Below are 56,180 nucleotides of genomic sequence, written 5' to 3'. Positions count from 1 at the left end.
GTCGGTATCGACCAACGATCTCCAACTGGTTGTCGAACGCGTCGTCCCCGATCCCGATCATCCAAAGCTGATGCGCTTGTCGGTCCGGGTGGTGAATGATTCCGACACTGACATGGACTTTGGCCTAGAGAACTTCCTTGCGGTCGACAACCACGGCACCCATTACACCGCAGATGAGAACCTGAGCACGTGGGATGGACCTTACCTATCCTCTGGCCAGCGGCTGGCTGGGCAGATCGTGCTGGCCGATCCACTGCAGGCCGGTACCACCTTGCTGAACGTCAGTTTCAACGTCGATAGCGGGACGGGCAGCTACGAGACCATCGAGACGACAGTGCCGATCTCATAATCGCTGCCATACCTTTCATAGATGGGGCGCGCACACTCGAATTGCTGGTCCACCAACCTCACTACAGCCGCAACACCCGGACCACCCTTCCGCGTTCACGAAGGGACAAGCTTCACTCTGGCCTCTTATTGGCGGCCTATCGATTTTTTCGCACCGCGCTCAGCAACGAAAGGAACTCTCTCTCGAGGGCCTCCGACCGAATTATTTCTGAGGTCCTAAACTCCGGTGGCGTCGCGGGAGACTCGACAACGAGGTCACCGGATAATTCACCAGTTAGTGATATGTGTGACGGAAGGGTCGTTTCGATATCGTCATCGTCCCTGTACGCCGGGTACATGTCCTCTTGCTCTATTCGCGTGATTTCCTCGTATATGCCATTGTTTTCGAGTTTTATCTTGTTGCGCTCCACTCCTTCACTGCTGCCATCGTCCGCGTTGGTTATCGCGACAATTCCATTGTCGTCCGTCTGAGCGGTCCCTTCTTTAGTCACTTATACTCCTAAGTTTGATGTTGATCAAGCATTTCAAGATGTATCAGTTCGTGTGTCCGGCAGTTCGCATAGCTCGCCGAAACCTACGTTGACGACTACCGAACGTTACTATCACATAGCCGACCTGGGCCATTGAAAGTACCCATACAAGCATCCACCAAGGATGCCCTACAAGATGGAGCCAATCGTATAATACAGATGGAAACCTGTCTGTCTCGTAGCTTTTCTTTGACTCCTTGAACAACATGATACCCTCGGCCAAGACTGCTACAAACGTTAGAGATACCATTTCTGAAATTAGAACCGGTGTTGCGCGACGAAGCCCTGTGTAGTCGAATCGAGACGCGACCCACGCGGAGAGAAGTACAGGTATGCCGAGAACCACCGTTCCTGCCGTGCCTGGCTCGCCGTGCTTAAAGAGCCGATCCTGATAGAACGCAATCGCAGAGCAGATTAGAGCCAAGTAGACAGAGAGGCCAAGAATGGCCGACTCTGCCGAGGGCGGAATCGGCACGAAGGCAAGGTCGAGGTAGAGACCCTTAGCTCGCTTGCGCTCGTCTCCACGCTCATCCACCGAGTGGGGGGATATCTCTGAGCGAAGCTGGCGCGCATGAAAATGGACAGACACAACACTTGCCTGTGCCATCTTTGCGATGACTCGCAATCCAGGTCTTGTTGCAGATGCACTATTTTGATTGGTTCCAGCTTGCGCCTCTCTTGAAAGATCGTTGCCAATGTTGGTTATCGCTGCCGTACGCATTCTCGATTCAGAGGGTAGCCTCACGTTCCCGGCGAAAAGATATGTATCGGGCGGCGCCATCGCTTGGAAATGATAACTAGCAGCGTCCGTTGCCTCGGGAACTCGGATGCGATACCTAAGATTTGGTACCCCCATATATCTACGGATCCTTCCGGAGAGGCCTACGTTCAAATAGCGGCGCGACTCATGATACGACAAATCTATGCGACAACGCGGTCCGGGCAGTTGCATCCATACCACGTAGTACGTGGCAAGGTGCCGCATCAACATCAGAAACAGCCGGCGATTCGCCGGTACAGACTCGAGTACTGCCATGTCTTGGAGGGCCTCTGCACCGTCGAGTTGTTTCCATCGATCTTGAAGACGCGTTACGAGATCTTCGAACGTCCTTACAGCGGTGGGTTCTCTACTTTCACACACCGCCAGACTTTCGCGCAACAGATTAAGTTCTTCCTCTTCTGCGGATGCGCGAGGAATACATAGGAGGAAGAGGCGTCGAACGATCATCGATGTAACAGTAATGTTCTGCTCGGATGGAAGTGTATCTGCCGAGACTCCGTCTATCATGAAGTCTGTTCGACTTAGTGCCTGGCCCTTCGTATGCCGCAGCAGCGGATATAGCCATTCCAAGGGCGGCTCTTTAGGTGCAAATAATGGGCCCCTCGCGTCCGCGCCCGTCTTTGCAGTATTGAGTCTTTGTACCACTCTTTCCATATTGACTTGACGCTGGACGTTGTGTTCTATTGTGTATTCGGTTAATTCCGCGCGATCATGAACTCTTACATTGATGCGATCGACCTTGATAAGTGCGGCAAGTGCGACGGATATTGTGCGGGAGGAGTAAGGGGATTCGACGTCCTCATTTGGCGCATCAACGTCTGGGATCCCTTGTATTTGAAGCCCGTCCTGTATTTCGAAATACTCCATTGCCCGCGCACGACTCGCTAACCATGCTCCAACACTTGCTAACACAATACCTAATGCGGCTGGCGCGAACGCGGCGATGCGGTAATCTGGACCACCACTCGAGACCCTCGCGACCGGTGTTTTAGCATAAATTGATGCAGCTAAAGCGATGAGTGTGATGCCAAATACGACCGCCGTTCTGCCGCAATACTTGAGAAGAGCGATGCCCAAATCGCGCCTGCTCATTGCGTGGCCCCTTTATTAGCCTGGCGTGTCCGAGAGTTACGTGCTGGTAAGCGGTTTGCCATGCGATGTCGCGCCGCCTTAGTCTTCATCCACAACTCTGTCGCCCGGGCGCACTACAATGCCGAGCGCCATGCCACGCCACACCACAAGCCACCGTGCTGGTCATGGAATGTCACACGGACCGCGTCGTTCTTATCAGCCTGGAGTACACGGTCAGCGGACGGTCGCCCGGGTCGCTCGACATCGGTCAGTCCGCTGAACTGCCACACGATGTCTGGCCGTTCACCCTTGAATACCACCTCGAAGCGGGCCGATCTGGTCGGCTCATGGAACGCCATACTGTCCTCGGTAAGCCAACGGTCATCGTTCGGATCACTCTCTATACGTGATTCCAGCGTGTACAGCCCGCCGCGGTTTAGCGGCTCCGGGAACCAGAATCTGTGGACGTACCCGTTCTCGACCGGGACGACCTGGACTCGGACGCCATCGCCCGCATATGCGGGCTCAGCATTCGGGCTCGCGATCGCCACGTACTCGGCGCCGTCGAAGGTGGCCATGAAGCGGATCCAACGTCTCGTCTCGACGTGCCGCCGGTTCTCGACGATCGTCCGCGTATGGATGCTCGCGATCACGATCGCGTTGTGCGACTCGGGGACTCGGAGCGGCAACGGCGACTTCGGGTACCACCCGGTGATCAGCTGGACGAGCAGCCGGTCGACAGCCTTGGTGTCTCGGTCGGCGACTGCTTCGCGCCCAATCCCGTGCGCCTTGCCGTAGGCGTCGCGGCGCAGTTGCAGCCTCGATTCGCCAGCGACTTCCTCCCCGAGCGCGTACACAGCCAGTAGTACATCGGCATCTGGGTCGCGGAGTGAGCAGATTGCGAAAACTAGTCGCTCTCGCAAGACAGCTTCTGGCAGGTCGAGCCCGCCGAGTACCTGCCGTAGTGCTCGGCACGCGGCCAGACGCTTGCCTGTGTAGCCCCGGCCCTTGCGGAGGTAGAGCAACTCACGGCGGATCTCCTCCGGGTCCTCAGTGTCGGTCGGCTGCCCCCTCATGAAGGGATTCTGCAGGGTGGGACTCCAACTTTGCGCGCGTTTCGCTCCAACTTCGTCTTTGGCTCTCGCGTCGCATCCGCTCGGTTTCTAGCGTCGCTTGCAGGTCAGCGATTTCATCAGCCGGCGAAGTCGGCGGTCAGCTGGTCTGTAAGGAGAACCGGAACATGGCTTCAGATCTCTCCCTCTTCGGCGGTACCGGCAGCTCAACTGCCCTGACCGGCCAGCCGCTCGGTCGCGGCGTGTCCAAGCAGGTCAAGAAGAGCACCGACTTGGTGGTCGGTCGCGGTGCGGTGGCGTACACCACTGACACCGTGCGCGCCGGTTTGACCTACAGCGCCCTGAACAACATCGGGACGCTGGTCGGAGCTGCCGAGCAGCTCATGCAAGTCGCCCCGGGTGGGCAGGCGTACTACGAGGCCTGCCTCAACGCCTACGCCCTAGGCGCTGCCAATGCGATCGCCCGCTTCCAGTGAAATCGCCATGGTTGCCGTCTTCACGATCTGCACTATCGGTGTCTTCGTCTGGCTGGTCGGCACATTCCTGGCCTCCATGGTGAGCGGCGGGCTGTTCCGCTCCACCGCACACCGGCAGGCCGTCGAGCGTCGGCAAGCAGGAATGCAGGCGCGAGCAATCCGCGTCAAGCAGGCATTGGACGCCGAAGCCTTCGCCGCTCACCGGCGGATGGTCGCGCACGCCATGACCGAGCAGCGGAAGTCCCGCTGAATCATCCGAACTCGTCAGGGCACCGTCAAAACGCGACGGCATGAGCCCGCACTACCTGTCCGGATCCACCGGCTCGGTGCCTCGGAGGAGAGCAGTCGCCACTGTCTCTCCTCCGAGGACTTCGGACAGCACCCCACAACTCCTGGCTAAGAGAGAGATGAGAATGGCAATGTCCAAACCCAAGGCTACGGGCAGTCCGGCGCTGGCGCTGGAAATCATGCTCGCCCGCGACGACCTGACCCGATTTGTGCAACAGCAGGCCCGCGAAACCGCTGCCCGGGTCGGCTTCAGCTACGAAGCCTGCCCAGACGCACCCAGCACCTACCAGCAGCTGCGCGGCGCGTATGAAGAGAGCACCGCCAACGGCACCCCGCTGCCGATCTCCAACCTGTTCTGCGACACCTCGATCTTCTTCGACCCGGAGGACAATGTCCGCTTCCGGTTCTGGCACGACGTCAGTCATATAGAGCATGGGCTCAGCTTCGGCCTGGCGGACGAAACCGAGCTTGCGCTCTGGCAGCTCGACCAGGCTGAGAAGTACGGCTTCCCGAAGGGTTCGCTGCCCTGGACACTGCTGCACCACGATTTCATCGGGCAGATCCAGCTCATGGCCCTGATCGGGCGGTTCCCGATCCACCAGCGACGTTTCGTCACCGACTGCATCGAGTACGGCTACGACCACGGACTGTTGGAAGAGATCCGGCGTGTGCCCGCACCCGACGCACCGGCTCAGACTCGCTCCGACACCTTGGTGACGTCATGACAGCGCCCCACCGCCTTTTCTGTCAGTGCGTGCGATGTGTCGGCAGGCGGCCTGCGCCCAAACCGCACCCGAAACCGAAGAAGCCAGCTTCGCCACGCCGACGCTCGGTAGAGAGCCGGTGACAGATATGCCAAAAGGCCATGGCCTTCGCAGCCCCATGCCGTTCTGCCCGTTGTGCTTCCGGTACCTGACCCCGGCACAAGCGAGAGCCCACACCAAACACGCCCGGGTCATCCGCTGGCCCAAGCACAAGAAGCGTAGGTAGCTGCCATGAATGACGACTACGAGGGGATCGTCAGCAAGATCGCCCGGGCCTGTGGTGCGATCCTCCTGGGCTGTATGGCACTCTACGGCGCCATTGCCATCCTCGAAGCGATCTGGTTGCCACTCTGCATCCTGGCCTTCGTCATGGTGACCGGTACCGCGCTCTGGTTCGGGTTTCGCTACTGGCGCGGCTGGTGAACGTTCATCCAGACAGGCTGGCGTGGCGGGCGCCGTAATGCCCCGGGCCCTCGGCTGCCGCGTCCGCCATGTCAGGCGAAGATTCGATGAGTATTCCGTCGCAGTTGACCTCGGTACTCCACGCGCCGTTCGGTGATGTGGAATTCACAAACTGTATTGCTTAATGCATTCATGCATTAGATACTAGAAACAAATCAACGTGATGCACATGTGCATTAACCATCAGCTACCAAGCGGATGTGATGCAGGCATCTTTAGTGCGCCCTCAATAAGGGAGGAAGGAGGAAATTCATGTCTCGAACATACAAAGATTCTCGCGGAAAGCAGTACGCGAAGTCACACCCGAAAGGACGCCAGCACCAGCCGGGGCGCCTCATCGTGCGCGGTATCCGCCGCCGCCCGGTTGACGTGAAAAGACTGGGGCGGGCATTGCTCGACCTGGCACAGGCGCAGGCCGAAGCCGAAGCGCGTGCCGCTCACGACGAAGACACGACCGAGTCCAGTGCGACGGGCGACCATCAGGAGTCTGCGGATGAGTAAGCCGCTGCACCGGCGCGCGATTGGCTTCGACGCACCGGTCTCCCCCACCGACACTCTGGCGGTGCTGCTTGGGCTGGCGACGATCCCGGGACAACCGCGGATCGTCCTGGAAGCGGTAGCTCGCGACCACACCGCCGCCTGGCGGATCGGTGCCGACGAACCCGTGCTGCCCAAACTACGTGCCCTGTTTCGTGCGCATCTGCCGGACGTCAGCCTGCGCCCCACCAACTCGGTGTTCTCCGACATCAGCATTGAGGAGGCGCGATCGGTGAGCGCAGCGCATTCGCGCACGGTTCCGTTGCGGCACGACGTCGCCAGTATCGAACAAGTCACCCGGCAACTGTTCGACGTGTTTGCCTCGACCGCGGCGAGCGACGTGCTTCGGCTTCAGCTGATCCTCGGACCGCGCACCGCCCCGAAACAAGCACCCGTCATCGACGGCATCAGTCGCACTGTCATCGAGGGGAAGTTCGGCCAGTACGGATTCGGCTGCGCACTGCGCATCGCTGTCCGGGCTGGACACCCAGCACGCGCCAAACAACTGCTCTCCGCGACGGCCGCATGCTTCCGGGTGCTGGAAGTTCCCGGAGTTCGGATCAGTGCCCGGCGCTGCGGTCGTCGTCACGTCAACGAATTTCGCTCGCCGTTCTTCTGGCCGCTCTGGCTGTCGGTTGACGATCTGGTCGCGCTCACCGGCTGGCCGGTCGTTGGCGACACCGATCACGAACTTCCAGCGCTGCCACGCCGACACCCGAAACTGCTGCCAGCGGCCGCGGCACACCCCAGGCACGGGCGGCCTTTCGGTGACGCCGCCGAGCCCGCCCGTCGCGGTGTCACCCGTCCCATCGCTCAACCCCAAGATGATGCGTTGCGGCACACTCACCTCCTCGGGCTCAATGGCACCGGCAAATCCACCGTCATAGCGCACCTGCTGCTCGATGATCTACGTGCAGGCCGCGGGGCGGTACTCATCGATCCGAAAGGTGATCTGGTCGACGACATCCTTGCCCGGGTACCACGGGAGCGCCGGGAAGACATCGTGGTACTCGACCCCCGCCACGACCATCCCGTCGGGATCAACCCACTGGTCGGGCGTGACCCGGAACTGGCCGCCGACTCACTCCTGAGCGTTTTCCACACCCTCTTCGAAGACTCCTGGGGCCCACGTACCTCGGACATCCTGCATGCCAGCCTGCTGACACTTGCCCGGCGTGGTGACGCCTCACTCGTCATGGTGCCGCTGCTGCTGACCAACCCCGGCTTCCGCCGCTCCATCGTCCAGTCAGAAGCACGCGAAGATCCACTCGGGCTCGGCACCTTCTGGGCAACCTTCGAAGCCTGGAGCGACGGCGAACGAGCCCAAGCCATCCAGCCGCTGATGAACAAGCTACGCACCGTGCTGCTACGTCCAACGCTGCGCGGCATCTTCGGCCAACGAACCCCGAAATTCGACCTCTCCGAAGTCTTCACCGGCAACAAGGTGCTGCTGGTCGCTCTCGGCAAGGGTGCCATCGGCATCGAAGGAGCACACCTACTCGGCTCGCTGGTGACCACCCAGCTGTGGCACACCATCCTGGCGCGCACCAGCATCCCACCCGAGCAGCGCACCCCGACCAACGTCTACATCGACGAAGTCCAGGACTACATCGCCGGGCTCGGTGACCTCGCTGACGCCCTGGCAACCGCACGCGGCTACGGCGTCGGGTTCACCATCGCCCACCAGGAACTCGGCCAGTTGCGGGAGCACCGGGGTGCCGTGCTGGCCAACGCTCGATCGCGACTGGTCTTCCAACCCTCACCGGCGGACGCCCGTGACCTGGCCAACGGCTTCACCCCCGGCGTGCTGACCAAAGAAGACTTCCGCGCTCTCGGTGCCTTCCAGGCCTACGCCCAAGTCCTCTCCCGCAACAGTCTCACCCCGTGGGTGTCGGTGGTGACGCGGCCGCTACCACCTGTGACCCGTCGAGCCAGCAGCATTCGCGACGCATCGGCGGCGCGCTACGGCGCCAGCCTCGATCAGATCGAGCGTGAGCTGCTCACACTCGCACACACCCCGGCAAGCACATCCCCTTCCCCCGACACCGCCGGGGCGAACCAGGCAACCGACCAACTCTCCGATACGCACCAGAACACGCCAGACACACCCACCCGCACCCTGTCGGACACCTCAAGCGGTCAGGACGCCGAACAGTTCGGACGCCGCCGCCCACCATCAACAACCGAACCGAAAGGAGGTACCGCATGAGCGAAAATCGCAACACCCCCACCCCAGTTACCGGCGTACCGGCCGCTGTACCGCCCGGCTCAACTCCGGATGCTGCATCGACGCAGGTCAGACGGTCGCGGAGCCACATAGGGGCACCGAATACTCCGGCTCATGCTGAGCCGGAGCGCACCGGCCGCCCTCACTCATCAAGGGCGAACCGTGGGCGAATTGGCGGAGCCCAATTGGCACGCATCAACGACGGACTGAGCGACCGCGACCAGCACATCCTGGCCGATCTCGCCGTCCACGGCTACCTGTCCACCAAGCACCTCGAAGGCCTGCACTTTGCTGGTCACACACCTGTCACTGCCGAGCGTCTCAGCCGCCGCGTCCTACACCGTCTGCAGCAGCTCGGGCTCGTCCAGCCCATCCACCGCCGTGTCGGTGGAATCCGGGCCGGTAGCAGCGCGACCATCTGGCAACTCTCGCGAGCCGGTCGACGACTCATCGCCGTCAACGGTGTGGCGAAGCGGCCGCATGAGCCGTCACCGCGATTACTCGCGCACTCGCTGGCCGTCGCCGACACCCGCCTGGTCATCGCCAGGCTGCCAACCACCACACCGCACATCCAGTCCATTGACGTGCAGATCGAATCAGCAGCATGGCGGCGATACCACGGGCTCGGCGGCGACCGACGAATCCTCCAACCCGACCTCGCCGCCACCCTGCACGGCGAAGACGAACAGGGTGACTACCACGATTACTGGTTCTGCGAAATCGACTGTGGCACCGAGTCCATCCCCACTCTGCTGAAAAAGTGCCGCCAATACGACGACTACCGCCTCAACGGCAGCGAGCAAACCACCCTGGGGGTCTTCCCCCGCGTGCTCTGGATCATGGGCGGCGCACGCCGCCGCGAACGCACTGACGATCTACGCCGTCGGCTCAACCTGGCGAACTACCCAGGTGGGATGTTCCTGGTCACGACGCCGGAGGAGCTGACGGCGACGATTGGGGCGGCGCCATGAGCGGCTCTTGCGATGCAAACAGTTGCACGTACCTCAACTCGGCAACTGGCGTCGCACGGCTTGCGACACGGACGATGCCGCTGGGGAGGCCGTACTTGCCGCTGGCGACGAAGGTGTCACTTTCCCCGCGCCGCCATCTGGGACCTGGGAGCCGGAAGGCTCGACACGGCGAAACTCCCGCTCGAAACAGACACGTCGTATGCCGCATCACCGACATTGGTCAGCCGCAGATGTGAGGCGTCCACTCGTTGCAAATCCCATATTGGCGCGGGGACTGGAAACGCTGCATCAATAACGTCTGCAATGGCATCATCCCTGCTCGACGGCGACACAGCATCTCTCTCGCGCGCAGCCGTGATAGCACGACTGCGAGGAAGGAAAAGCCCAACTGCACCAACAACCACTAGGTGGCTGGTGTTGAACAGCTGCGTGTGGGTGAGGATGGTCGGCTGGGGTAGATCAGGTCACCGCGTGGGGCTGAGGCTGGCCGAGCGCGGCTGGTCGCCGGGCGGGACTGATGACGCTGGCCAGTCGAGTACGCCGGCTTGAGGGCGGATATGACGGCCAGGTAAGGGGTTTCGAGTCTGATCCTGGTGTTATCAGGCGGTCGCTGCCCATCCTTGACCGGTCGTGAACGTCACGGCGAGCACACTCAGGCGTACGAGGTTGACCGCGGCGGCCAGCAGGGAGAAGTCAGCGGCAACCTTCGTCGTGCCGCGGACCCGTGCCCTGCGCCCGCCGTGCTTGCGGCGCATCAGGTGCCCGATCTTGCGTTCGACCTTCGGGCGGGTAGCCCGGTAGTCGGCCACCCATCCCGGGTCCTGTTGCCGCCCGCGGGCATCGGTCAGCTGCCGTTCATAGGCGCCGACCTTGATGGTGCGGCCCTTCGCGGAGGTAGTGCACTGCTCCCGTAGCGGGCACTCGGCACACGCCGCCCCGAAACGTGCCGTGCCGGCACCACCCTTCCCGCGCCGGATCGGCGAGACTTGCCCCGCCGGGCAGGTCACCGTGTCAGCGTCCAAGTCCACCTCGAACTCGTCCTTGGCGAACAGGCCACCAGTATTGGACGGCGACTGGGTCTTGCACTTGTCATCGATCCCGGCAGCCTCCAGCAAGTCGTGGATCGGCCCAGTCCCGTACGCGTTATCCCCATACACGCCAGGCTCATCCGCGTCGCCGTGATCGCCGGCATCGTGATCGTCGGTGTCGAGGAGATCAGCGATCAGGTCTTGTGCGGCCGCGGCATCACCGGTGTTGCCCGGGGTCACGCCGGTAGCGGTGATGATCTCACTGTCCGGGTCGAGGCCCAGGTGCCCCTTGTACCCGTCGAAGGAGCGTGCGGCGGTCTTGTGCCCGTGCCGGGCCTGCGGGTCGACCGTGGAGATCACCCGATCTTTGGCGACCCGCCGCGCGATCGCGAACACCCCGTCAGCGTCTTGTTCCAGGTCCTGCCCCAGCACGGTGGCCAGCAACTGCCCCGCCGCGGCCACCGGTTCACTGACCGTCCGCCCCTCCAACACGGCCAGGGCGGCCATCCCGTCCCGAGCCAACTCATCGACCAACACCGCCCGGGCGACCTGGTCGTCCCAGTCACAGGCCGGTTTCCCCGCGCCCACGTAGTCATCATCACGGGCCAGCACGTCCCGGACCCGCGCCCCCAACTGCGCATCACACGCCTTGAGCAGCCCACGGATCGCCGACCGGATCAACGTGACCGTGTCCATCGTGGCGACCGCGTCATACAACGGGGTGGAGTCCAGCACCCGTTTACGCCCGACCAGTCCGGCAGCCTTGGCCACCTGCAGCACGGCATCGAAGATCCGGTCCGGCGCATCCGAGGCGGCCAGCCGGGCCCGCATATCAACCAGCACCGTGTGCACGAATCCCGGGTAATCGAAGTCCAGCCCGCCCGCCGCGTACTTCCACCGGGCGTCGAACGCGAACCGGTCGACCGCTTCCCGGTCACTGCACCCCTCGAAACGTTGCAACACCATCACCACCGCCACGATCATCGGCGGTACCGACCGGCGACCAACATCGGTGAACAAGTCCGCGAACATCTCGTCCGGGAACAACCGGTGGCACTGCCGGTGCAACAACCCGTAGATCGAGTCTTCGCCGATCCGCGGCTCGCAGAACGCGGTCGTCGAACGGAACAAATCAGCCTGGCTCGGAGTCACTCCCAACGTCACAGGCCAATCCTCCCGAACCCAGCACCAAGCAACACGGACCGCCACGCCACGAAAAACACCAGCGACCTAGAGCGATTGTCGCCAGAGAGCCCACTGCAACCCAGTTCATGGAACAGAAGATACGCACCGACTCTGACATCGACTGGAGGGCGTCATGAATGTTCCCCTCCCGCTCGGCCAAATCATCGCCGGTGATGCCCTCACCGTGTTGGAGACGTTCCCCACCGACTCCATCGACTGCATCATCACCAGCCCGCCCTACTTCCGGCTACGCAACTACGGGGTGGACGGCCAGGTCGGCCTCGAAGCACACGTCGATCAGTACGTCGAGGAACTGCGCGCCGTCGCCCGCGCTCTACATCGAGTGCTGAAACCGACCGGCAGCTTCTGGCTCAACCTCGGCGACACCTACAGCACCCATCCACGAGAAGGTGCGCCGCGCAAGTCACTGCTCGGTGCACCCGAGCGGCTCATGCTCGGGCTACTGGCAGACGGCTGGACCATCCGCAACAAGATCGTCTGGGCCAAAAACCAACCCGATGCCCACCAGCGTCCGAGACCGGCTCAGCACCACGCACGAGTTCGTCTACCTGCTCACCAAGAACCCGACGTACTACTTCAACCTCGATGCCATCCGCGAACCGCACCGCAGCCAGCCACCCAGCCACCACGACAAACGCGGTAGCAGCCGGCCGAGTAAGTACGCCACCGGGAATCCGGCGCTCGGCCCGAACAGCGACGGTGACAACGGCCTACGTGCCCTCAAGGCGAAAGGACTGGTCGGGCACCCGCTCGGGAAGAACCCCGGGGACGTCTGGCACCTGGCGACCGCCCACTACAAGGGCGCACACTTCGCGACCTTCCCCGAGCAGCTCGTCCGTCGAATGATCCGGGCAGGCTGCCCACCGGGTGGTCTTGTCCTCGACCCCTTCATGGGCGCCGGAACCACCGCGATTGCCGCACAAGTTCTCGGCCGCGACTGGCTCGGGATCGAGCTGAACCCGGAGTACATCTCGCTCGCTGAGCAGCGAATCAGGCAAGCCAGACAGCGGCGGGAACGGGCGCCACCAGCGAAACGCAGCGCGGAGAACCAATCAACGAAACCGAAAGGAGGTGATCATGAATGAGAAGCAACCACAACCGAGTCCGGGCGACCAGCCCGAACACGAAGCATCCCGAGAACGCGAGCCAGAACTCAACCCGAGGGTATGGATCGGCTCCCTGGCCGACTACAACAACGGCGCTCTTACCGGCGAATGGGTCGACGCTGCTGTCGATGACGAGCAGCTCATCTCGGAAGCACAGCGCATCGTGGCGAACAGCGAAGAACTCGGTGCCGAGGAGTACGCGATCTTCGACTACGACGACTTTGGAGACTTCCGGCCAGAGCAGTACGAGCAGCTCACGACGGTGGCCAAAGTCGCTCGTGGCATCCAGGAGCACGGTCCGGTCTTTGCCACCTGGGCTCAGCTGCACGACGCTGATCCGGACATGCTCGATGCCTTCGAGGACAGCTACCTCGGCGAGTACGACTCACCTGAAGCCTGGGCACGTGAAGTCCTCGGCGACAGCGACATCGAGCAACGCATCGAGACCGAGTTCGGCGACCATCTCGCCCCGTACATCCGCATCGACTACGAAGCCTGGGCACGTGATGCCTGGCTCAGTGACGATGTCTACGTCTGTCACAAGGACGACGGTGGGTGCTGGATTTTCAGGATCATGTGATTGTGCGGGAATTTTGCAGAAATATCTACATTTCGTGATTAAATAAAGGGCGCGGGCTCCCCAATCAAATATTGGAGGTGAGTCATGTCCCAAAATTGTGTCTTTCGCACAATTGCCATACTAAGTGTGATGACTTTTACGTCGCTCATGTTTACAGGATCACTGATGACGACCGTCGTCTCATCGACTGCCATCGTCCTTACATTAGCACTCATCCACCAACTCAGAAAGGCGTAAGCATTTCAGTCTGGGTAGCCCGCAATTACCCAGACGACGCATCCAGAGACTTCTCCCGCTGCCTGCGGACGTACTCCATGAGCATTGTAATAATGACGCTAACAAATGTAGTGGCAAATATAAGCCATCCAGGGCGATCAAAGGACGCCACTTGTTGCCTATTTGAATAGTACCACCAGAACAGATACCAGCAGCCAACCATTACTGAGACCACCACCGCTGGAGTCATGCTGTCAGTTATGAACGGCGATATAAGCGCAACCGAGATTAAAATCACCGAATAGGGACTAGTCAATGGACCGCCCGAAAAATACGTCACCCAACCCAGAATGCCGATAGATAAAAATGTGTCAACGTAGAGAACTATGTTACGGAGGACCCGTGTCCTCTCCTGGCCCCACTGAACAATCGCACTCGGCAGGAACGCCCTGAAGCTGTCTACAGTTCCCATAAATCCGAGGCCCACTACTAAAAGGCATGCAACCATGAAGCTCGATGGATACGACACACCCTTGAGCTGATTCCCCGCACGCGGCCGGTTTTCTACAACAGGGGCGGTTAAGAATATGTAGCACAACGACAGAAACGTGGCAATCGCGATGGCCGCTAACTGCGACCGCGGATCGAACGCCTCATCGGTTTGCTTCCGTTCTGCCGGGGATTCCAATGCCCCCGTCATATCTCTGTACGTCGCGCGACCACGCTGTTGCAAGAGTTTACGTAGTCGGCAAGCGTAACGATCCCAGCACACCCCACGACCCACGAGAACCACAGTGGAGAATCACCACGGAGTATCCAAACTAGCCCCCACGCCGCAACAAGAATGGTGTAAACAGCATGCAATCCACGCCCCGTCGCGACGACATGGTGCTTACGAATCATTTGAGCAGAGACTCCCGCCTGTATGATATCGCGAAGCACAATTATTGCGCCCGCACTCAAGATTGCGGGATGGGACACCGTCATCACGGCAATGCATGTACAGATAGCGACGTGGTCGATCGTACTATCCAACGCTCGCCGAAATGCCGTCTCGCGATCAATCGCCCGCGCAATCAACCCATCAACGATGTCGAGGACAACGAACGCCCCGAGCCAGACAGCCGCGCGCCCATGAGCATCGCCCAGGATAGCTATGACCACAAGTGTCGCTATCGGGATGCGAGCCACTGTAGGAGCCAAGGAAATTATGCCGCGTAAACGACTATGCGTCGAACCTTGCCTGGTCGATGAGATGACGGGCGAACTCGCTTGCAGTGGAAGGGTTGCGATCATTGGATATGGACGTCCGTCTCCGTCTGAGTTTGGCCGAGTCCCCCAGCCTAGTGGACGACCCGTAGATCCGTGTCTGAACCGAGGCCTCGGGAGCCTGCAGTCACCCGACCACCGCGGTCGAGGGCTGCACCACCCCGAGGACGGTGGCCTGTCACTGCGCCAGCAGGGACAGGGCGAACACCCTCAGGAAGGAGACAAATCGTCATGTCTGATGTCAAGACGTTGGCGATCCGCCTGGACGGTGACCTGCACAACCGGCTCACCATCCTGGCCAAGCTCACCGGCATCTCGATCACCGATGCGATCCGCAGCGCGATCGAGAAGGAAGTCGAAGCCATGGCAGCCAACCCGGATACCGCCGCCAAGGCGAGCGAGTTCCAGGACGCCATCACCCGGCAAGCCGACGAGCAGCGCGCTGCGATCGAGGCGCTGTTTGGCACCACGCCAAGCAAGCCCCGCACGCCGCGCAAGTCCGCGACCAGCTGATCCATCGGCTGGCTCGCACCTCCACCCATCCACCGGTCGGAGTCAGGTTGAGCACCACGTGCTCCCTGACTCCGACCCTCAACCCGAATGTCATTCCCATGCTCAAGCGGACCATCTGTACCGCAGCACCAGATCTTGCGTTGCTACCTGTTGGCGTTGACCTGCGTCTGGGCGTGGTCACGCAGCCACATGGCCGGGGTCCCAGAGGCGAGCGTCAACGTGAGAACGGTGACACACAGCATCGCAACGATCGCTGCCCGGGACTTCGCGGCGGGCGACAGACGATGCGTCAGCCCAGTCGGCGTGTGCGACTCGTGCAGAGTCATCGCCAGTGCCCGCAACGCCACGAACACGATAATGGTGGCCGCCAGCACCGCTGCCAGCAACACCGCCGCCGCGTCGCCCGAGAGCCAGCGACCGGCATCCGTCATCGCGCTCCACTTCGTGATCAACCCACCGCCCGGCAGAGCCTGGCGCACGTCCGCCAGGCTCTGTCCGTCGATGCGAGCGTCGTCCAGCAGCATGCTGGAGGCATACAGCAGCGCCGCACCCAGCACCGCGAAACCTGCGGTCAGTTTCGGACCACGCTGCCTGCTCAGCCACGCCACGATCACCAGGATGCCAACAGTGCTGCCGATGGCCGCACCGCCGATCAGGCGCAACGGCTGGGCACCGACCAGCGCGGCGCCCACACAGACGGCGATCCCGGCGACCATCGCTACCAACAGATACCCCCACACTGCATCGCTGTCGCCGCCGCCCTGAGGTGGCTGGACGTAGACCCGGTTGTCCTGATGCCAGTTCGACTGGCGGATATCAACGGTGTTGCCGTTGCCGTTGATGTGACTGTTGGCGTTGTTGTGCTGGCCCCGATCAGTCGGATGCTTGGCTCGTACGCGGTCCTGTCGGGCTGCGTGCCAGTTAAGCCCGACCGCGAAGAGACAGGACAGCACGAAGAAGACTCCGCCCGTCACCACCCCGCCCCACCGGCCCGTCAGGGCCGTCTCCAAAAACGAGATCACTGCTCCGCTCCACTCTGGAAGGTCCGGCCTCCTGAACCAGCCGGACGTGACGCACATCACGCTAAAGCCAGGCACCGACAGGCTCGACGCGATGCACCACTCGCTACGTCGCATCTGCCCGGCCAGACTGCCTACGTCCGGCCCGACCATCTGGTCCTGTCGGGTGAACGAACGGTTACACCGCACGTAGCGTTTCGGTATTCTTAAAGAAAGGCCGTCCTCCCATAAACGTTCTCGACTTTTCTACAACACATTTTCGATGCAACTCTGCATTGAAAGGAATATAATGGGAGGTAGAAAAGGAGAATATATGAATCTGGAACGAGCGGCCGAACTTGGCACGTACTTCAAGCGGAAGCGGCACGAGGCGAGGCTGTCGACTTACGACGTCAGCGAGAAGGCTGGGGTCATTCAGTCACAAGTCGTCCGGATCGAGAACGGCCAAATACGTAGTCCGGCTCCGGACACGTTGCAGCGGATCGCTGAAGTGCTGAAAGCTCCCCTCGCCGACGTCTTCGCGCTTGCCGGGTATCCACTGCCGAAAGGGCTGCCCGGGTTGCGGCCATATATGCGAGCCAAGTACCGCACGATGAGTCCGGAAGCACTGGATGAGATCGAGGCGTTTGTAGCGAAGCTCGCCACCCAACACGACCTGTCCGGTCCGGCATCAGGCGAAGACGAACAGTAACACCCACACAGATCAGTCACTAAACGAAAGGAGGCACACGCCATGCAAAACGCACCAACCCGAACACCCCTGACCACCATGCAGCCGAGCGTGCTCAAACGCCTCCGCTCGCTCACCCCTACCCGTCCTTGCACCTTCGCCGAAGCACTGCGCATCGCCGAACTGCAAGCGGCACGACTGCGCGAACTCATCGCTGCCACCGACGACGAATCGTTTCCCGTCGAATCCATCAGCGAACTGCCACGCATCCGCATCGAACGCCGCCCGTTACCCACCTCCGGCGTCAGCTACTGGGATCGAGACAACAGCGGATGGGTCATCGGCATCAACAGTGGCGAGTCCGAGGCTCGCCAGCGCTTCTCGCTGATCCACGAGTACAAACACATCATCGACCACGGCTCAACCAGCTACCTCTACACCGGTAGCCGATTTACCAGCGCTGACCGGCAAGCCGAGCAAGTCGCTGACTACTTTGCTGGCTGCGTCCTCATGCCCAAGCGGCTCATGCTGCGCGCCTGGGGTAACCGAGTCCAATCCCCCGAAGACCTGTCGTGGCTGTTCGATGTATCAATCCGCGCAATCTCCGTTCGCCTCGCCCAGCTCGGACTGACCGAACCAACCCCACGCTGCGCACTACCTCGAACTCGACCGATTCGCTCCGCTAACTATCAGAAAGCCCCTACCAGATGAGCTCACGAAAAATCGCCCGACCAGCCCCGAAGCCAGGCACCGCCTGGACATACCTGCGAGTCTCCACAGCCAGGCAAGCGTCAAAGGGTGGCGAGCCGGAGGGCTTGTCCATCCCGGCACAACGGGCCGCCAACACTCGAAAAGCAGAAGCGCTTGGTGCGGTCATCACCGAGGAGTTCCCTGAACCTGGGGAAACCGGTCGCAACACCAACCGCCCGGCCCTTCAAGAGATGCTCCGCCGCCTCGAGATCGATCCACCCGAGTTCATCATCGTGCACAAACTTGACCGGCTAGCACGCAACCGAGCCGACGACGTCATGATCACGCTCGCCATCGAAACGGCCGGGGTCAAGCTCGTCTCCGTCATGGAGAACATCGACGAGACTCCCGCTGGCAAACTCACTCACGGCATCCTGGGATCGATCAACCAGTTCTACTCCGACAACCTCTCCCAGGAAGTCAAGAAGGGACGCAACCAGAAGGCCATCACCGGCGGCACCAACGGCCGCGCACCGACCGGCTACATCAACAAGCGCGAGTTCCTGAACGGTATCGAACGTCGCTACGTTGAGGTAGATGCTGAGCGCGGCCCCCTGATGCGCTGGGCATTCGAGGCCTACGCCACCGGCAACTGGACTATCATCACGATGCGAGATGAACTCGAACGACGCGGACTGACCACGTTGCCGAGTGCCCAGTGGGCGTCCAAGCCCCTCACCAGGAGCCACCTGCACAAGTGCCTGCGCAACCGTTACTACCTCGGCAAAATCGTCTACAACGGGGTCGAATACGACGGGCAGCACGACGCGCTCGTCTCCGAGGACACCTTCAACCGCGTACAAGCAATTCTTCGCTCTCGAGCCCACGACGGCGAGAAATCGCGTGCTCACCCGCACTTCCTGAAGTCCAGCTTGTGGTGCCTGCAGTGTGAGTCTCGGATGGTCGTATCGGTCAACACCAACCGGCACGGCACCTCGTACCCTTACTTCGTCTGTGTCGGGCGCCACCAGAAGCGCACCGCCTGCCGCCAGAAGGCCCAGCGCATCGAGAAGATCGAGCAACGCGTCGAAGCGCTCTACGAACACCCCGACAACCACCTCACCGCAGACGAAGCAAGCGCCATACAGGACTACCTCAAGGACGAGATCGAGCGCATCCTGGCCAACAGCGCCGAGGAAGAGCGCCGCACCAAAGGCAAGATACGTGCACTCGAAGGACAGCGCCTCAAGCTGCTCCAAGCCCATTACGGGGGTGCCGTTCCTCTCGAACTGCTCGGACGAGAGCAGGCACGGATCAGCTCCGAGCTGGCCTACCTCAACGGCCAGCTCACCAGCTCCACCGCCTCAACCGAGACGACCACCAAGCACCTGGAAGACGCGCTCAGCTACCTCACCAACGTCGCAAGCGCCTACCAGAACGCTGGAAACCGCACCAAGCGCCAGTTCAACCAAGCCATGTTCGAACGCATCCTGGTCGGCGAAGAAGACGAACTCCAGGGCGAACTTCAGCAGCCGTACCAGACACTGACCCTCGCGAACATCCGCCGAGCCGCCACCGCGTACCGTCGGGCAACCCGACAGGCGCAGCGCGCATCAGACGTCTCTGACCTCACCCGAGCACAGAAAACCGCCCTTCTCACCCGTGTCCGCCGTGACGCGGGTGTGAAAGACGGTCTTTTGGTGGAGCATAGGGGATTCGAACCCCTGACCTCTTCCATGCCATGGAAGCGCGCTACCAACTGCGCCAATGCCCCGGGAGGGTGTCGGACCGGCATAACCGGCGACCGCCATACTCTAGCCAGCGACGGTCCGGAGCACCAAATCGGCGGGCGTTCAGGCGACCGGAGCCACCTCGTCCTCGGCCGCGAGTTCGCGCTTCCAGGTCCGGAACGCCTCCTCGGAGCGGCCGTGCCGCCAGTAGCCGGAGATCGAGGCGAGCGAGGCGGGGACCGCGCGTTCCTTGCGGAAGTAGGGCCGCAAGCCGCGCATGGTCACCTCGGCCTCGCCGTGCGCGAAGACCTGCACGACACCGTCCGGCCACGGCGCCGCCAGCACCGCGTCCCGCAACTGGGAGTGGTCCTCCCCGACCCGGCGCACCCAGTGCACCTCGAAACCGTCGGGCAGCGGCAACGCCACCTCGTCGGACGGCTCGCCGGTCTCGGCATACACAACCCCGCGGGCACCGGCAGGCATGCCACGCAGGGCCGCGCTGACCGCCGGCAACGCGGTCTCGTCAGCGACCAAGAAGTGGAAGTCCGCCTCGGCGCTGGGCGAATAGCCACCACCGGGACCCATCATCGGCAGCCTGTCGCCCGCCTGCGCCCGCGCGGCCCACGGACCGGCGATGCCTTCGTCGCCGTGGACGACGAAATCGATGGCGAACCGGCGGCTCTCATCGTCGACCTGCTGCACGGTGTAGGTTCGCAACGTCGGCTGCGCCTCGGGCGGAAGCGTTTCCTGCACGACGCCCAGGTCCAGCGGCTCCGGGTAGTCGACCCCGTCCCGGAGGAAGACGAGTTTGACGTAGGCGTCGGTCTGCGTGCGCGCCGCGATGGCATCGAATCCCGGGCCGGTGAACCACACCCGGGTCAGGTGCGGGGTGATCGTCTCGGTCGAGACCACGTGCAGGTCGTGCGGCGTGCGCGAGCGGGGCATTCAGACATCTCCTCGAAATTAGGTATGCCTAAGTTAACAGATGTCCTGTGTATGCCGACGCGGCGTGCGCGGGGACCTCGACACGGGCCTCCTCCGCTTCGCTCCCCCGCCCCTGCTCGGCCACCGCTGGGTTTCCGGCCGCATTCTCCGCTTCGCTCCCCCGCCCCGGCTCGGCCACCGCTGAATTTCCGGCCGCATTCTCCCCCGCCGCTGGTGACTGCTGCCACTACAGTGCGATCAGGGAGGTGACGCAGGGGTGCTCGAACGTGTGCTGTTCCCGCCGGTCCGGCTCGATCCGAACACCCTGCGAACACACGTTGCGGGCCGGCGGGTGCTGATCACCGGCGGGAGCCGCGGGATCGGAGCGGCGACCACCCGCCTGCTCGCCGGCGCGGGCGCCGACGTCGTCCTGGTCGCCCGCGACACCGATCGCCTCGAACGGGTGGCGGGTGAGGTTCGCGCGCAGGGTCGCGACGCGACCGTCATACCCACAGATCTGCGAGACCCCGAACAGTTGGAGGCGCTGCTGCGCCACCCGGCGGCGGCGGACCTGGACATCCTGATCAGCAACGCCGGGATCTCGATCCATCGCCCGCTGGCGCAGTCGCTCGACCGCCCCGACGACGTGGCGCGGACCATCGCCGTCAACCACCTGGCACCAGCCCGACTCGTGCTCGGACTGACGCCGACGCTGCGCGCGTCGCAGGGGTTCGTCGTGAACGTGTCGGCGATCAATGTCCTGCTTCCCCCGGCACCCGGATGGGCTGCGTACCAGGCCTCCAAGGCCGCTTTCGACCAGTGGCTGCGCAGCACTGCGCCGGAGCTGGAAAGCGTTGGGATTCAAGTCCGTTCGGTCTACCTACCGTTGGTCCGGACAGACATGATCGCCCCGAACCCCGCTTACCGGAACGCTCCGGCAATGACGCCGGAACGAGCCGCCGAGATCATCGGCGCGACCCTTGTGCGCCGGCGGCGCAACTACCAACCCTGGTGGACCACCCCCGCCACCACCCTGGCGTCGGTCCTGCGTGGCCCGACGGAAGCGGCATACCGCCGGTACGCGCGCACCCGGCAGAAGCACGTCCCGTGATCCGGCGGTCGCTGCGTGTCCTGCGCCGTGCCGGACTGCTCACTCCGCGCGCCGCCACCGGGCTCGGCGCAGGTCTGTTGACGCGGTCCGACGGGATCGACGCGGCGCTGCGCTATGCCGCGCTGCGTCACGGATCTTGCCCTGCCGTGACCGACGACACCAGGTCGGTGACGTATGCCGACATCGCGCGACGCGTCGCGAACCTCACGCGCGGCCTCCGGGACACCACCCACCCTGGCGAGCGGGCGGGTGTGCTCATCGGGAACGACGTCGACGCAGTCGCCCTGTTGTGCGCCGCCTCGCGCCTGCGGCTGAGCGTGTGGCCGGTCGACGCCCGACAGCCCGCACCGGCCGTCGCACAACTCGCCGTCGATCACGACCTGTCGGTGCTGTTCGGCACCGCCGTGGTATCCGCGTTCGGCGAAACCGTCTGGGACTCGGACGGATTCCAGCTGATCCGGCGGGCTCCTCCCCCGCACCGACCCGACGGGCACACCCTCGTCGTGCTCACCGGCGGCACCACCGGCGTGCCGAAGGCTGCGGGCCGCCGACTCTCGGCAACCACCATGTGGGCACAGTTCTGCGCGCTGGTGGACGACGTCGGACTCGCCCGCGGTGGCTCGTCATACATCGCTGCACCGTTGCACCACGGGTTCGGCCTGGGTGCGCTGCTCACCGGCATGATGCTCGGGACCAACACCCGCCTCAGCGCTCGGTTCGACCCGGGCACCGTTGGTCGCACCATCCGAAACCACCGGCCGGAAGTGCTCGTCGCCGTCCCGACCGTGTTACGGCGGCTGCTCGCCGACGACGCACGGGCACTGACCGGAGTGCACACCGTCGTCAGCGGCAGCGCACCGCTGGACGCCGACCTCCTGCAGGCCGTCCGGACGGGATCCGACGCACAGCTCTTCCACCTGTTCGGCACCAGCGAGGGCGCGTTCTGCGCGCTCGCGACACCCGACATGCTGCGCACCGCTCCGGGGACGATCGGCCGGCCGATCCCGGGAGTGCGGATCCGCGTCGTCGACGGTCAGCAGGCAGAAGCCGCGGACGGTGTGATCGGCGGCCTGCAGGTCCGCAACCGTGCGGCCATCGCGCGAGGATGGGTCCCCACCGGAGACCTGGCCCACCGGGACGCAGCCGGACTGCTGCACCTGGACGGACGGTGTGACGACATCGCCCAATCCGGTGGCGTGTCAGTGGCGCCCGCGGAGCTCGAGCGGGTGCTGCGCACCCACGGCGCCGTGCGTGACTGTGCGGTCGTCCCGGTCGAGGATACCGAGCTGGGCCACCGCCTAGCCGCGTTCGTCGTCGCCGAACCGGGCACCGTGCTCGACACCGACGAGGTGGTGCACTGGCTGCGCGACCGGGTCGCGCACGCGCTGCTACCGCGCCAGGTGCGGACGGTGACGGCGCTGCCGTTGACGCCCGCGCACAAGGTGGACCGGCAGGCGCTCAGTGAGCTTGCGCGGCAACGGGATTGAGGAGTCTCGGGTGGGGCGGGACCTCGATACGCTCCCCCGCTTCGCTCCTCCGCTACTCGGCCACCGCATTTTGCGGGGTGCTCCGGGCGGGGCTCGGCCGGCGCTGGTCTGCTACCGGCCCGCGTCGGCGCGTTTGCGGACGTAGACCTGCCGCCGGACGTGTGCGACGACGGTGCCGTCGGCCAGGCGCAGGTCGGTCTCGAACCAGTGCAGCACCTTCTGGCCGGACTCGGCCTCGGCGCGGATCTGCTCCGCCACCTCGCGGGGCACCTCGAAGCGGCCGTGCACGGTCGACGTGCCGGGACTCAGGTAGTCGATCTCCGCCTTGACGTCCCAGACGTAGTAACCCTTGCCCAGCTGGTTCCACAGCAACAACGCGAAGAACGCGTCGGACATCGACCCGATCGACCCGCCGAACGCGGTGCCCTGCTGGTTGCGGTTCAACCGGTTCAGCCGCAGCTCGGTGCGGCACACGGTCCAGTCGTCGGAGAACTCCACGACCCGGATGCCGGCCCCCAGCAGCGGCGGGTAGAGGCTCATGCCACGTGCCAGCCATCGGGGCGAGAACGTGCGGCGCTCCCCGAACCTGGACGCCTTCTTGCCCCGTCGCGAGGTGGCCGTGCCCCTCATCGCGACCTCGCCCCGGCCAGCACATCCGCCTGCTGCCGGAGGTTCCAGCCGGCGATCTGCCAGCCGCCGGCGTGCTCGACCAACTGCGCCCAGTGGCAGTTGCTCAGCCCCTGCAGCGCGTGCAGGGCGACCTGCTGCGGTATGCCGACCAGCGCCGCGCACAGGATGCGACCGGCGAATCCGTGGGTGGCGATGACCGCGGTCTCGCCGGGCTGCAGGTCGCCGAGCAGGTCGTGCACCCCGGCCAGCACCCGGGCAGCCACTTCGGCGACGGTCTCACCGGTCTCGCCGCGACGCAGGTCCTCGCCGGCCGCGATGCGGTCGAAGACCTCCGCCTGGGTCGCCCGGATCTCCGGCGTGGTCAGCCCGGCCCACCGGCCGACGTTGATCTCGCGGAAGCGGGCGTCGAAGCGCAGCGGCAGCTCGGCGTACTCGGCGAGCGCACGCGCGGTGTCGGCCGCACGCGTCAGGTCCGATGCAACGACCTGCGAGGGCCGGTATGCCGCAAGCCCTTCCGCGGCATCGGCGGCCTGCCGGCGCCCACGGTCGGACAACGGCGCGTCGAACTGCCCCTGCCACCGACCGGTCGCGTTGTGGGCGGTCTCGCCGTGGCGCCATACGAGCAGGCGACGGGGCTGCTCCCTGGCGCTCATGCGGTGAGGTCGATCGTGGGGCAATCGCGCCACAACCGGTCGAGCGCGTAGAACTCACGCTCCTCGTCGTGCTGCACGTGGACCACGATGTCGCCGAAATCGATGAGCACCCAACGGTCTTCGCGATTTCCTTCGCGACGGATCGGCTTGGCTCCGAGCTCGTGGAGGCGCTCCAGGACGGCGTCCACGATCGCGGCGACCTGCCGGTCGGTCTCCCCCGACGCCACGACGAACACGTCGGTCAGCGCCAGTTGGTCGCTGACGTCGATCGCGAGCACCGACGTGGCGAGTTTGTCCTCCGCTGCAGCGGCTGCGGCCTTGGCCAGGTCAACGGCCCGTGCGGTCGCGGTCACTTCATGCCTTTCTGTTCGCTTCGCCGGCATCCGGCTTGTAGAGCTGATATTTACCGATGTACTGGACGACGCCGTCCGGCACGAGGTACCAGACCGGCTCGCCATCGACGACGCGCTGCCGGCAGTTGGTGGAGCTGATGGCCATGGCCGGCACCTCCATCAGCTGCACGTGCTCGCGCGGCAGGCCGTCATCGGAGAGTACGTGACCCGGCCGCGTGACGCCGATGAAATGTGCGAGCGGCCACATCTGGTCGACCCCGCGCCAGGACAGGATCTGGGCCAGGGCGTCGGCTCCGGTGATGAAGAACAACTCGGCATCCGGCCGCTGCCGGCGCAGGTCGGTCAGGGTGTCCAGGGTGTACGTCGGGCCGGGACGGTCGATGTCGACCCGGCTGACGGTGAATCGTGGGTTGGACGCCGTCGCGATGACCGTCATCAGGTAGCGGTCCTCCGCCGGTGTGACGTCGCGGCCGGACTTCTGCCAGGGCTGACCGGTCGGCACGAAGACGACCTCGTCCAGCCCGAGGCGGGCCTGCACCTCACTGGCGGCGACCAGGTGGCCGTGGTGAATGGGGTCGAACGTGCCGCCCATCACCCCCAGCCGGGTGGTCAGTGCTCCGTCTCCCCTTCATCGCCGGACCGCTGCTGGTCGGCCGCGGTGTTGCGGAACGTCCAGCAGATGCCGAGCAGGAGCAGGAAGACGAGCATGGCGATCCCGCCATACATCCAGTGCGGCATCGGCAGGTGGTTCTCCTCCAGCTTGGGCACAGCGGAGTCTGCGGCGAACTGGATCAAGGACGACGTCATGCCGCACAGCTTATCGGGTATGACGAGCGCGGCCTCACCGGCCGCGCACCTCCGCCGGCCGGGCCGCGGGCAGGTCCGGAGCGATGAGTTCCGCGAAGCGCGCGGACACCTGCGCCACCACCTCGGCGAACGACGCGTCCCAGAGCTGCTGGTTGAAGATCTCGACCTCGATGTCCCCCGTGTAACCGGCTGCGACGACGGCCCGGGTCAGCGGCGTGAAGTCGATCGTCCCGTCGCCCATCAGCCCCCGGCCCAGCAGATTGTCGGCGGGTACGGGCGTCAGCCAGTCGCACACCTGGTAGCTCGCGATGCGTCCCGAAGCGCCGGCGCGGGCGATCTGCGCGAGCACCTCCGGGTCCCACCACACGTGGTAGGTGTCGACGACGACCCCGACCGACGGCCCGGCCGCCTCGGCGATGTCGATCGCCTGCCCGAGGGTCGAGACGACCGCACGGTCCGCCGCGAAGATCGGGTGGAGGGGCTCGACGGCGAGCGTCACCCCGGCTTCCTGCGCGTACGGCGCGAGGTTGCCGACGACCTCGGTGACCCGCTCACGCGCGCCCGCCAGGTCCTTGGACGCTCCCGGCATGCCACCGGCCACGAGGACGAGCACCGGCCGTGAGCCGTCGGCACCCGCCGCGGCGAGCGCAGCGGTCTCCTCGATGGCGCGCCGGTTGTCGTCCAGCGCTTCCTGCTGCGCCTGCCCCGGCTCGGCGGTGAAGAAACCTCCGCGGCACAGGCTCGACACGCGCAGCCCGGACGCCGCCACCAGACGGGCGGCACGCTCGAGCCCGACGTCGGCGACCGGCTCCCGCCACAGGCCGATGCTCTCGTAGCCGGCCCCGGTCGCCTCGTGCAGCGCTTCCTCGAGCGACGCGTGCTTGATCGTCGCCTGGTTCAGGGACAGGCGCGGGTGTGCACTCATTTCACGACTCCGTTCAGCGACAGCAATGCATGCCACCGATCGGCGGCGAGCTGCGGATCCTCCAGCGCACCAGCGGCATTCGCCAGCCGCACGATGTCGGACAGGTGCGGCAGGCTGCGTGCCGAGTGCAGTCCGCCGACCATCGCCGGCGATGCCTGGTGGCCGTTCAGCCAGCTGAGGAACGCCACACCGGTCTTGTAGTAGAAGGTCGGGGCGGCGAAGATCTGCCGCGAGAGCGCCTCGGTGGGGCGCAGGATGCGTTCGTAACCGTCGGTGTCGCCGTCGTCGAGCGCGCGGACCGCACGGGCCGCGAGTGGCGCGACCGCCGCGAACGCGCCCAGCAGCGAGTGCGAGAAGTGCCCGGGCTGCTCCGTGCCGTCGCCACGAATGAGGTCGACGTAGTGGAGGTCGTCGCCGGTGAACATCGCCGCGGTCCTCGGCAACCGGGCGCGCACGTCGAGCTCCGCGGCCGCGTCCAGCAGGCTCATCTTCACGCCTGCGACCTTGTCGGGGTGGGCCTCGATGATCCGGATCAGCGTCGCAGCCGCCTCGTCGCCCGCACCGAAGTACCCCTCCAGCGCCGGGTCGAAGGCGGCGCCCAGCCAGTGCAGGATGACCGGCGCTCCCGCGCGCTGCAGCACTGCCCCGTAGACCTTCTCGTAGTCGGCCGGCGAGGTCGCCGCCCGCGCCAGGTGGCGCGATGCCATCAGCACCACGCCCGCACCGGCGTCCTCGGTGAACTGCAGTTGCTGCAGGTATGCGTCGATCACCTCGTCGAGCGAAATCGCCTCGTGGTCCACGTGATCGGTGTTGACTCCGACCACCACCGAGGCGCGCGCCGACTGCGCCTCGGCGGCGCTGCGACGGATGAGTTCGCGGGTCGCGGCCGGGTCCAGGCCCATGTTGCGCTGTGCGGTGTCCATCGCGTCCGCGACGCCGAGCCCCTGGGACCACACGTGGTGCCGGAACGCGAGCGTCGCGTCCCAGTCGAGGTCGGCGGCAGCACCCGGGGTGTTGTCCGCGTGGGCGTTGGGTATGACGTGCGCGGCGGCATACACCACTCTCGAGCGCAGCGGCCCGGACGGCGCCGGCGCCGCCTCGACGTCCCGGAGCGGCTGGGTGTGTGTCCGACCGTCGGGATCGAGCAGCAGCAGGTCGCTCACAACGTCACCTCAGGCACCTCGATGCGCCGCTGCGCGCGGGCGCTCTCCAGGCCCTTCTCTGCCAGCAGCACGCCGCGCGCCCCCGACAGGAAGTCGTACGGGAACGGCGTGTCCTCGACCACGTGGCGGATGAACTCCTCCCACTGCACCTTGAAGCCGTTCTCGAAGACCTCCGTCTCGGGCACCTCGTGCCAGTCGGACGGGTAGTCGTGGCCGTCCGGGACGTCCGGATTCCAGGTGGGTCGCGGGGTCTCGTTGCGGTGCTGGATCTTGCAGCCCCACAGCCCGACGACGGCGCTGCCGTGGGTGCCGTCGACCTGGAACTCCACGAGCTCGTCGCGGTTGACCCGGGTCACCCAGCTGGAGTTGAGCTGTGCGGTCACCCCGCCGGCGAGCTCGAAGATCGCGTAGGCCGCGTCGTCGGCGGTCGCCCGGTAGGTCTCGCCGCTCTCGTCCACCCGCTGCGGGATCTCGGTGGTGGTGCGCGCATAGACGGACTCGACTCTGCCGAAAAGGTTCTCCAGCACGTAGTTCCAGTGCGGGAACATGTCGACGACGATCCCGCCGCCGTCCTCGGCGCGGTAGTTCCAGCTCGGCCGCTGCGCAGGCATCCAGTCGCCCTCGAACACCCAGTAGCCGAATTCGCCGCGGACGGAGAGGATCTGGCCGAAGAAGCCGGAGTCGACCAGGCGGCGCAGCTTGCGTAGCCCGGGCAGGTAGAGCTTGTCGTGCACGACGCCGTTCTTGATGCCGGCCGCGTCAGCCAGCCGGGCGAGCTCGAGTGCGTCGGCGTAGGTCTCGGCCGTCGGCTTCTCGGTGTAGATCGCTTTCCCAGCCGCAATCGCCCTGCGCATGGCGGGAACCCGGGCGCTGGTGACCAGGAAGTCGGCGTAGATCGGCCAGCGTTCATCGGCCAACGCCGCTTCCAGATCGGTCGTGTAGTGCTCGATGTCGTGCCGCTTCGCGATCTCGGCCAGCTTGGCCTCCGTGCGGCCGACCAGCAGCGGCTCGACCTGCACCCGGCTGCCGTCCGAGAGCAGCACGCCACCCTGGTCCCGGATGGCCAGGATCGACCGGACGAGGTGCTGGCGGTAGCCCATGCGCCCGGAGGCGCCGTTCATGATGATGCCGAGGGTCTGGGTCGACACGACTGCTCACTTTCGGTGTTGGCGATGTCGGAAAGCGCTTTCCGCCCACGCCAGCGTAGAGCCAGCCACCGCAATAGACAAGAGTTCCGACCGCTACTCAGCCCGGCAGCACAGCTCGGCGGTACCAGTCGAGCGCGTCATCGAGCGCTTCCGGCAGTTCCGCCAGCTCGGGGTGCCAGACCTTCTCCCACTCCAGGGACCACCACAGACTCCCCCGATGGGGCAGCTCCGCCGCGATCCGGTCCAGCGGAAGGTCGCCTCTCCCCACGGCACGCAGAGCACCGTCCGGCCCGGCATCCGCGTCCTTGATCTGCACGTACCCGAGCCAGGGCGCCACGGCCTGCAGCGTGTCGACCGGGTCCTCCCCCGCACGCCACGGGTGCAGCGCGTCCCAGATCACCTCGACCCCGTGCTCCGGCAGACGCTCGTCCAGCGCCCACAGGATCGCCGCGATGTCCGCACCCCGTGGATGGGAATCGTGTGTTTCCAGGCCGATCCGCACACCGAGTTGATGTGCGAGCGGAGCGATCTCGGTGAGTCGGAGCACCGCGCGCTCGTCACCCTCGGCGCCGGCGCCACCCGGCCCGGGGAAGACCCGCAGGTAGCTCGCACCCAGGTCGGACGCGAGCCGCAGGTGGTCGGAGGCATCCCGCGCGAAAGCCTCGTCGTCGCCCAGCTCGCACACGCGCAGGTAACTGGCGAGCGCCAACACCTGCACACCCGCGGCCGCGCACTGCTCGCGCACCGCGGTGCGCTGCTGGTCGTCCAGACCGATGTGGACGACGGCGTCGGGTGCCGCACGCAACTCCAGCCCGTCGACACCACGCGACGTCGCCAGCTCGAGCACCTCCTGCAGGGTGCGGTCGGGACAGCCGAGGGTGGAGAACGCGAACGGCATGCGAGTGTCCTTTCGTCGGCGCCGGGCTCAGGCGCGCCTGCGCGGCGTGCTGTCGCGCAGCACGACGGTGCCACGCACCGGCTCGGTCGCACCTCCAGTGTCGTCGTCCAGCGCGACATCCAACAGTCGGCGACCGATGTCGCGCAGCGGGAGCGACACCGTGGTCAGCCCCGGAGTCACGTCCTGCAGCATCTCGATGTCGTCATACCCGGCGACCGCGATGTCACGGCCCGGCTCCAGACCGGCACTCCGGATCGCCGCCATCGCGCCGACGGCCATCACATCGGTGACCGCGAAAACCAGCTCGGGCCGTGTCCCGGACGCGAGAAGCCTTGTCATCGCGTCGAATCCGCCGTCGCGTGACAGCGCACCGGCAAGTTGCCGTGCTGGAGGGACCGGGCAACCTGCCTTCTCCATCCCGGTCAGGAAACCGATCGCACGCTCGGCGGCGGTCAGCAGTTCAGCGGGCCCGGCGAGGACGGCCGTATCCCGGTAACCGAGGCCGAGCAACTGCTCGGCGAGCGCCCCGGCGTTCGCCCGGTGCGCCACCGGGACGCCGACGAAACCGTCCGGTGCGTCACCGAGGAAGGCCACCCCACCGCCATACGCACGCACGCGGTCGAGTTCGGTGGCCATGCGTCCGTCCGCTGCCGGATCCGTGTGTCGGCTGACCGTCATCAGCACGGCCCGGGGCCGACCTCCGCGCAACACGGAGAGCGAGTCGACGACGCGGTCGACCTCGACCCCCACCGACGCCATCGTGACCACCAGTTGACGCTCCCCCGCCGCCTCCGTGATGCCGGCGGCCACGGCCGCGAAGTAGGGGTCGGCGATGTCGCCGAGCACCACGCCGACGGTTCGGGTCGCACCGCGGGCGACCGCCTGTGCCTGTTGGTTGGCGGTGTAGCCCAGACGTTCCGCCGCCGCGCGGACCCGCTCCCTCAGCTCCGGACGGACAACGCGTTCACTGCCGTTGAGCGCACGGGACGCGGTGGCGAGAGAGACGCCGGCCCGCGCCGCCACATCGGACAACGTGACCGAACCACTGGTCGGACGCTCTCTGTTCACGACACGTCACCCTACGGCCTCCGGGCCGCTGCGCGCGGGGCCGGATCGGTGGTGGGCACGATGTGGCAGGGTGAAACGGTGCAGCCCGCCGTCGCTTTCGTCATGCCCGATCACACCTTCCGACGCGCGTTCACCGCGGCCGAGATCGACCGCATCGCCCGAGCAGGACGCTTGCTCCGGGAGACACCGATCGAGACCTTCGACGACCCTGCCGACCGGCACGTGCTGGTGGACGCCGAGGTGTTCGTGACCGGTTGGGGGACACCCCCGATCGGAAGCGCCACCCTCGACCTCGCACCACGACTGCGCGCCATCGTGCACGCCGCCGGATCGGTGAAACACCATGTGACACATGCGTGTTGGGAGCGCGGCATCCTCGTCACCTCTGCGGCCGACGCCAACGCGCGGCCAGTCGCGGAGTACACGGTGGCGATGATCCTGCTGGCCGGCAAGAACGTGCTGCAGATCGCCCGCGCGCTCCACGAGCGACGCGAAGCGTTCGAACCCGACGCGCTGTTCCCACGAATGGGCAACTACGGCAAGCGGATCGGCATCATCGGCGCATCCAAGATCGGCCGCGACGTCATACAGCTGCTTCGGCCGTATGACGTGCAGGTGGTCGTCAGCGACCCGTTCCTGCGCCGCGCTGAGGCTGAGGCCCTCGGGGTCGAACTCGCCGAGTTGCCAGAGCTGCTCGCCACCTGTGAGATCGTCAGTCTGCACGCGCCCTCGCTGCCCGAGACCCGTCATCTGCTCGATCGGGCGGCGCTCGGGCTCCTCCAGCCCGGCGCCACGCTGATCAACACGGCCCGCGGCGAACTCGTCGACCAGGACGCGCTGGTGGACCGGGTGCACGAGGGCGACATCTTCGCGATCCTCGACGTCACCACGCCCTGGACGCTCCCGCCCGGCCATCCGTTCTACGACGCCCCGAACGTCCTGCTGACCCCGCACCTCGCCGGGTCGCTCGGGGTGGAGCTGACGCGGCTGGCCGACGCGGCCGCCGACGAGGTCGAGCGCATCGCGGACGGGCGCCCGCCAGCGCATCCGGTCGACGGCGCGACCCTGTCGATCACCGCCTGATCTGGCCGTCACCCTCGACGATCCACTTGGTGCTGGTCAGCTCCTGCAGACCCATCGGGCCGCGGGCGTGCAGCTTCTGGGTGGAGATGCCGATCTCGGCACCGAAGCCGAACTCTCCCCCGTCGGTGAACCGCGACGACGCGTTGACGGCGACGACTGCGGCGTCCACCTCGGCGACGAATCGCCTTGCCGCGCCACGGTCTTCGGTCACGATCACCTCGGTGTGCCCGGAGCCGTAGCGGTCGATGTGCGCGATGGCCGCGTCCAGGTCGTCGACCACGGCGACGCTCAGCTGCAGGTCCAGGTATTCGGTGGCGAAGTCCTCGTCCGTCGCCGGTGTGTATGGCGTGCCACCGCTCTCCGCGAGCGCCGACGCACGCTCGTCGGTGTGCAGCTCGACGTGGGCAGCCGTGAGGGCGTCGTACAGGGCGGGCAGGACCGCATCCGCCACGTCACGGTGCACGAGCAGCGACTCGGCGGCGTTGCACACGCTCGGCCGGTGCGTCTTGGAGTTGAGCGCGATCGCGACCGCACGCTGCGGGTCGGCCGCCGCGTCGATGTAGACGTGGCAGTTGCCGACGCCGGTCTCGATGACCGGCACCGTCGCGCCCTGCACGACGGCCTGGATCAACCGGTCGCTGCCCCGCGGGATCACCAGGTCGACCAGCCCGCGCGCGGTGATGAGCGCGTCGACGTCCTCGTGTCCGCCGTCCAGCAACTGGACCGCATCGGCGGGAATGCCCTGCTCCACCAACGCCTTCCGCAGCACGTCGACGATCACCCGGTTGGTCTCGGCGGCGGCGGAACCTCCGCGCAGGATCATCGCGTTGCCGCTCTTGAGGCCGAGCCCGGCCGCGTCGACGGTCACGTTGGGCCGTGACTCGTAGATCATGCCGACCACGCCCATCGGCACCCGCACCTGACGCAGCTGCAACCCGTTGGCCAGGGTGGAGCCGCGCACGACATCACCCACCGGGTCGGGCAGCGCCGCCAGCTGCCGCAGCGCGTCGGCGATCGCGGCGACCCGCTCCGGCGTCAGACGCAGCCGGTCCTGCAGCCCCTCGGCCATGCCACTCTCGCGACCGCGTTGCAGGTCGGTGTCGTTGGCGGCCACGATGCGGTCGGTGGCGGCGAGCAGGGCATCGGCGAGCGCGCCCAGGGCGGCGTCCTTGTCGGCGCGGGTCAGGACGGCGAGGCGCTTGGCGGCGGCTCGGCCGGCTCGGCCGGCGGCCTCGATGCGGGCCGCGGTGTCGGCCGGCGAGTGCTCGATCGTGGTGCTCATGTCATTAGGGTACGAGCGCAAGGCGGTGGCACGTCATACGATCCTCACGTTATGGACACCTCGCACGCTTCCCCGATCGGCCGGCTCGGCTACCTCACGGTGGCGAGCCGCGGCGAGGCCGGCCCGGGCGAGGTGGTGGTGCCGATCCGGGGCGGCAGCGAGACGTTCACGGCATACTCGGCCGTGCCGTTGCCGAAGGACCAGCAGGTGTATGTCGTGGAAGACCTCGGCGGGCGCGAAGTGACCGTCGTCGCGTGGGGCGAACGCCAGGATCCGCTGCTGATGCTCTGACGGAACCAAACGCAGGCACCGCACATCGCACCGGCGAACCCGCACACCCGGCGCTCGGTGTGCGGTGGTATTCCAGTGTGACGACCCGACGGCCGGACCGGCGGGCGCTCAGGGGAAAGTGAAGGACGAACATGTTTGGATATCGGGTCCCGCAGGCCGATCAGGCGATGCTGATCTCCGGTGGACGAGGCGGGGCCGCCGCCGCGCCGTTCAAGGTGGTGACCGGCCACGGGGCGTTCGTGATCCCGGTCTTCCGCAAGGTGCAGTTCCTGACGTTGTCCCTCTTCGAGGCCGAGGTCGAGGAGCCGTGCGTCACCAAGCAGGGCATCGCCCTGACGGTGCGGGCCGTGATCGCGGCCAAGGTCGGCAACGACACCGAGTCGATCGTCAACGCCGCGCAGCGGTTCCTGTCCGACCAGCACCAGATGCCCACCCTGACCGGTCGCATCTTCGCCGGCCACCTGCGCTCGATCATCGGCTCGATGACGGTCGAGGAGATCATCACCGAGCGGCAGAAGCTCGCGACCGAGGTGCTCGACGGTTCCAAGGGTGAGATGGCCAAGATGGGCCTGATCGTCGACGCACTGCAGATCCAGAACATCGACGACGGCGGCCTCGGCTACATCAAGGCGATGGCCGCACCGCACAACGCGCGGATCCAGCAGCAGGCGCAGATCGCCCAGGCGAGCGCCGACCAGGCGGCCGCCGAGGCGCAGCAGGAGTCGTTGCGGCAGCAGGCCAAGTACCAGCGGGACACCGCGATCACCCAGGCCGGCTTCGCGGCGGAGACCCAGGCGGCGCAGGCCAAGGCGGCGCAGGCCGGCCCGTTGTCGGAGGCGCAGGCGCAGCAGGAGGTCATCAACGCCAAGACCGAGCTGGCCCAGCGGCAGGCGTCGCTGCGTGAGGAACAACTGGTCGCCGAGGTGATCAAGCCGGCACAGGCCGACGCGGAGAAGCTGCGGATCATGGCCAAGGCCGAGGCCGAACGGACCCGCATCCAGGCGGAGGCCGCTGCGAGCAGCAACCGGGTGGCCCTCGACCAGGCGCTGATCGACCAGTTGCCGCAGATCGTCGAGAAGGCGGCGCAGGGGCTCGCCGGTGCGAAGGTCACCATGCTCAACGGCTCGGACGGGCTGTCCGACATGATCTCCGGCCTGGCCGCACAGGGTGTCGCGATCTTCGACGCGCTGCGCGGCGAGGTCGGCTCGGACAAGCCGCTCCAGGACCTGCCGGCGACGCGCGAGCGCAAGGAGATCTCGGGCAAGGGCGGCGTGAACGACATACCCACGGACTGAGTCCTCGCGCCGTCGGGTCGGGTCGGGCTCGGGCTCCCCTGGGGGGACCTGTGCGCGGGTATGGCGGCGCGCGGCGTACCGCAGTCCCCACCGGTGGAGAGCTATGCACGGCCCGGAGGCCAAAACCCGTACCGCAGTCCCCACCGGGGAGACCTATGCACGCGAATCCGGCTCCCGGCGTACCGCAGTCCCCACCGGGGAGACCTATGCACGGTCCGGAGGCCAAAACCCGTACCGGAGTCCCCACCGGGGGGACCTGTGCACGGTCCGCCGCCGCGCGCCGCTCAGCCCTCGCGCGAGGAGAACCGCCGCTGCTGCCGGAAGACACCGATGAAGACGACGATCACGCCGGCGACGGTGAGATAGAGGCTGTACTTGGCCAGCTGATTGACCAGGTCCTTGGCCGGCTCCCCCATCTGGTAGCCGGCATACATCCACAACCCGCGGTAGACCAGACCGGCGAGGAAGTCGATGAACAGGAAGCGCCGCAACGACATTCGGGCGTCGCCGACGAATGCGTAGACGATCGAGCTGGGCAGTAGCGGGATGAACCACACCAGGAAGACCGCCGGGCCGCCGAAGCGTCGCGCGATGCTCTCGGCGTAGTACGCGGTGCGCGCCGCCCACTTGGAACGCGAGGCGATCATGTCGATCACGCCGCGCCCCCACAGGCGCCCGGCCCACCACCACAGCCAGTCGAACTTGATCGAGGTCAGCGACGCCGCGATGATCGCCGCCCACCACAGCGGGTGGTGCTCGCCGACCCGCAGCAACGCGCCGATGTCGACCATGGCGATGTTGGAACCGCTGAAGCAGGCCAGGATGTAGTCCCGTGCCGGCACGCCGAAATTGCCGAGGATCCACGGCCGCACCGGGATGGTGAGCATCCCGTAGGCACCCGTGGCGATGATCAGCCCGATGCACCACATGTCGGCCCGGCGGGGCTTGCCCTTCCACGGCATGCGCGGGTCGTCCCACCACTCCTTGGTGGGTGGCTCCTGCGTGACGGCCTCGTCGGCCATCCGCTCGGCGTCCTCCCTGGACACCGGCGTCGGGCGGCTCGGCTCGTCGGCGGCGGTCACGTCATACATCCTTGCTCATCCGTCTCGATACCCCTGCAGCTCATCGCGTCCGGCTGATCGCCCGGCGGGGCAGCACCGCCAGGTCGTCGCGGTGCACGACCTCACGCTCGTATGCCGGGCCGAGGGTCCGTGCCAACTCGTGCGTGTTGCGGCCGAGCAGGTCGGGCAGCTCCTTCGCGTCGTAGTTGACCAGTCCACGCGCCACGACGCGACCGGACTCGTCGACAAGATCAACGGCGTCGCCGCTCGAGAAGTGCCCGCTGACCGACCGAATCCCAGCCGGCAGCAAGGATTTCCCGCGCCGGGTCACAGCCTCGACGGCCCCGGCGTCCAGCGCCAGCTTGCCCTGGGGCGACGTCGCATACCGCAACCACAGCTGGCGGGCGCTCGGCCGCCTGCCCTGCGGCGCGAAGATGGTGCCGACGTCCTCTCCGGCCAGCGCCTGCCCCGCGAGCGGCGCCGCGGTCAACACGGTCGGCACGCCCGCGGCGGTCGCGATCTGCGCCGCCTCGATCTTGGTGACCATGCCACCGGTGCCGACCGACGACCCGGTGCCACCGACATCGATGGCCTCCAGGACGGACTGGTCCCGGACCACCCCGATCCGGGTGGAGCCCGGGTGCGACGGCGGGGCGTCGTACAGGGCGTCCACGTCGGAGAGCAGCACGAGCGCGGCAGCGTTGATCAGGTGCGCCACCAGGGCCGCCAGCCGGTCGTTGTCACCGAAGCGGATCTCGTGGGTGGCGACCGTGTCGTTCTCGTTGATGACGGGGACGACGCCGAGGGCGAGCAGCCGCTCGATGGTGCGCCGCGCGTTGACGTAGTGCCCGCGACGGGTCACGTCGTCCGCGGTCAGCAGGACCTGCCCGGTGGTCAGGCCGTGTTGCCCGAAGGCCACGTTGTATGACGCCAGCAGCGCCCCCTGGCCGACACTCGCCGCGGCCTGCTGGGTGGCCAGGTCCCGGGGGCGACGACGCAACCCCAGGGGGACCATGCCCGCGGCGATCGCGCCGGACGAGACGAGCACCACGTTGGCGCCGGCCAGCCGACGGGCGGCGAGCGCGTCCACCAGCGCGGTCAACCGGGCCGGGTCCAGGCCGCCGTGCGGACCGGTCAGCGAGCTCGAGCCGACCTTGACGACGACGGTCTCCGCGGACGCGACCGACGCACGCAGACGACGTGCGGACTCCTCACTCATCGGAGTCGATCTCGACCGGATCGCGGTCGGTCCACAGACCGGCCTTGCGCTCGCGGTCCAGCTCCTCGCGGGCTTCACGCTGGGCGTCCTTGCGGCGGTGGAACTCGTCGCGCTTCTCCGAGCGGGTCGCCCGGGTGCTCTCGTCCAGGCGCAGGTCGGTGCCGCGCGGGCCGAGCAGCTCCGCACCGGTGGCCATGGTCGGCTCCCAGTCGAAGACGACCGAGTTGTCGGCGGGGCCGATGAGCACCGTCGAGCCGGGGACGGCCCCGGCCTTGAACAGCTCCTCCTCGACGCCGAGCCGGTTCAACCGGTCGGCCAGGTAGCCGACCGCCTCGTCGTTGGCGAAGTCGGTCTGGCGCACCCAGCGGGTTGGACGCTCTCCGACGATCCGGAAGACCTCGTCGTTGCCCTGCCGCTCCTTGCGGACGGTGAAGCCGGAGTCGTCAACAGCCTTGGGGCGCACCACGATCCGCTGCGGCACGATCGCCGCCTCGATCTCCTGGCGGGCCTGCTCGACGTGCCGGGCGAGCGAGAAGCTGAGCTCCTTCAGGCCGATGTGCGCGACCGCGGAGACGATGTGCACCTCCAGGCCGCGAGCCTCCAGGTCCGGCTTGACCATCTCGGCGAGCTCCCGGGCATCCGGCACGTCGGCCTTGTTGAGCACGACGATCCGGGTCCGCTCGGACAGCGGTTTGCCACCGAGCGAGTCGTCCGCGACATACTCCGCGAGCTCCTGCTCGATGACGTCCAGGTCGGTCATCGGGTCACGGCCGGGCTCGAGCGTCGCGCAGTCGACGACGTGCACGAGCACCGAGCACCGCTCGACGTGCCGCAGGAACTCCAGCCCGAGCCCCTTCCCCTGGCTGGCGCCGGGGATCAGGCCGGGCACGTCGGCGATCGTGTAACGCTGCGAACCCGCAGTGACCACACCGAGATTGGGCACCAGGGTGGTGAACGGGTAGTCGGCGATCTTGGGTTTGGCCGCGGACATCACCGAGACCAGGCTGGACTTGCCCGCCGACGGGAACCCGATCAGCGCGACGTCCGCGAGGGTCTTGAGCTCGAGGGTGATGTCGAGTTCTTCGCCGGGCTCGCCGAGCAGCGCGAAACCGGGCGCCTTGCGACGCGGCGAGGCCAGCGCCTTGTTGCCGAGGCCGCCGCGTCCGCCGCCGGCGGCCACGAACGTCGTGCCCTGGCCGACCAGGTCGGCGAGCACGTCACCGCGGGAGTTCTTGACGACCGTGCCCTCCGGCACCGGCAGCACCAGGTCGGCGCCGTCGGCGCCGTTGCGCTCGTCACCGGCACCGGGGCGGCCGTTCGGCGCGCTGCGGACCGGGCTGTGGTGGTATTCCAGCAGGGTCGTCGACTGCGGGTCGACCTGGAGGATGACGCTGCCGCCCTTGCCGCCGTTACCGCCGTCCGGGCCGCCGAGGGGCTTGAACTTCTCCCGATGCACGGACGCCACGCCGTGCCCGCCGTGGCCCGCACGGACGTGCAGCACCACGCGATCGACGAAGTTGGTCGCCACGTGTCTCTCCTTGCTGGTGGTGTATGACGGCGAAGGGGCGGGTCCGGAAAAGTCGGACCCGCCCCTTCCACCTCACGGTGTTGCCGGCTGAAATGAGCCGCCGATCAGGCGTCGGCGCTCTCGGTCAGCACGACGTTGACGGTCTTGCGGCCGCGCTTGGCGCCGAACTGCACGGCGCCCGCGCGCAGCGCGAACAGCGTGTCGTCCTTGCCGCGGCCGACACCCTCGCCGGGGTGGAAGTGCGTGCCGCGCTGGCGGACGATGATCTCGCCGGCGTTGACGACCTCGCCACCGAAGCGCTTCACGCCGAGTCGCTGTGCGTTGGAGTCACGACCGTTGCGGGTCGAGGACGCACCCTTCTTGTGTGCCATGTGAGTAAGCCTTTACTGAAGAGAAGTGGACGGTGTTCAGGCGTTGATCTCGGTGACCTTGACCTGGGTCAGCGGCTGACGGTGACCCTGGCGCTTGCGGTAGCCGGTCTTGTTCTTGTACTTCATGATCGTGATCTTCGGGCCCTTGGCGGCCTTCACGACCTCGGCCTTCACGGAGACCTTCGCCAGCTTGGCGGCGTCGGACGTCACCGTGGTGCCGTCGACCAGCAACAGCGGCGTGAGCTCGATGCTCTCGCCCGGCTGCGCGGACTGCTTGTCAATGATCAGCACGTCGCCCACGGAGACCTTCTCCTGGCGACCGCCTGCGCGAACAATCGCGTACACGTCGGAACTCTCTTTCGTCATGGATGCGCACTTGTCTTGGACCGGCAGGCAGCTACCCCGAAGATCGGGACGCCCGCGCGGTGGGCACACCGAGGCACGAGTTTACGGGCCCGGCAGGTGTTGCTCCAAATCCTTGTACGCCGACCCGTCACTCGCCGTCGGCGACCGGCGGTCCGGCGGGTGCGACCACCCGGGCGCGCTTCTTGCGCTTGGGCTTGACCGGCTCGGCTGCTACAACCTCGGCGTCACCGGTGTCCGTGCCGGCGACCACCTGCGATCCCTCGCTCGCGACCGTCGTCACCGGTGCGGCGACCGGCACGTCGATGTGCTGTGCGGCGCCCGCGGCGGACGTCGCCCGGCGGCGCGCCCGCCCGGTGAGCTTCCGGCCCGCGGGCTCCGGCTGGGCCACCGGTTCGTCGGCAGCGGCAGCGTCGTTCGCGTCGTCCTGCTCGGAGTCGGACGCGTCCGAGCCCGGCCGCTGGGACCCGGCACGGCCGGTGACCACCGGTGCGGCGCCGGTCGCCGGGTCCGTGTCCGGCGTCGGCGCCGTCTCGGTCGTCAGCGTCGTGTCGGCCGTGTCGGTCCGCTCGGCCACCGGCCCGTCGGAGGTCTCGACGGCCTCATCGGTGGCTTCGTGGCTCTTCGCGGGTGCCTGTGCCGCGGCGTGTGCGGCGGCGGCGATCTGCGCCGCGGTCGGGCCGCTGGACGGCTTCGGCGGCTCCTCGGCGGTCTTCTTCCCCCGGCCCTTGCGGGACTTGCCGCCGCCACCGCCACTGCCGCCGCCGGACGGCTTGTCGACCGGCTCGGAGTGGATGATGATGCCGCGGCCACCGCAGTGCTCGCAGGGTTCGGAGAACACCTCGACCAGGCCGGACCCGACGCGCTTGCGGGTCATCTGGACCAGGCCGAGCGAGGTGACCTCGGCGACCTGGTGCTTGGTGCGGTCGCGACCCAGGCACTCCAGCAGCCGCCGCACGACCAGGTCACGGTTGGACTCCAGCACCATGTCGATGAAGTCGACGACGATGATGCCGCCGATGTCGCGCAACCGCAACTGCCGCACGATCTCCTCGGCGGCCTCCAGGTTGTTCTTGGTGACCGTCTCCTCCAGGTTGCCACCGGAGCCGACGAACTTGCCGGTGTTGACGTCGATGACGGTCATCGCCTCGGTGCGGTCGATGATCAGCGAGCCGCCGCTCGGCAACCAGACCTTGCGGTCCATCGCCTTGGCGAGCTGCTCGTCGATGCGGTGCACGCTGAAGACGTCGGTCTCGCCGGTCCACTTCTCCAGCCGCGGCGCCAGGTCGGGGGCGACGGAGCTGACGTAGTCGTGCACCTGCGACCAGGCGTGGTCACCGGACACGACCAGCTTGCTGAAGTCCTCGTTGAAGACGTCGCGGATGACCCGGACCGTCAGGTCGGGTTCGCCGTGCAACAGGCTCGGCGCGCTCGCCGACGTGGCGTCCGCCTGGATCTTCTCCCACTGCGCCTGCAGCCGCTCGACGTCGGCCCGCAGGTCCTCCTCGCTGGCACCCTCGGCCGCCGTACGCACGATGACGCCGGCGTCGCTGGGCACGACCTCCTTGAGGATCTTCTTCAGCCGGGACCGCTCGGTGTCCGGCAGCTTGCGGGAGATGCCGGTCATCGAGTTGCCCGGCACGTAGACCAGGAAACGGCCGGGCAGGGACACCTGGCTGGTGAGCCGGGCCCCCTTGTGACCGATCGGGTCCTTGGTCACCTGGACCAGCACGGTGTCGCCCCCGGAGAGGGCGTTCTCGATGCGCTTGGCCTGGCCGTTCTCCAGCCCTGCGGCGTCCCAGTTGACCTCACCGGCATACAGCACGGCATTCCGGCCGCGCCCGATGTCGACGAACGCCGCCTCCATGCTGGGCAGGACGTTCTGGACCTTGCCGAGGTAGACGTTGCCGGCCATCGAGGCCTGCTGGACCTCACGCGAGACGTAGTGCTCGACGAGCACCCCGTCCTCCAGCACGCCGATCTGGATCCGGCCGCCACGCTCGCGCACCACCATCTGCCGGTCGACGCTCTCGCGGCGGGCGAGGAACTCGGCCTCGGTGATGACCGTGCGGCGCCGGCCGGCCTCGCGGCCCTCCCGGCGACGCTGCTTCTTGGCCTCCAGGCGGGTGGAGCCCTTGATGGCCGTGACCTCGTCGCGCTCCTTGCGGGGCTCGCGGACCTTGGTGACGGTGTTTGGCGGGTCGTCCCCGTCCGTGGCGCCCCCGCTGCGGCGGCGCCGCCGGGTCCGGCGCCGACCGCTGCCCTCGGACTGGTCGGAGCCGTCGGAGTCGTCCGACTTGTCCGCCTTGTCCGAGCTGTCCTCGGCGTCGCTGGGCGTGTCCGACTTCTGGTTGTCCGAGCCCTTGGCCTTGTCCTTCGGGGCCTCGTCCTTCGGCGCGTCGGCGTTGTCCGCGTCGTCCTTCGCCCGGCGGCCGCGACCGCCGCGGCGCCGGGAGCGGGTGCCGCCCTGCGCGTCGTTGTCGGCGTCACCGTCGGAGGTGCTCGCCGGGGCCTCGTCGGGCTCGTCGGCCTGTTCCGGCTCGCGGCGCGGGGCGCGTGCCTCGAGATCGGGGGCCTGGAAGAGCAGGCCGAAGTTCATCGCTGCCGACGTCGGCGAGGTGGTCGCGCCCTCGTCGGCCGCGGGGTCCGCATCGCCGGAGGCCGGTGCGAGGAAGGGTGTGGAGTCTTGCGGGGCCATGGCCCTCATTTCTTCTCAGCATGCGGGTGACCCACAACGAGGCAACGCCTGCACACCCGCATGTCGCGGTTGGTCGGTCACTCACAACCGAAACGCTCGGCGCGGTGACGCGAAGTCAGCTGTTACGTCACGGCCGGGGCTCGCGTCGTGGCGCGTCACCGTCCGGTCGGACGCCGCCGGTCGAAGCGTTCGGCTGATCGCGAGGTCTCGCGGGCTCAAACGCCATTCCAGCGGGGCGTCAGGCAGGTTGTGGCACCGCCGACGACCGGTTTCATTGTCGCACACAATGGGGGCGGTCACGGCAAGCGGAGCGCGTGGCAGGACTCCGGAGTATGCCGATCGCGGCGTATTCCACGCGCCGGGCATACTCCCGGGGTGCACCGCGGGTCCGGTCACCGCAACGGATCGCCGACCTGCCCGTCCGCTCCCAGCGGCCCCTGCGCCAGGCGTGTCACCAGCGGTGCCCGTGTCGGGCGGAAGCCGCCGTACGAACCGAGCGCGACGAGTACGTCGTCCGGCCGCACCAGGGGCGTCAGATGCCGCAACACCAGCGTCACGGTGCCGCCGTCGGTGGTCAGCGCGACGATCGCGCCGCGCACGTCGAACGCGCGCTCACCGCGCTTGGTCATCCGGGTGACCGTCGCGTCGTCCCGGGCGAGCAGGGCGGCGACGGCGGCTGCCACCGCGTCCGCGTCGTCGGCGGCGAAGTCGAGGCGCCATACGCTCCCCTCGAGCCGGTCGGCGAGCGCGTCGGGCAGCGCTTCGGCGACGTCGACGATCACCAGGTCGGCGGGCAGTGCGCCGTCGAGGGCGGCGCGCAACTGCTCGGGCTCACGGCGCTCGGTCAACTGGATCTCGAAGTACTCGGCCTCGCTGGCCGTGCCGGTCGGCGCCGCGTTGGCGTAGCTGATCCGCGGGTGCGGGTGGAAGCCCGCGGAGAACGCCACCGGGACCGCCGACCGCCGCAGCGCGCGCTCCAGCGCCCGCTGGAAGTCCCGGGTCGAGGAGAAACGCAGCCGGCCCCGCTTGGCGTACCGCACCCGCAGGCGCTGTACCGCGGGGTCCGGCGCGGGTCCGTCGGGGGTGCGTTGTCTGCTGGGCACCGGGACACGGTAGCCGCTGGATCAGTGGTCGACCGGGACGAGGCGGGTATGGCGGGCTGCCGCCTTCCTGCGACGGGCGCCGATCACGCACGCGACGACCACGGCGCAGACGATCATCAGCGCCGACGCGAGCGCGAGGGTGTCGCCGAGGCCGTCGACGAACGCGCCGCGGGCCATCGACCGGATCGGCTCCGGGAAGCCGGTCGCCGCCGCGACGGACTCGCGAGCCGCTGCCGCCACCGGTGCCGGCGCACCGTTCAGGTCCAGCGCCGACCGGTACCCGTTGCTCAGCACGCTGCCCAGCACGGCGATGCCGAGCGCACCGCCGACCTCACGGGCCACGTCGTTCATCGCGGAGGCGACACCCTGCTCCTCGGCGGGCAGCGAGTCCGTGATGCTCGCGGTGGCCGGCGTCATCGCCCAACCCATCCCCGTGCCGCCGACCCAGAGCAGCACCGCGATCACCCAGTACGCGGTGTCGGTGCCGAGCATCGCCATACCGCCCATCGCGGCCGCGACGAGCGTCATACCTGCGAGGCAGAGGGCACGCACGCCCACCTTGCCGACCAGGTGAGGGGCGACCCGGGCACCCGGGAGCAGACCCAGCGCGACCGGGGCGGCGGCACACGCCGACGTCAGCGCCGACCAGCCGCGCACGAACTGCAGGTACTGCATGAAGACGAAGATGAAGCCGAAGAAGACGAAGAAGAGCGACGAGACGGTCAGCATCCCGGCGGAGAAGCCGCGTCGGCCGAAGAGCCGCACGTCGAGGAGCGGTGTGCTGTGGCGCAACTCCCATCCCGCGAAGGCGAGCAGGACGACGACCCCCGCGATCAGCCCGAGCACGGTGCGTGCGCTCCCCCAGCCTTCGATCGGCGCCTCGATGATCGAGTAGACGAGCACCCCGAGCCCGGCGACCGACAGCACCGCTCCCCCGACGTCGAACCGGCCGACTGCGGCGGCACGCGACTCCGGCACCAGCCGGAGGGTCAGCGTCAGCGCGAACAGCGCGACCGCCGCCGTGAACCAGAAGATCGACTCCCACGAGAACCAGTGCAGCAGCAGGCCGGAGGCGAAGAGCCCCAGGACGGCGCTGCCGCCGGCGAGCCCGGCCCAGATCGCCACACCCCGCACCCGTTCGGCGGGCGGGAAGGTCGCCGTGATCGTCGACAGGGTGGCGGGCATGATCAGCGCGGCCGCCACACCCATCAGCACCCGGATGGCGATCAGGCTCGCCGGGTCCGTCACCAGCGCACCGGCGGCCGCCGCCAGGACGATCAGGCCGAGCCCGCCGAGCAGCACGCGGCGCCGGCCGAGCCGGTCGCCGAGGTAACCGCCCGGCAGCAGCAGCGCCGCGAAGGTGAGCGCATACCCGTCGACGATCCACGACAACTGCGTCTGCGACGCTCCTGTATGGCGAGCCACGTCCGGCAGCGCCACCATGAGCGACGACACCGCCGACACGACCGTGGCCAGGCCGACGCAGACGGCCACCAGAGTCCCTCTACTGCGATTCATCACCAGCACCTTCCGTTGTCCGACGTGATCGCGCCGATCACGTTCTGGACCTCACGGTCCGCGCCGCGACGCAGTAGATTCAACAGTGATGAATAAATCCAGAGGTCGGCGCTCCGGCAGTCCCGACACCCGTGCCGAGATCCTGCACGCCGCACGCGAACGGTTCCTCAGCGGCGGCTACGCTCGCACGTCGCTGCGCAGCATCGCCGCGGACGCCGGGGTCGACGTCGCACTGCTGAGCTACCACTTCACTTCCAAACAGGGACTTTTCACGGCCGCGATGGAGCTGCCGGTCCGTCCCGGCGAGCTCATCGCCGAAGCACTGGACGCACCGATCGAGCAATGGCCGGGGCGGATCCTGCGCACGGTCCTGCGGGTCTGGGACGACCCGCAGATCGGTCCGGTACTCGTCCAGACCGTGCTCGCGACGGCCAGCGAGGAAGGCGGTTCCGGGGGTTTCGTTGAATTCCTGGAGACCGAGCTCCTCGGCCGGCTCCGCAGCGGGCTGGCCGGCCGCGACGCGGATGCCCGCGCGACCGGGGTGCTCCTCACGATTGCGGGACTGCTGATGACCCGCTACGTCCTGAAGGTCCCGACCATGGCCACCGCGTCGCCCGAGGAGATCGTGCGCATCGCCACGCCGGGCGTCGCGGTTCACTTGCGCGGCGCCCGGCTCGCCCGACCAGCCAGCACCGGCCGTTGACGGTCGAAACGACCGCTGACGGCGCAATTGCGGGGTCAGCCGTCGTTTCCGGCGTCAGCCGCGGTTTCGGCCGTCAGCGGTGCGCGCGCCGTCCTGCGCCGTAGGCTGCTGACGTGGACTTCGACTTCGATGCGGAGATCATCGAGTGGCGCGGGCCGGCGCCATACCTCTTCGCGCCGCTGCCGCCGGACGCCGTGGACGAAATCGCTGGTGCGGCAACCGATCTCAGCTACGGATGGGGATGCATCCGGGCGACCGGCCGCGTCGGCGACACGGATTTCAGCACGTCGCTCTTTCCGCGCGACGGCGGCTATCTGATGCCGGTCAAAACGGCGGTGCAACGTGCGGAGGACGTCGGACTCGGGGACGTCATACACATCGAGTTGTCCGTCGGGGACTGACCGCGCCCGCCCCGCCATCCCGACAGGCCCACAAAACGCCGAACGGCTCACTTACACCGCCCAATACGGTGAAAAATCGCCGAGCAAGTGGGCCTCTCGGCCGTTGGTGAGCCTGTCGGTCAGTCAGACGACGGTGAGCGGGAGCAGCTTCTTGCCGGTCGGACCGATCTGGATCTCGGTGTTCATCTGCGGGCAGACTCCGCAGTCGTAGCAAGGTGTCCAGCGGCAGTCGTCGAGTTCCTTCTCGTCGATCGCGTCCTGCCAGTCGTCCCAGAGCCAGTCCTTGTCCAGCCCGGAGTCCAGGTGGTCCCAGGGCAGCACCTCGCGCTCGTCACGCTCGCGGGTGGTGTACCAGTCGACGGACACCACTGTGCCCTCGAAAACCTTTGCGGCACAGTCGAGCCAGCGCTCATAGCTGAAGTGCTCGCTCCAGCCGTCGAAGCGACCACCGTCGCGCCATACCGCCTCGATCACCGCGCCGACCCGACGATCGCCCCGGCTGAGCAGTCCCTCCACGATGCCGGGCTTGCCGTCGTGGTAGCGCATCCCGATCGACGAGCCGAGTCGCCGGTCCGACTTGATCGCGTCCTTCAGCTTCGCCAGCCGGGCATCGGTCTCCTCGGCGCCCAGCTGCGCCGCCCACTGGAAGGGTGTGTGCGGTTTGGGCACGAAGCCACCGATCGACACGGTGCAGCGAATGTCCTTGCGGCCACTGACCTTCCGACCCGTCTCGATGACCCGCTTGGCCATGTCGGCGATCTGCAGCACGTCCTCGTCGGTCTCGGTCGGCAGACCGCACATGAAGTAGAGCTTCACCTGCCGCCAGCCGGCGGAGAAGGCCGCCGCGACCGTGTTGATCAGGTCGTCCTCGCTGACCATCTTGTTGATGACCTTGCGGATCCGCTCCGACCCACCCTCGGGGGCGAAGGTCAGCCCGGACCGGCGACCGCCCCGGGTCAGCTCGTTGGCCAGGTCGATGTTGAACGCGTCGACCCGGGTCGACGGCAGCGAGAGACCGGTCTGGCTGCCTTCATAGCGGTCCGCGAGCCCCTTGGTGATGTCCGCGATCTCGGAGTGGTCCGCGGACGACAGCGACAGCAGCCCCACCTCCTCGAAACCCGTTGCGGCCAGGCCCTTCTGCACCATCTCGCCGATGCCGGTGATCGACCGCTCGCGGACCGGCCGGGTGATCATGCCGGCCTGGCAGAAGCGGCAACCCCGGGTGCAGCCGCGGAAGATCTCCACCGACATGCGTTCGTGCACCGTCTCGGCGAGCGGCACCAGCGGCTGCTTCGGGTAGGGCCAGGCGTCCAGGTCCATGACCGTGTGCTTGGCCACCCGCCAGGGGACACCGTGCGCGGTCGGTGCGGGTGCCACGCGCTTGATCCGGCCGTCGGGCAGATAGTCGACGTCGTAGAACGCCGGGACGTAGACGCCGCCGGTGCGGGCCAGCCGCAGCAGCAGCTCCCGGCGCCCGCCCGGGCGGCCACCTGCTTTCCACGCCTTGATCACGTCGGTGATCTGCAGCAGCGCTTCCTCGCCGTCGCCCAGCACCGCGGCATCGATGAAGTCCGCGACCGGCTCGGGGTTGAACGCCGCATGGCCACCCACCAGCACGACGGGGTCGTCGTCCGTGCGATCCGCCGCGTGCAGCGGTATGCCGGCCAGATCGATCGCGGTGAGCACGTTGGTGTAGCCCAGCTCGGTCGACATCGAGAAGCCGAAGACGTCGAAGTCTCGGACCGGGCGGTGGCTGTCCACCGTGAACTGCGGGATCCCCGCCTCGCGCATCGCCGTTTCCATGTCCGGCCACACCGAGTAGGACCGCTCGGCGAGGGTGTCCGGGCGCTCGTTGAGCACCTCGTAGAGGATCATCACCCCCTGGTTGGGCAGACCGACCTCGTAGGCGTCGGGATACATCAGCGTCCAGCGGACCGTCTGCTCCTCGCCGCCGGGGCCGAAACCGCCGCAGTCCCAGTCCTTGACCGTCGAGTTGAGCTCGCCACCGACATACTGGATGGGCTTGCTGACCCGCTCCAGCAACGGCTCGAGCGCGGGGAAGAGTGACTCACCTGCCATGCGGACAGGGTATGGCGCGCCGGCGCTCCCAGGAAATGGCTCGCCGCGGGAAGCCTCAGACGTAGAGGCCGTCCAGGTCCTCCTTGAACTTGCGGGTGACGACGGTGCGCTTCAGCTTCAGGCTGGGCGTGATCTCACCCTCCTCGACGGTCAGGTCGCGGGGCAGGATGATGAACTTCTTGATCTGCTCCCAGCGGTTCAGCCCGAGGTTCAGCTCGTCGACGTAGCCCTGCACCATCTCCCGGGCCGCGTCGGAGGTGACGATCGTGCGGTAGTCGGCGTCCGGCATCCCGTGGGCCGCGCCCCATTCGACGATGGCCTCTTCGTCCAGCGTGACCAGGGCGGAGACGAACTTACGGCCGTCGCCCTCGACCACGAACTGCGAGGCGTAGGGGCAGATGCCCTTGAACGTCGCCTCGATCAGGCTCGGCGCGACGTACTTGCCGTTGGAGGTCTTGAACAGGTCCTTCTTGCGGTCGGTGATCCGCAGATGACCCGTCGGCAGCAGCTCGCCGATGTCGCCGGTGTGGAACCAGCCGTCCACCAGCGTCTCGGCGGTCACGTCGTCCAGCCCGCGGTAGCCCTGCATGACGCCGGGCCCCTTGATGAGGACCTCCCCGTCGTCGGCGATCTTGACCTGGGTGCCGGGCACCGGCCAGCCGACGGTGCCGACGATGTTGCTGTCCGGGCGGTTCACGCACGAGGCCGCCGCCGTCTCGGTGAGTCCGTAACCCTCGAGGATCGGCATACCCATGGCGTCGAACCAGCGCGCCACGTCCTGGTTGAGCGCAGCCGACCCGGAGATGAAGAACCGCACCCGGCCCCCGAAACGCTCGCGGATCTTGGCCAGCACCACCTTGTCGCCGATCGCGTGCTGCGCCCCGAGCACCGGGCTGACCTTGCCACCCGCGCCGCGGGCGGTCGCGACCTTGCGGGCGTTGCCGCTCGCCCAGTCGAACAGCTTGCCCTTCACGCCGCCCTCGCCGGCCATCATCGTGGTGATCCGGCCGTAGACCTTCTCGAAGATCCGCGGCGCGGCGCCCATCCAGGTGGGCCGCACGATCGGCAGGTTCTCCACGATCTTGTCGACGCGGCCGTCGATCGCGGTCGGGAAGCCGATCTGCAGCGGCAGGGTCAGCAGCACCTTGCCGAAGACGTGCGCGAGCGGCAGCCAGAGGTACTGCACGTCGTCCTCGTTCAGGATCCGCACCGAGTCGACCGCCGCGGCCTCGTAGGTCCACGCGTCGTGGGAGAGCCGGACGCCCTTCGGCCGGCCCGTCGTGCCGGAGGTGTAGATCAGCGTCGCCAGCGACTCGGGGGTGAGCTGCGCGATGCGCTTCTCCAGGGCGCCGTCGTTCTCGGACAGGTATGCCGCGCCCAGCTGTTCGAGCTCGTCGAGGCCGATCACCCAGTCGCCGTCGCCGGCGCCGTCGATCTGGACGACCTTCGTGACCGAGGGTATGACGTCACGGCCGCCGCGCAGTTTGGCGACCTGCTCCTCGTTCTCGGCGAAGACGACGACGCTTCCCGAGTCGGACGTGATGAACAGGACGTCGTCCGCCGTCGTCGACGGGTAGATCGTGGTGGTCGCGGCCGCGCACAGCATGATGCCCAGGTCGGCCAGCGCCCACTCCAGCCGCGTCGCGGACGCGATGGCGACCCGGTCCTCGGGCTCGACGCCCAGGGACACCAGGCCGGCGGCGATCCGACGGGCCCGCTCGTCGACCTGGCTCCAGGTGATCGACTTCCACTGCTCCCCCACCGGGTAACGGAAAGCCTCACGGGTCGGGGTCTTGGCCACCCGCTCCACGAACAGGTGCGCCACCGACGTGGCGCGACCCTCGATGACCGACAGATCGGGCTGCTCTGCGCTGAGCGACTTCGTCATGGCAGGGAGACTACCCGCCAGTTCACTTACGCGGTCGCAGGACCGTCATCAACGGTTCACTGGGTGCGGCAGATCTCCCGCGCCTGCGCCACGTCCCGGCGCATCTGGTCGATCAGCGCGTCGATCGAGTTGAACTTGGTGTTACCGCGCAGCCGCCGCACGAACTCGATCCGGACCGTCTCGTCGTAGAGGTCGAGGTCGTCGCGGTCCAGCACATACGCCTCGACGGTCCGCTCGGGGACGTCGTCGAAGGTGGGGTTGGTGCCGACCGAGATCGCCGCCGGCATCCGATGCTCGGGGTCGTCGGCCGCGGTGCCCTCACGGACCAGCCAGCCGACATACACCCCGTCCGCGGGGACCAGGCCCTCCGGCCGCGGACCCAGGTTGGCCGTCGGGAAGCCGAGCTCGCGACCGCGTTGCAGCCCCCGCACGACGACCCCGCGCACGTCGTGCAGGTGGCCGAGCGCACGGGCGGCCACGTCGACCGCGCCGTCGGCCAGGGCGCGGCGCACGTCGGTCGAGGAGATGCGGTGCCCGTCTCCGACGTCCGGCAGCACGACCACCGAGAATCCGAAGTGGTGGCCGAGTTGCCGCAGCGTCTCGACGTCACCGGCGTTCTTGGCGCCGAAGCGGGTGTCGCGCCCGACGACGACCTCGACCGCGTGCAGGCCGTGCACGAAGACGTCACGCACGAACTCCTCGGGCGTCATCGCCGCCAGCTCGGGGGTGAACTCCAGGACCAGCACCGCGTCCAGGCCGGTCTCCGCCAGCCGCTCGTAACGGCTGGTCGTGGAGGCGATGAGCTTCGGGGCGCGCTCCGGGTAGAGCACTCGCAGCGGGTGCGGTTCGAACGTCACCGCGCAGGCGCTCGTGCCGCGCTCCCGGGCCCGCTCGACGACCTCACGCAACAACGCTGCGTGACCGCGGTGCACGCCGTCGAAGTTGCCGATGGTGACCACGGTCTCCCCGAAGTCGGCGGGGATCTCGGTCAGCTTGGAAAGGCGCAGCACGGTGACTTACTCTGCGCTCGCGACGGTCGCAAGCTCCCTGCGACGCGAGCGCATCGCAAGCCATCCGTGCCTGTGCTCAATTGAATTCACGGCGCAACTTTAGCCCGCGGCGAATTCCTTCTCCGACAGGCGCAGGACACGCCATACGACGAGGGCGAGCAACCAGGTCGCCACGAACACCCCGACGATGACGAAGCCGATCCCGTCCAGGTCGACCGAGCCGATCGCGGCGACCGGTCCGTCGGTCCAGCTGAAGCGGTCCGAGAGCACCGAGCAGAGCTCGATGGTGCCGATGACGAGGGCCACGAAGACCGACAGCCAGGTGACCGTGGCGTTGTAGTAGAGCCGGCGCAGCGGCTTGGCGAACGCCCACCGGTAGGCCTTGGCCATGAAGACGCCGTCCGCGGCGTCCAGCAGGCTCATCCCGGCGGCGAACAGCACCGGGAGGGTGAGGATGGCGTACCACGGCAGGGAGAAGGCCGCCGCTCCCCCGGCGAGCACCAGCAGGCTGACCTCGGTGGCGGTGTCGAAGCCGAGCCCGAAGAGGAAACCGATCGGGTACATGTTCCACGGCTTGGTGACCGACTTGGTGAGCCCGCCGAGGATGCGGTTGACGAAGCCGCGCGAGTTGAGGTGCTGCTCCAGGGCCGCCTCGTCGAAGTCGCCCTGCCGGGCTTGCCGCCACACCCGGATGATGCCGATGAAGGCGATCAGGTTGAGGATGCCGATGATCCACAGGAACGTGCCCGAAACGGTCACGCCGATCACCCCGGTGATGGTGTGCAGCGTGGAGCTGTCGTTCTCGACCGAGCCGGCGAGCGCCTTCATGCCGAGCGCCAGCAGGAAACACAGTCCGAAGACGACGCTGGAGTGTCCGAGCGAGAACCAGAACCCCACCGACATCGGGCGTTTGCCGTCCGAGAGCAGTTTGCGGGTGGTGTTGTCGATCGCCGCGATGTGGTCGGCGTCGAAGGCATGCCGCATGCCGAGCGTGTATGCCGTGACGCCGAGCCCGACACCGAAGACCTGCGCGTGCGCGCTGTCGGTTCCGAGTTGGAAGTGCTGCGGCGCGACCATGAACAGCAGCGTGCCCCAGCCCACCACGTGGAGTGCGACGACCGCTGCCGTCATACCGAGGACCGAGCGGCGTTCTGCCGGAGTGAAATCGGCGAAGAACTCCCGGACCCGGTCCAGCTTCGTTGCCTGCGATGCGGTGATGGTTGCCATGATGGTGCCGAGCATATCGGCAAGTCGCGACAGAGTCGCATCTGGAGCAGAAGACTGCCCGAAAGGTCAGGTGTCACCGGGTGGATCGGCTGGGAAGACCACCCGTGACCTGGCCAGCGGGCCGGTCTCGTCGAGCATCGCGACCAGTTCGTCGCCGGCGATGGCCGCGGACACCTCCGGGTGGTGCTCCCCCGCCCGTAGCCGCTTGCCGTGTCGCAGGTCGACGGCCTCCGCGGCGCTGATCCGTCGGATCGGGAACTGCGCAGCCGCGGCGTCCACCATCGGCAGCAGCGGCAGCGGCTCCCCACCGTCGGCGAGGACGGCGAGATCGTCCAGGCTGTGGGTCATCGACAGGCCGAACCGCCCGACCCGCGTGCGTCGCAACGCGGTGAGGTGCCCACCCACCCCGAGTGCGGCGCCCAGGTCGCGTGCGAGCGCACGCACGTAGGTGCCGGACGACACCTGGACCTCGACGTCCAGGTCCCGCAACGTCCCCACCGCACGTTCGTCATGTATGGCGAACCGGCCGACCCGCACCGGGCGGGGTTGCAGCTTCACCTCGTCTCCCCCGCGGACCCGGGCGTACGAGCGCACCCCGTCCACCTTGATCGCACTGACGGCGCTCGGCACCTGCTGCAGGTCTCCGGTCAGATCCACGACCGCGGCGGCGATCTGCTCGGAGGTCAGCCCGCTCGCGTCGGCGGTCGCCGTGACGTCACCTTCGGCGTCGTCGGTGATGGTCGACTGCCCGAGCCGGATGGTGGCGGTGTAGGTCTTGTCGCAGCCGACCAGGAAGGTAAGCAGTTTGGTGGCCTTGTTGACGCCGAGCACCAGCACACCGGTGGCCATCGGGTCGAGCGTGCCGGCGTGCCCGACGCGCCGGGTGTGTGCCAGGCCGCGCGTGCGGGCCACCACGTCGTGGCTGGTCCAGCCGGCCGGCTTGTCGACGAGCAGCAGTCCGTCGCGGCTCATTCGTCGTCGCCGGCCACGGGCTTCTTGTAGGGGTCCTCGTCTCCGGCATACCTCGCGGACGCCTTGGCCTGCGCCAGCTCCTCGTCGCGCTCCCGTGCGGCCTTGAGCGCCTCCTCGATGTGGGCAGCACCCTCGGGGATCGCGTCCGGGATGAACTCCAGCGACGGGGTCAGGCGTATGCCGAGCCCCTTGCCGACGTGCGAGCGAATGCGCCCGCGCCAGTCCTCAAGCGCCGCAGCGGTGTTCGCGCGCTCGTCATCGGAGCCGAACACGGTGTAGAAGATCGAGGCGTGCTGCAGGTCACCGGTCACCCGGACGTCGGTGACGGTGACGAAACCGAGTCGTTCGTCCTTGACCCGTCGCTCGATGAAGTCAGCGACGAGGGTCTTGGTGCGCTCGGCGATCTTGCGGGCGCGTGCCGGGTCAGCCATGAGAGCCTCCGTGTGGTGGTGCGGACGTGGTCGGGCAACGAGGCTTGCCAAAGACAAACCCTACGTTCACCTGGCTTTGCGGGCGACGATCAGGTCGCGGTCGATGGAGGCATCCACCCGGTGCCGGAACGCGTCCGGTGTCTCGTCGACCGGGTCGAGCCCGTGCGTGACCAGCAACGCCGCAAGGTCCTCCCGCGGCGCGACATGGCGGTTGTAGGACAGGCCGACCGCACCGCCGGTGCGCAGCGTCCGCAGCCAGCCCGGCAGGGCGCGGTCCAGCAGTTCCAGCGGACTGCGGGCGAGTCGGTCGCCGTGCGACCCGTGCTGGACGCCGTACGGGGTGTCGGTGACGATCGCGTCGACGCTGCGCGGCCGGACCAGGCCGTCCAGGTCGGTCGTGTCGGTCAACAGGTAGGTCAGGTGCTGGGTGTCAGCCGCCTTGTGCGCCTCCTTGGATGCGGCGACCTCCACCTGCAACCGCTTGCCGCGGTTGCGGCCGCTGGTGCGCAGGGCGGACTCGTCGGCCGTGTGTTTGAGTCGGTGCTGCCGCATCCAGGTCTTCAAGAACGCCGAATAGGCCTGGAAGTCCTTGCTGTCCAGGTCCACGCCGATCGAATCCAAGCCGAGTGAGAGCGCGATGTTCAGCGTCGTGCCCCGCCCGCACATCGGGTCGAACACCTGCAGGCTGCCGTCCAGCAGCCGGTCCGGCAGGCGGGTCGCCGCCGCCGTGACGTTGAGCAGCAGCCGGGTCCACTGCTCGTTGGTCTTGCCCTGATACTTCTGGATCGTCACCAGGTCCCCCGGGTATGCCGCCCGCGGCTGCTCCAACGCCACGGGCGCGAGCAGGTCGCCCTCGCGCCGGAAGAGGGCGTGCGCCGCCGACAGTTGCGAGACGACGCGCACCGCGGCATCGGTGAGCACGCCGCTGGTGTGCAGTGCGAGGTAGGAGACGCCGGCAACGTCGGTGCGTGCGACGTCCGGCTCCGGCAACCCGAAACCCGCAGCCATCGCACGGAGTTCGGCCTCGCACAGGCGCGGCGCCTCAGCGCCGTACACGCGGTTGGCCGACGGCGCCAGCAGGATCAGGTGTTCGGTCACTCCGGCAAGATTAGTCGGCAGCCCGGCCGGCGCGGTCGCGGTAGCTGCCCGGGGACTCCCCCACCAGAGCCGTGAAGTCGCGGCCCATGTGCGCCTGGTCGAACCAGCCCAGCTCGACCGCGAGCGACGCGAGCGTCTCGTAGTCACCGGCGTTGAGCCGCGCGATCGCGGCATGTACGCGGGCGCGCGCGACGAGCCACTGCGGCCCGACGCCGACGTAGTGCCGGCAGGCCCGCTGCAGTGACCGCAGCCCCATGCCGCACCGGTCCGCGAGCTCACCCGCCGACATCGTCGGGGCGGAGTCCTCCAGGGTCGCGATCACTGCGGAAACCGTCTCCAACTCGGCGGTGTCGGCCGGCACCCGATCGAGCAGGAACGCGTCGAGCCGCTCGACGCAGTCCGGGGTGTCGGGGTGCAGGTCGGCCAACGCGTCCGCCCCCGAGAACAGCCGGGTGGCGGGCACGACCTGATCTCGCAGCCGGCTCGCCTCGACACCCGTGATGACGGTCGGCGCGCCCGGACGGAACTTGACGCCGACCACCCCGCCCGCGCCGCTGAGCGTGACGTCGAAGCGGCGCCGGCTGACCACCCCGGTCACGAAGACCCCGGGCGCGCTCACACCGTCCCGGGCGACCTGCCCGGACTCGACGGTGAGGTTGGTCTGCGGGAGCGGCACCAGCGACGAGCGGTATGACGCCCCGGCGGGCAGGCTCCACCGCACCGTCCAGTAGTGCTCGACCCAGCGCTCCAGCGCGGGATGACACGCCGGCCTGGTCAGTGTCGCGTGCTGCGCGAAGCGACGCGGATCCAGGATCACCCCGTCGGTTGTCGCGAATGTCCTAGTCGCCACATCCTGCAGCGTACGAGCATGGTCCGACAGTCACATCGACCTTTTCGAGGAGCCACCAGATGACCGACACCACCACGCCAGCCGCCAGCCTCGGCATGGTCACCATCGACTGCGAGGACGCCGCTGCAATGGCCTCGTTCTACAGCGCGGTACTGGGCTGGCCGGTCGCCTACCAGGGTGAGGGCTACGCGATGTTGCAGCAGGGTGACCAACGACTGGGGTTCGGCGAGACCCCCGACTACCAGCGGCCGTCCTGGCCCGACGACGGACACAAGCAGTTCCACCTCGACCTCGCGGGAGAGGACGTCGAGGCCACCGTGGCACGGTGCGTCGAACTCGGCGCCACCAAACCGGAGCAGCAGCCCGGTGAGACCTGGACCGTGCTGCTCGACCCGGCCGGTCACCCGTTCTGCGTCACCAACCTGGCCAACTGGGGCTGATCGGTCAGGGCGCAGCGGGTGGCGGGGTGGTGATCACCAGCACCGCCTCGGCGGGACCGCCGCTTGCTGCGTAGGAGTGCTTGCGGTTGCTGGTCCACGTCGTCGACTCTCCGGCGTGCACGACGACCGAGCGCGTCATACGCACCCGCACGGTGCCGGAGGTGACCACCAGGTGCTCGGTGACGTCCCGACCATGCGCGGGTGACGAATGCCGTGCCCCCGCGGGGAATTCGAGACGGAAGACCTCGACCGTCGTGCCGTCCGGGCGGTGCCGCAGGTCCAGCAGCACGGTGCGCATCCCGCCGGCAGCTGTTGCCTGCGCGCCGCCCACTTCGCCGACCAGCGCCGACAGCGGCAACTCGAGCGGTCCGCACACCGCGTAGAGGGTCTCGATCGTCGGATTGCGTTCGCCCGCCTCCAGTTGGGACAGCGTCGCCTTGCCGACCCCTGCCTCGCGAGCGAGCGCGGACAGGCTGATGCCCCGGCGCTCGCGAGCCTCGCGGATGCGCGCACCCACCGCCGCCGCCCGAGCCTCAGCGCTCATCAG

General features: G+C 67.2%; 56 protein-coding genes, 1 tRNA gene and 2 pseudogenes (1 of these 59 only partly in view). 23 read left to right on the top strand and 36 right to left on the bottom strand.

Annotation, left to right across the window (positions count from 1 at the left end; translation table 11 throughout):
- Positions 1–349: the 3' end of a hypothetical protein gene (locus FHU39_RS04715; protein WP_183319291.1), read on the top strand. 452 nt of this gene lie to the left of the window's left edge; only the last 349 of its 801 coding nucleotides appear in the window; the start codon falls outside the window, past its left edge; the stop codon is at positions 347–349.
- 136 nt (positions 350–485) lie between these two features.
- Here FHU39_RS04715 and FHU39_RS04710 read toward each other — a convergent pair whose 3' ends face one another.
- The 3 genes from FHU39_RS04710 to FHU39_RS04700 all read right to left on the bottom strand — a co-directional run bounded on the left by FHU39_RS04710 (position 486) and on the right by FHU39_RS04700 (position 3,806).
- Positions 486–839: a hypothetical protein gene (locus tag FHU39_RS04710; RefSeq protein ID WP_183319290.1), complete on the bottom strand. Its 354-nt coding sequence runs from the start codon at positions 837–839 to the stop codon at positions 486–488.
- Between the two features lie 43 nt (positions 840–882).
- The gene (locus FHU39_RS04705; RefSeq protein ID WP_183319289.1) at positions 883–2,751 is read right to left on the bottom strand and encodes a hypothetical protein; all 1,869 of its coding nucleotides are present in this window, start codon (positions 2,749–2,751) and stop codon (positions 883–885) included.
- A 113-nt stretch (positions 2,752–2,864) separates the two neighbouring features.
- Positions 2,865–3,806, bottom strand: coding sequence for a hypothetical protein (locus FHU39_RS04700; RefSeq protein ID WP_183319288.1), 942 nt, complete (start codon positions 3,804–3,806; stop codon positions 2,865–2,867).
- Between the two features lie 164 nt (positions 3,807–3,970).
- Here FHU39_RS04700 and FHU39_RS04695 point away from each other — a divergent pair, with 164 nt between their 5' ends.
- From FHU39_RS04695 to FHU39_RS04665, 7 genes are all read left to right on the top strand, one after another.
- Positions 3,971–4,279, top strand: coding sequence for a phosphoenolpyruvate carboxylase (locus FHU39_RS04695; protein ID WP_183319287.1), 309 nt, complete (start codon positions 3,971–3,973; stop codon positions 4,277–4,279).
- A gap of 7 nt (positions 4,280–4,286) precedes the next feature.
- The gene (locus tag FHU39_RS04690; RefSeq protein WP_183319286.1) at positions 4,287–4,529 is read left to right on the top strand and encodes a hypothetical protein; all 243 of its coding nucleotides are present in this window, start codon (positions 4,287–4,289) and stop codon (positions 4,527–4,529) included.
- Between the two features lie 169 nt (positions 4,530–4,698).
- On the top strand, positions 4,699–5,292 hold the full coding sequence (locus FHU39_RS04685; RefSeq protein WP_183319285.1) for a hypothetical protein: 594 nt from the start codon (positions 4,699–4,701) through the stop codon (positions 5,290–5,292).
- Positions 5,293–5,562: 270 nt separating this feature from the next.
- A complete protein-coding gene (locus tag FHU39_RS04680) occupies positions 5,563–5,754 on the top strand; it encodes a hypothetical protein (protein WP_183319284.1) in 192 nt (63 codons plus the stop codon).
- Between the two features lie 291 nt (positions 5,755–6,045).
- Positions 6,046–6,294 carry a hypothetical protein gene (locus FHU39_RS04675; RefSeq protein WP_183319283.1) on the top strand — a complete coding sequence of 83 codons (249 nt, stop codon included), beginning with the start codon at positions 6,046–6,048 and terminating at the stop codon, positions 6,292–6,294.
- On the top strand, positions 6,287–8,539 hold the full coding sequence (locus FHU39_RS04670; RefSeq protein WP_183319282.1) for a type IV secretory system conjugative DNA transfer family protein: 2,253 nt from the start codon (positions 6,287–6,289) through the stop codon (positions 8,537–8,539). The genes FHU39_RS04675 and FHU39_RS04670 overlap by 8 nt, the downstream gene beginning before the upstream one ends.
- A 203-nt stretch (positions 8,540–8,742) precedes the next feature.
- Positions 8,743–9,528, top strand: a complete 786-nt coding sequence (locus FHU39_RS04665) for a replication-relaxation family protein (protein ID WP_183319281.1) — start codon at positions 8,743–8,745, stop codon at positions 9,526–9,528.
- A gap of 599 nt (positions 9,529–10,127) precedes the next feature.
- On the opposite strand, the gene FHU39_RS04660 is transcribed toward FHU39_RS04665, so the two are convergent.
- A complete protein-coding gene (locus tag FHU39_RS04660; protein ID WP_183319280.1) occupies positions 10,128–11,720 on the bottom strand; it encodes an IS1182 family transposase in 1,593 nt (530 codons plus the stop codon).
- 154 nt (positions 11,721–11,874) lie between these two features.
- Here FHU39_RS04660 and FHU39_RS25185 point away from each other — a divergent pair.
- The 3 genes and pseudogenes from FHU39_RS25185 to FHU39_RS04650 form a co-directional block, all read left to right on the top strand.
- Positions 11,875–12,207 (top strand): annotated as a pseudogene (locus FHU39_RS25185) (DNA methyltransferase); the annotation flags it as partial.
- Between the two features lie 52 nt (positions 12,208–12,259).
- Positions 12,260–12,847, top strand: a complete 588-nt coding sequence (locus FHU39_RS23765; RefSeq protein WP_221185130.1) for a DNA-methyltransferase — start codon at positions 12,260–12,262, stop codon at positions 12,845–12,847.
- Positions 12,840–13,448, top strand: coding sequence for an antirestriction protein ArdA (locus FHU39_RS04650; protein ID WP_183319279.1), 609 nt, complete (start codon positions 12,840–12,842; stop codon positions 13,446–13,448). The genes FHU39_RS23765 and FHU39_RS04650 overlap by 8 nt, the downstream gene beginning before the upstream one ends.
- 912 nt (positions 13,449–14,360) lie before the next feature.
- Here FHU39_RS04650 and FHU39_RS25180 read toward each other — a convergent pair.
- The gene (locus tag FHU39_RS25180; RefSeq protein ID WP_425484758.1) at positions 14,361–14,960 is read right to left on the bottom strand and encodes a CDP-alcohol phosphatidyltransferase family protein; all 600 of its coding nucleotides are present in this window, start codon (positions 14,958–14,960) and stop codon (positions 14,361–14,363) included.
- A 204-nt stretch (positions 14,961–15,164) separates the two neighbouring features.
- Between FHU39_RS25180 and FHU39_RS04645 the strand changes: the two genes are divergently transcribed.
- Positions 15,165–15,446 carry a type II toxin-antitoxin system VapB family antitoxin gene (locus tag FHU39_RS04645; RefSeq protein WP_183319278.1) on the top strand — a complete coding sequence of 94 codons (282 nt, stop codon included), beginning with the start codon at positions 15,165–15,167 and terminating at the stop codon, positions 15,444–15,446.
- 143 nt (positions 15,447–15,589) lie between these two features.
- Here FHU39_RS04645 and FHU39_RS04640 read toward each other — a convergent pair whose 3' ends face one another.
- Complete coding sequence (locus FHU39_RS04640; protein ID WP_183319277.1) at positions 15,590–16,582, bottom strand: hypothetical protein; 993 nt, start codon at positions 16,580–16,582, stop codon at positions 15,590–15,592.
- A gap of 196 nt (positions 16,583–16,778) precedes the next feature.
- On the opposite strand from FHU39_RS04640, the gene FHU39_RS04635 reads away from it, so the two are divergent.
- The 3 genes and pseudogenes from FHU39_RS04635 to FHU39_RS25175 all read left to right on the top strand — a co-directional run.
- Positions 16,779–17,156: a helix-turn-helix domain-containing protein gene (locus FHU39_RS04635; protein WP_183319276.1), complete on the top strand. Its 378-nt coding sequence runs from the start codon at positions 16,779–16,781 to the stop codon at positions 17,154–17,156.
- A 42-nt stretch (positions 17,157–17,198) separates the two neighbouring features.
- Positions 17,199–17,846, top strand: a complete 648-nt coding sequence (locus tag FHU39_RS04630; RefSeq protein ID WP_183319275.1) for an ImmA/IrrE family metallo-endopeptidase — start codon at positions 17,199–17,201, stop codon at positions 17,844–17,846.
- A pseudogene (locus FHU39_RS25175) lies at positions 17,843–18,859 on the top strand (recombinase family protein); the annotation flags it as partial. The gene FHU39_RS04630 and the pseudogene FHU39_RS25175, both read left to right, overlap by 4 nt.
- Positions 18,860–19,523: 664 nt before the next feature.
- Here FHU39_RS25175 and FHU39_RS04610 read toward each other — a convergent pair.
- A tRNA-Ala gene (locus tag FHU39_RS04610) sits at positions 19,524–19,599 on the bottom strand.
- Positions 19,600–19,678: 79 nt separating this feature from the next.
- Complete coding sequence (locus FHU39_RS04605; RefSeq protein WP_183319274.1) at positions 19,679–20,500, bottom strand: siderophore-interacting protein; 822 nt, start codon at positions 20,498–20,500, stop codon at positions 19,679–19,681.
- Between the two features lie 256 nt (positions 20,501–20,756).
- On the opposite strand from FHU39_RS04605, the gene FHU39_RS04600 reads away from it, so the two are divergent.
- Both FHU39_RS04600 and FHU39_RS04595 read left to right on the top strand, forming a co-directional pair.
- Positions 20,757–21,590, top strand: a complete 834-nt coding sequence (locus FHU39_RS04600) for an SDR family NAD(P)-dependent oxidoreductase (RefSeq protein ID WP_221185129.1) — start codon at positions 20,757–20,759, stop codon at positions 21,588–21,590.
- Entirely contained in the window at positions 21,587–23,077 is a 1,491-nt protein-coding gene (locus tag FHU39_RS04595; RefSeq protein ID WP_183319273.1) for an AMP-binding protein, read from the top strand. Before FHU39_RS04600 ends, FHU39_RS04595 begins: the two co-directional genes overlap by 4 nt.
- A 111-nt stretch (positions 23,078–23,188) precedes the next feature.
- Here FHU39_RS04595 and FHU39_RS04590 read toward each other — a convergent pair whose 3' ends face one another.
- The 10 genes from FHU39_RS04590 to FHU39_RS04545 form a co-directional block, all read right to left on the bottom strand.
- Positions 23,189–23,707 carry a DUF4442 domain-containing protein gene (locus FHU39_RS04590; RefSeq protein ID WP_183319272.1) on the bottom strand — a complete coding sequence of 173 codons (519 nt, stop codon included), beginning with the start codon at positions 23,705–23,707 and terminating at the stop codon, positions 23,189–23,191.
- Positions 23,704–24,360: a histidine phosphatase family protein gene (locus FHU39_RS04585; RefSeq protein WP_183319271.1), complete on the bottom strand. Its 657-nt coding sequence runs from the start codon at positions 24,358–24,360 to the stop codon at positions 23,704–23,706. The genes FHU39_RS04590 and FHU39_RS04585 overlap by 4 nt, the downstream gene beginning before the upstream one ends.
- Positions 24,357–24,713 carry a ribosome silencing factor gene (rsfS, locus tag FHU39_RS04580; protein WP_183319270.1) on the bottom strand — a complete coding sequence of 119 codons (357 nt, stop codon included), beginning with the start codon at positions 24,711–24,713 and terminating at the stop codon, positions 24,357–24,359. Before rsfS ends, FHU39_RS04585 begins: the two co-directional genes overlap by 4 nt.
- A gap of 1 nt (position 24,714) precedes the next feature.
- Positions 24,715–25,326, bottom strand: a complete 612-nt coding sequence (nadD, locus tag FHU39_RS04575) for a nicotinate-nucleotide adenylyltransferase (RefSeq protein WP_281379652.1) — start codon at positions 25,324–25,326, stop codon at positions 24,715–24,717.
- Positions 25,323–25,520 (bottom strand): hypothetical protein, encoded by a 198-nt coding sequence (locus tag FHU39_RS04570; RefSeq protein ID WP_183319268.1) that lies wholly within the window; start codon positions 25,518–25,520, stop codon positions 25,323–25,325. The genes nadD and FHU39_RS04570 overlap by 4 nt, the downstream gene beginning before the upstream one ends.
- Positions 25,521–25,554: 34 nt before the next feature.
- On the bottom strand, positions 25,555–26,445 hold the full coding sequence (locus FHU39_RS04565) for a sugar phosphate isomerase/epimerase family protein (protein WP_183319267.1): 891 nt from the start codon (positions 26,443–26,445) through the stop codon (positions 25,555–25,557).
- Entirely contained in the window at positions 26,442–27,608 is a 1,167-nt protein-coding gene (locus tag FHU39_RS04560) for a DUF993 family protein (protein WP_183319266.1), read from the bottom strand. The genes FHU39_RS04565 and FHU39_RS04560 overlap by 4 nt, the downstream gene beginning before the upstream one ends.
- Complete coding sequence (locus tag FHU39_RS04555; RefSeq protein WP_183320889.1) at positions 27,605–28,729, bottom strand: Gfo/Idh/MocA family protein; 1,125 nt, start codon at positions 28,727–28,729, stop codon at positions 27,605–27,607. Before FHU39_RS04555 ends, FHU39_RS04560 begins: the two co-directional genes overlap by 4 nt.
- 124 nt (positions 28,730–28,853) lie before the next feature.
- Positions 28,854–29,654: a sugar phosphate isomerase/epimerase family protein gene (locus FHU39_RS04550; RefSeq protein WP_183319265.1), complete on the bottom strand. Its 801-nt coding sequence runs from the start codon at positions 29,652–29,654 to the stop codon at positions 28,854–28,856.
- A 27-nt stretch (positions 29,655–29,681) separates the two neighbouring features.
- Complete coding sequence (locus FHU39_RS04545; RefSeq protein ID WP_183319264.1) at positions 29,682–30,722, bottom strand: substrate-binding domain-containing protein; 1,041 nt, start codon at positions 30,720–30,722, stop codon at positions 29,682–29,684.
- Positions 30,723–30,782: 60 nt separating this feature from the next.
- Here FHU39_RS04545 and FHU39_RS04540 point away from each other — a divergent pair, with 60 nt between their 5' ends.
- The gene (locus tag FHU39_RS04540; protein ID WP_246336161.1) at positions 30,783–31,805 is read left to right on the top strand and encodes a hydroxyacid dehydrogenase; all 1,023 of its coding nucleotides are present in this window, start codon (positions 30,783–30,785) and stop codon (positions 31,803–31,805) included.
- Here the strand turns inward: FHU39_RS04540 and FHU39_RS04535 are convergent.
- Positions 31,795–33,087 carry a glutamate-5-semialdehyde dehydrogenase gene (locus FHU39_RS04535; RefSeq protein WP_183319262.1) on the bottom strand — a complete coding sequence of 431 codons (1,293 nt, stop codon included), beginning with the start codon at positions 33,085–33,087 and terminating at the stop codon, positions 31,795–31,797. The genes FHU39_RS04540 and FHU39_RS04535 overlap by 11 nt on opposite strands.
- 51 nt (positions 33,088–33,138) lie before the next feature.
- Here FHU39_RS04535 and FHU39_RS04530 point away from each other — a divergent pair, with 51 nt between their 5' ends.
- A complete protein-coding gene (locus FHU39_RS04530; protein ID WP_183319261.1) occupies positions 33,139–33,378 on the top strand; it encodes a hypothetical protein in 240 nt (79 codons plus the stop codon).
- Positions 33,379–33,509: 131 nt separating this feature from the next.
- Complete coding sequence (locus tag FHU39_RS04525; protein WP_183319260.1) at positions 33,510–34,673, top strand: SPFH domain-containing protein; 1,164 nt, start codon at positions 33,510–33,512, stop codon at positions 34,671–34,673.
- 284 nt (positions 34,674–34,957) lie between these two features.
- Here the strand turns inward: FHU39_RS04525 and FHU39_RS04520 are convergent, their stop codons facing one another.
- The 8 genes from FHU39_RS04520 to FHU39_RS04485 form a co-directional block, all read right to left on the bottom strand.
- On the bottom strand, positions 34,958–35,764 hold the full coding sequence (locus FHU39_RS04520; RefSeq protein ID WP_221185127.1) for a DedA family protein: 807 nt from the start codon (positions 35,762–35,764) through the stop codon (positions 34,958–34,960).
- 31 nt (positions 35,765–35,795) lie between these two features.
- Positions 35,796–36,953, bottom strand: a complete 1,158-nt coding sequence (proB, locus tag FHU39_RS04515) for a glutamate 5-kinase (protein WP_183319258.1) — start codon at positions 36,951–36,953, stop codon at positions 35,796–35,798.
- Positions 36,946–38,481, bottom strand: a complete 1,536-nt coding sequence (gene obgE, locus FHU39_RS04510; RefSeq protein WP_183319257.1) for a GTPase ObgE — start codon at positions 38,479–38,481, stop codon at positions 36,946–36,948. Before obgE ends, proB begins: the two co-directional genes overlap by 8 nt.
- A gap of 104 nt (positions 38,482–38,585) precedes the next feature.
- Positions 38,586–38,852 (bottom strand): 50S ribosomal protein L27, encoded by a 267-nt coding sequence (gene rpmA / locus FHU39_RS04505; protein ID WP_183319256.1) that lies wholly within the window; start codon positions 38,850–38,852, stop codon positions 38,586–38,588.
- A 36-nt stretch (positions 38,853–38,888) separates the two neighbouring features.
- Complete coding sequence (gene rplU, locus FHU39_RS04500; protein WP_183320888.1) at positions 38,889–39,197, bottom strand: 50S ribosomal protein L21; 309 nt, start codon at positions 39,195–39,197, stop codon at positions 38,889–38,891.
- 148 nt (positions 39,198–39,345) lie between these two features.
- Positions 39,346–41,913 (bottom strand): Rne/Rng family ribonuclease, encoded by a 2,568-nt coding sequence (locus tag FHU39_RS04495; protein WP_246336160.1) that lies wholly within the window; start codon positions 41,911–41,913, stop codon positions 39,346–39,348.
- Between the two features lie 392 nt (positions 41,914–42,305).
- The gene (locus FHU39_RS04490) at positions 42,306–43,016 is read right to left on the bottom strand and encodes a TIGR03936 family radical SAM-associated protein (RefSeq protein WP_183319254.1); all 711 of its coding nucleotides are present in this window, start codon (positions 43,014–43,016) and stop codon (positions 42,306–42,308) included.
- Positions 43,017–43,037: 21 nt separating this feature from the next.
- Positions 43,038–44,534, bottom strand: coding sequence for an MFS transporter (locus tag FHU39_RS04485; protein ID WP_183319253.1), 1,497 nt, complete (start codon positions 44,532–44,534; stop codon positions 43,038–43,040).
- An 88-nt stretch (positions 44,535–44,622) separates the two neighbouring features.
- On the opposite strand from FHU39_RS04485, the gene FHU39_RS04480 reads away from it, so the two are divergent.
- Complete coding sequence (locus tag FHU39_RS04480; RefSeq protein ID WP_183319252.1) at positions 44,623–45,237, top strand: TetR/AcrR family transcriptional regulator; 615 nt, start codon at positions 44,623–44,625, stop codon at positions 45,235–45,237.
- A 113-nt stretch (positions 45,238–45,350) separates the two neighbouring features.
- Positions 45,351–45,638: a DUF1905 domain-containing protein gene (locus FHU39_RS04475; RefSeq protein WP_183319251.1), complete on the top strand. Its 288-nt coding sequence runs from the start codon at positions 45,351–45,353 to the stop codon at positions 45,636–45,638.
- 123 nt (positions 45,639–45,761) lie between these two features.
- On the opposite strand, the gene FHU39_RS04470 is transcribed toward FHU39_RS04475, so the two are convergent.
- The 8 genes from FHU39_RS04470 to FHU39_RS24905 all read right to left on the bottom strand — a co-directional run bounded on the left by FHU39_RS04470 (position 45,762) and on the right by FHU39_RS24905 (position 55,193).
- The gene (locus tag FHU39_RS04470) at positions 45,762–47,717 is read right to left on the bottom strand and encodes a TIGR03960 family B12-binding radical SAM protein (RefSeq protein ID WP_183319250.1); all 1,956 of its coding nucleotides are present in this window, start codon (positions 47,715–47,717) and stop codon (positions 45,762–45,764) included.
- 55 nt (positions 47,718–47,772) lie between these two features.
- Entirely contained in the window at positions 47,773–49,605 is a 1,833-nt protein-coding gene (locus FHU39_RS04465) for an AMP-dependent synthetase/ligase (protein ID WP_183319249.1), read from the bottom strand.
- Between the two features lie 56 nt (positions 49,606–49,661).
- On the bottom strand, positions 49,662–50,615 hold the full coding sequence (locus FHU39_RS04460) for a bifunctional riboflavin kinase/FAD synthetase (protein ID WP_183319248.1): 954 nt from the start codon (positions 50,613–50,615) through the stop codon (positions 49,662–49,664).
- A gap of 99 nt (positions 50,616–50,714) precedes the next feature.
- Positions 50,715–51,842: a Nickel transporter NicT gene (gene nicT / locus FHU39_RS04455; RefSeq protein ID WP_246336159.1), complete on the bottom strand. Its 1,128-nt coding sequence runs from the start codon at positions 51,840–51,842 to the stop codon at positions 50,715–50,717.
- Between the two features lie 66 nt (positions 51,843–51,908).
- Positions 51,909–52,814 (bottom strand): tRNA pseudouridine(55) synthase TruB, encoded by a 906-nt coding sequence (truB, locus tag FHU39_RS04450; RefSeq protein ID WP_183319247.1) that lies wholly within the window; start codon positions 52,812–52,814, stop codon positions 51,909–51,911.
- Entirely contained in the window at positions 52,811–53,245 is a 435-nt protein-coding gene (gene rbfA / locus FHU39_RS04445) for a 30S ribosome-binding factor RbfA (RefSeq protein WP_183319246.1), read from the bottom strand. The genes truB and rbfA overlap by 4 nt, the downstream gene beginning before the upstream one ends.
- 66 nt (positions 53,246–53,311) lie before the next feature.
- Positions 53,312–54,343: a TRM11 family methyltransferase gene (locus FHU39_RS24620; RefSeq protein ID WP_183319245.1), complete on the bottom strand. Its 1,032-nt coding sequence runs from the start codon at positions 54,341–54,343 to the stop codon at positions 53,312–53,314.
- Between the two features lie 10 nt (positions 54,344–54,353).
- Positions 54,354–55,193: a DUF6597 domain-containing transcriptional factor gene (locus FHU39_RS24905; protein WP_183319244.1), complete on the bottom strand. Its 840-nt coding sequence runs from the start codon at positions 55,191–55,193 to the stop codon at positions 54,354–54,356.
- Positions 55,194–55,252: 59 nt separating this feature from the next.
- Between FHU39_RS24905 and FHU39_RS04430 the strand changes: the two genes are divergently transcribed.
- Positions 55,253–55,633, top strand: coding sequence for a VOC family protein (locus FHU39_RS04430; protein ID WP_183319243.1), 381 nt, complete (start codon positions 55,253–55,255; stop codon positions 55,631–55,633).
- A gap of 4 nt (positions 55,634–55,637) precedes the next feature.
- On the opposite strand, the gene FHU39_RS04425 is transcribed toward FHU39_RS04430, so the two are convergent.
- Positions 55,638–56,177: a helix-turn-helix domain-containing protein gene (locus FHU39_RS04425; protein ID WP_183319242.1), complete on the bottom strand. Its 540-nt coding sequence runs from the start codon at positions 56,175–56,177 to the stop codon at positions 55,638–55,640.
- Between the last annotated feature and the right edge of the window lie 3 nt (positions 56,178–56,180).

The organism is Flexivirga oryzae (genome assembly GCF_014190805.1).
GTDB classification, from domain to species: Bacteria; Actinomycetota; Actinomycetes; order Actinomycetales; family Dermatophilaceae; genus Flexivirga; species Flexivirga oryzae.
This window is presented reverse-complemented; position numbering and strand designations above follow the sequence as displayed.

Coding starts and splice junctions, on each gene's coding strand:
- FHU39_RS04635 (WP_183319276.1), top strand. CDS start 16,779: ATGAATCTGGAACGAGCGGCCGAACTTGGCACGTACTTCAAGCGGAAG.
- FHU39_RS04565 (WP_183319267.1), bottom strand. CDS start 26,445: ATGAGTGCACACCCGCGCCTGTCCCTGAACCAGGCGACGATCAAGCAC.
- FHU39_RS04680 (WP_183319284.1), top strand. CDS start 5,563: ATGAATGACGACTACGAGGGGATCGTCAGCAAGATCGCCCGGGCCTGT.
- FHU39_RS25180 (WP_425484758.1), bottom strand. CDS start 14,960: ATGATCGCAACCCTTCCACTGCAAGCGAGTTCGCCCGTCATCTCATCG.
- FHU39_RS04645 (WP_183319278.1), top strand. CDS start 15,165: ATGTCTGATGTCAAGACGTTGGCGATCCGCCTGGACGGTGACCTGCAC.
- FHU39_RS04630 (WP_183319275.1), top strand. CDS start 17,199: ATGCAAAACGCACCAACCCGAACACCCCTGACCACCATGCAGCCGAGC.
- FHU39_RS04480 (WP_183319252.1), top strand. CDS start 44,623: ATGAATAAATCCAGAGGTCGGCGCTCCGGCAGTCCCGACACCCGTGCC.
- FHU39_RS04585 (WP_183319271.1), bottom strand. CDS start 24,360: ATGAGCGCCAGGGAGCAGCCCCGTCGCCTGCTCGTATGGCGCCACGGC.
- FHU39_RS04425 (WP_183319242.1), bottom strand. CDS start 56,177: ATGAGCGCTGAGGCTCGGGCGGCGGCGGTGGGTGCGCGCATCCGCGAG.
- FHU39_RS04550 (WP_183319265.1), bottom strand. CDS start 29,654: ATGCCGTTCGCGTTCTCCACCCTCGGCTGTCCCGACCGCACCCTGCAG.
- FHU39_RS04555 (WP_183320889.1), bottom strand. CDS start 28,729: ATGAACGGCGCCTCCGGGCGCATGGGCTACCGCCAGCACCTCGTCCGG.
- FHU39_RS04640 (WP_183319277.1), bottom strand. CDS start 16,582: ATGCGACGTAGCGAGTGGTGCATCGCGTCGAGCCTGTCGGTGCCTGGC.
- FHU39_RS04540 (WP_246336161.1), top strand. CDS start 30,783: ATGTGGCAGGGTGAAACGGTGCAGCCCGCCGTCGCTTTCGTCATGCCC.
- FHU39_RS04590 (WP_183319272.1), bottom strand. CDS start 23,707: ATGAGGGGCACGGCCACCTCGCGACGGGGCAAGAAGGCGTCCAGGTTC.
- rpmA (WP_183319256.1), bottom strand. CDS start 38,852: ATGGCACACAAGAAGGGTGCGTCCTCGACCCGCAACGGTCGTGACTCC.
- FHU39_RS04695 (WP_183319287.1), top strand. CDS start 3,971: ATGGCTTCAGATCTCTCCCTCTTCGGCGGTACCGGCAGCTCAACTGCC.
- nicT (WP_246336159.1), bottom strand. CDS start 51,842: ATGGCAACCATCACCGCATCGCAGGCAACGAAGCTGGACCGGGTCCGG.
- FHU39_RS04690 (WP_183319286.1), top strand. CDS start 4,287: ATGGTTGCCGTCTTCACGATCTGCACTATCGGTGTCTTCGTCTGGCTG.
- rbfA (WP_183319246.1), bottom strand. CDS start 53,245: ATGGCTGACCCGGCACGCGCCCGCAAGATCGCCGAGCGCACCAAGACC.
- truB (WP_183319247.1), bottom strand. CDS start 52,814: ATGAGCCGCGACGGACTGCTGCTCGTCGACAAGCCGGCCGGCTGGACC.
- FHU39_RS04705 (WP_183319289.1), bottom strand. CDS start 2,751: ATGAGCAGGCGCGATTTGGGCATCGCTCTTCTCAAGTATTGCGGCAGA.
- FHU39_RS04530 (WP_183319261.1), top strand. CDS start 33,139: ATGGACACCTCGCACGCTTCCCCGATCGGCCGGCTCGGCTACCTCACG.
- FHU39_RS04700 (WP_183319288.1), bottom strand. CDS start 3,806: ATGAGGGGGCAGCCGACCGACACTGAGGACCCGGAGGAGATCCGCCGT.
- FHU39_RS04605 (WP_183319274.1), bottom strand. CDS start 20,500: ATGCCCCGCTCGCGCACGCCGCACGACCTGCACGTGGTCTCGACCGAG.
- FHU39_RS04670 (WP_183319282.1), top strand. CDS start 6,287: ATGAGTAAGCCGCTGCACCGGCGCGCGATTGGCTTCGACGCACCGGTC.
- FHU39_RS04535 (WP_183319262.1), bottom strand. CDS start 33,087: ATGAGCACCACGATCGAGCACTCGCCGGCCGACACCGCGGCCCGCATC.
- proB (WP_183319258.1), bottom strand. CDS start 36,953: ATGAGTGAGGAGTCCGCACGTCGTCTGCGTGCGTCGGTCGCGTCCGCG.
- FHU39_RS04520 (WP_221185127.1), bottom strand. CDS start 35,764: ATGTATGACGTGACCGCCGCCGACGAGCCGAGCCGCCCGACGCCGGTG.
- FHU39_RS04430 (WP_183319243.1), top strand. CDS start 55,253: ATGACCGACACCACCACGCCAGCCGCCAGCCTCGGCATGGTCACCATC.
- FHU39_RS04485 (WP_183319253.1), bottom strand. CDS start 44,534: ATGAATCGCAGTAGAGGGACTCTGGTGGCCGTCTGCGTCGGCCTGGCC.
- FHU39_RS04495 (WP_246336160.1), bottom strand. CDS start 41,913: ATGGCCCCGCAAGACTCCACACCCTTCCTCGCACCGGCCTCCGGCGAT.
- FHU39_RS23765 (WP_221185130.1), top strand. CDS start 12,260: ATGCCCACCAGCGTCCGAGACCGGCTCAGCACCACGCACGAGTTCGTC.
- FHU39_RS04470 (WP_183319250.1), bottom strand. CDS start 47,717: ATGGCAGGTGAGTCACTCTTCCCCGCGCTCGAGCCGTTGCTGGAGCGG.
- FHU39_RS04650 (WP_183319279.1), top strand. CDS start 12,840: ATGAATGAGAAGCAACCACAACCGAGTCCGGGCGACCAGCCCGAACAC.
- FHU39_RS04570 (WP_183319268.1), bottom strand. CDS start 25,520: ATGACGTCGTCCTTGATCCAGTTCGCCGCAGACTCCGCTGTGCCCAAG.
- FHU39_RS04685 (WP_183319285.1), top strand. CDS start 4,699: ATGTCCAAACCCAAGGCTACGGGCAGTCCGGCGCTGGCGCTGGAAATC.
- FHU39_RS04675 (WP_183319283.1), top strand. CDS start 6,046: ATGTCTCGAACATACAAAGATTCTCGCGGAAAGCAGTACGCGAAGTCA.
- FHU39_RS04465 (WP_183319249.1), bottom strand. CDS start 49,605: ATGACGAAGTCGCTCAGCGCAGAGCAGCCCGATCTGTCGGTCATCGAG.
- FHU39_RS04525 (WP_183319260.1), top strand. CDS start 33,510: ATGTTTGGATATCGGGTCCCGCAGGCCGATCAGGCGATGCTGATCTCC.